This is a genomic window from Pseudomonas sp. S37, from assembly GCF_016658545.1.
Lineage (GTDB): Bacteria > Pseudomonadota > Gammaproteobacteria > Pseudomonadales > Pseudomonadaceae > Aquipseudomonas.
The window spans coordinates 1-48,713 of sequence record NZ_JACVZC010000034.1 but is presented as its reverse complement, the minus strand read 5'-3'; the positions used below and the strand labels follow the sequence as shown (position 1 = coordinate 48,713).

Annotated in this window: 43 protein-coding genes; 27 read left to right on the top strand and 16 right to left on the bottom strand. The window is 62.9% G+C overall.

Annotated elements, in window-relative coordinates; genetic code table 11:
* Positions 1-323 precede the first annotated feature (323 nt).
* From IAE39_RS13445 to plsB, 4 genes are all read right to left on the bottom strand, one after another.
* On the bottom strand, positions 324-1,010 hold the full coding sequence (locus tag IAE39_RS13445) for a DUF4197 domain-containing protein (RefSeq protein WP_201203115.1): 687 nt from the start codon (positions 1,008-1,010) through the stop codon (positions 324-326).
* A gap of 33 nt (positions 1,011-1,043) precedes the next feature.
* On the bottom strand, positions 1,044-1,442 hold the full coding sequence (locus IAE39_RS13440; protein ID WP_201203114.1) for a YbaY family lipoprotein: 399 nt from the start codon (positions 1,440-1,442) through the stop codon (positions 1,044-1,046).
* Between the two features lie 121 nt (positions 1,443-1,563).
* Positions 1,564-2,343, bottom strand: coding sequence for a hypothetical protein (locus IAE39_RS13435; RefSeq protein WP_236548555.1), 780 nt, complete (start codon positions 2,341-2,343; stop codon positions 1,564-1,566).
* Positions 2,344-2,400: 57 nt separating this feature from the next.
* Positions 2,401-4,884: a glycerol-3-phosphate 1-O-acyltransferase PlsB gene (plsB, locus tag IAE39_RS13430; RefSeq protein ID WP_201203113.1), complete on the bottom strand. Its 2,484-nt coding sequence runs from the start codon at positions 4,882-4,884 to the stop codon at positions 2,401-2,403.
* A gap of 233 nt (positions 4,885-5,117) precedes the next feature.
* Here plsB and IAE39_RS13425 point away from each other — a divergent pair, with 233 nt between their 5' ends.
* Entirely contained in the window at positions 5,118-5,327 is a 210-nt protein-coding gene (locus tag IAE39_RS13425) for a cold-shock protein (protein WP_003252255.1), read from the top strand.
* Positions 5,328-5,438: 111 nt separating this feature from the next.
* Here the strand turns inward: IAE39_RS13425 and IAE39_RS13420 are convergent, their stop codons facing one another.
* From IAE39_RS13420 to IAE39_RS13405, 4 genes are all read right to left on the bottom strand, one after another.
* Positions 5,439-5,816 carry a hypothetical protein gene (locus IAE39_RS13420; protein WP_201203110.1) on the bottom strand — a complete coding sequence of 126 codons (378 nt, stop codon included), beginning with the start codon at positions 5,814-5,816 and terminating at the stop codon, positions 5,439-5,441.
* A gap of 17 nt (positions 5,817-5,833) precedes the next feature.
* Positions 5,834-6,646: a putative RNA methyltransferase gene (locus IAE39_RS13415; RefSeq protein WP_201203108.1), complete on the bottom strand. Its 813-nt coding sequence runs from the start codon at positions 6,644-6,646 to the stop codon at positions 5,834-5,836.
* A complete protein-coding gene (gene dapE, locus IAE39_RS13410; RefSeq protein ID WP_201203106.1) occupies positions 6,646-7,797 on the bottom strand; it encodes a succinyl-diaminopimelate desuccinylase in 1,152 nt (383 codons plus the stop codon). The genes IAE39_RS13415 and dapE overlap by 1 nt, the downstream gene beginning before the upstream one ends.
* 200 nt (positions 7,798-7,997) lie before the next feature.
* A complete protein-coding gene (locus tag IAE39_RS13405; protein ID WP_201203103.1) occupies positions 7,998-10,589 on the bottom strand; it encodes a glycosyltransferase in 2,592 nt (863 codons plus the stop codon).
* A 119-nt stretch (positions 10,590-10,708) separates the two neighbouring features.
* Between IAE39_RS13405 and tcdA the strand changes: the two genes are divergently transcribed.
* Complete coding sequence (gene tcdA / locus IAE39_RS13400; RefSeq protein WP_201203100.1) at positions 10,709-11,518, top strand: tRNA cyclic N6-threonylcarbamoyladenosine(37) synthase TcdA; 810 nt, start codon at positions 10,709-10,711, stop codon at positions 11,516-11,518.
* A gap of 210 nt (positions 11,519-11,728) precedes the next feature.
* Here tcdA and IAE39_RS13395 read toward each other — a convergent pair whose 3' ends face one another.
* From IAE39_RS13395 to graA, 5 genes are all read right to left on the bottom strand, one after another.
* A complete protein-coding gene (locus tag IAE39_RS13395) occupies positions 11,729-12,139 on the bottom strand; it encodes a SufE family protein (RefSeq protein ID WP_201203097.1) in 411 nt (136 codons plus the stop codon).
* Complete coding sequence (locus tag IAE39_RS13390; protein WP_201203095.1) at positions 12,136-13,341, bottom strand: cysteine desulfurase; 1,206 nt, start codon at positions 13,339-13,341, stop codon at positions 12,136-12,138. Before IAE39_RS13390 ends, IAE39_RS13395 begins: the two co-directional genes overlap by 4 nt.
* A gap of 81 nt (positions 13,342-13,422) precedes the next feature.
* Positions 13,423-14,457, bottom strand: coding sequence for a 2,3,4,5-tetrahydropyridine-2,6-dicarboxylate N-succinyltransferase (gene dapD / locus IAE39_RS13385; protein ID WP_004574732.1), 1,035 nt, complete (start codon positions 14,455-14,457; stop codon positions 13,423-13,425).
* A gap of 31 nt (positions 14,458-14,488) precedes the next feature.
* On the bottom strand, positions 14,489-14,836 hold the full coding sequence (locus IAE39_RS13380) for an ArsC family reductase (protein ID WP_075043977.1): 348 nt from the start codon (positions 14,834-14,836) through the stop codon (positions 14,489-14,491).
* Between the two features lie 125 nt (positions 14,837-14,961).
* Positions 14,962-15,261 (bottom strand): type II toxin-antitoxin system antitoxin GraA, encoded by a 300-nt coding sequence (graA, locus tag IAE39_RS13375; protein WP_004375387.1) that lies wholly within the window; start codon positions 15,259-15,261, stop codon positions 14,962-14,964.
* A 192-nt stretch (positions 15,262-15,453) separates the two neighbouring features.
* Between graA and IAE39_RS13370 the strand changes: the two genes are divergently transcribed.
* The 3 genes from IAE39_RS13370 to IAE39_RS13360 all read left to right on the top strand — a co-directional run bounded on the left by IAE39_RS13370 (position 15,454) and on the right by IAE39_RS13360 (position 17,976).
* Positions 15,454-15,822 carry a toxin gene (locus IAE39_RS13370; protein ID WP_201203093.1) on the top strand — a complete coding sequence of 123 codons (369 nt, stop codon included), beginning with the start codon at positions 15,454-15,456 and terminating at the stop codon, positions 15,820-15,822.
* Positions 15,823-16,137 (top strand): helix-turn-helix domain-containing protein, encoded by a 315-nt coding sequence (locus tag IAE39_RS13365; protein ID WP_201203091.1) that lies wholly within the window; start codon positions 15,823-15,825, stop codon positions 16,135-16,137. It abuts the gene before it with no gap.
* Between the two features lie 192 nt (positions 16,138-16,329).
* A complete protein-coding gene (locus tag IAE39_RS13360; RefSeq protein ID WP_201203089.1) occupies positions 16,330-17,976 on the top strand; it encodes a Na+/H+ antiporter in 1,647 nt (548 codons plus the stop codon).
* Between the two features lie 149 nt (positions 17,977-18,125).
* Here IAE39_RS13360 and dapC read toward each other — a convergent pair whose 3' ends face one another.
* From dapC to map, 3 genes are read right to left on the bottom strand one after another with little or no spacing between them, the layout of a single operon-like run.
* Positions 18,126-19,322, bottom strand: coding sequence for a succinyldiaminopimelate transaminase (dapC, locus tag IAE39_RS13355; RefSeq protein WP_201203087.1), 1,197 nt, complete (start codon positions 19,320-19,322; stop codon positions 18,126-18,128).
* 30 nt (positions 19,323-19,352) lie between these two features.
* Positions 19,353-22,055 carry a [protein-PII] uridylyltransferase gene (locus tag IAE39_RS13350; protein WP_201203085.1) on the bottom strand — a complete coding sequence of 901 codons (2,703 nt, stop codon included), beginning with the start codon at positions 22,053-22,055 and terminating at the stop codon, positions 19,353-19,355.
* 42 nt (positions 22,056-22,097) lie between these two features.
* On the bottom strand, positions 22,098-22,880 hold the full coding sequence (gene map / locus IAE39_RS13345; protein WP_025337973.1) for a type I methionyl aminopeptidase: 783 nt from the start codon (positions 22,878-22,880) through the stop codon (positions 22,098-22,100).
* A gap of 347 nt (positions 22,881-23,227) precedes the next feature.
* Between map and rpsB the strand changes: the two genes are divergently transcribed.
* The 22 genes from rpsB (at position 23,228) to ispD (ending at position 48,625) form a co-directional block, all read left to right on the top strand.
* Complete coding sequence (gene rpsB / locus IAE39_RS13340; RefSeq protein ID WP_016501167.1) at positions 23,228-23,965, top strand: 30S ribosomal protein S2; 738 nt, start codon at positions 23,228-23,230, stop codon at positions 23,963-23,965.
* Between the two features lie 185 nt (positions 23,966-24,150).
* A complete protein-coding gene (tsf, locus tag IAE39_RS13335; protein WP_012270835.1) occupies positions 24,151-25,014 on the top strand; it encodes a translation elongation factor Ts in 864 nt (287 codons plus the stop codon).
* Positions 25,015-25,194: 180 nt separating this feature from the next.
* The gene (gene pyrH, locus IAE39_RS13330) at positions 25,195-25,938 is read left to right on the top strand and encodes a UMP kinase (protein WP_201203084.1); all 744 of its coding nucleotides are present in this window, start codon (positions 25,195-25,197) and stop codon (positions 25,936-25,938) included.
* Entirely contained in the window at positions 25,935-26,492 is a 558-nt protein-coding gene (gene frr, locus IAE39_RS13325; RefSeq protein WP_201203083.1) for a ribosome recycling factor, read from the top strand. Before pyrH ends, frr begins: the two co-directional genes overlap by 4 nt.
* A 15-nt stretch (positions 26,493-26,507) precedes the next feature.
* Positions 26,508-27,263: a polyprenyl diphosphate synthase gene (gene uppS, locus IAE39_RS13320; protein WP_201203082.1), complete on the top strand. Its 756-nt coding sequence runs from the start codon at positions 26,508-26,510 to the stop codon at positions 27,261-27,263.
* A complete protein-coding gene (locus IAE39_RS13315) occupies positions 27,263-28,078 on the top strand; it encodes a phosphatidate cytidylyltransferase (protein ID WP_201203078.1) in 816 nt (271 codons plus the stop codon). The genes uppS and IAE39_RS13315 overlap by 1 nt, the downstream gene beginning before the upstream one ends.
* Positions 28,075-29,265: a 1-deoxy-D-xylulose-5-phosphate reductoisomerase gene (gene ispC / locus IAE39_RS13310; RefSeq protein WP_201203077.1), complete on the top strand. Its 1,191-nt coding sequence runs from the start codon at positions 28,075-28,077 to the stop codon at positions 29,263-29,265. Before IAE39_RS13315 ends, ispC begins: the two co-directional genes overlap by 4 nt.
* A gap of 70 nt (positions 29,266-29,335) precedes the next feature.
* The gene (gene rseP / locus IAE39_RS13305) at positions 29,336-30,688 is read left to right on the top strand and encodes an RIP metalloprotease RseP (RefSeq protein ID WP_201203075.1); all 1,353 of its coding nucleotides are present in this window, start codon (positions 29,336-29,338) and stop codon (positions 30,686-30,688) included.
* Between the two features lie 76 nt (positions 30,689-30,764).
* Positions 30,765-33,128 (top strand): outer membrane protein assembly factor BamA, encoded by a 2,364-nt coding sequence (gene bamA / locus IAE39_RS13300; protein WP_201203068.1) that lies wholly within the window; start codon positions 30,765-30,767, stop codon positions 33,126-33,128.
* Between the two features lie 44 nt (positions 33,129-33,172).
* Entirely contained in the window at positions 33,173-33,676 is a 504-nt protein-coding gene (locus tag IAE39_RS13295) for an OmpH family outer membrane protein (protein ID WP_012270843.1), read from the top strand.
* A 1-nt stretch (position 33,677) separates the two neighbouring features.
* Positions 33,678-34,733 (top strand): UDP-3-O-(3-hydroxymyristoyl)glucosamine N-acyltransferase, encoded by a 1,056-nt coding sequence (gene lpxD / locus IAE39_RS13290; RefSeq protein ID WP_201203066.1) that lies wholly within the window; start codon positions 33,678-33,680, stop codon positions 34,731-34,733.
* A gap of 113 nt (positions 34,734-34,846) precedes the next feature.
* A complete protein-coding gene (gene fabZ / locus IAE39_RS13285) occupies positions 34,847-35,287 on the top strand; it encodes a 3-hydroxyacyl-ACP dehydratase FabZ (protein WP_201203065.1) in 441 nt (146 codons plus the stop codon).
* Positions 35,284-36,060: an acyl-ACP--UDP-N-acetylglucosamine O-acyltransferase gene (lpxA, locus tag IAE39_RS13280; protein ID WP_201203064.1), complete on the top strand. Its 777-nt coding sequence runs from the start codon at positions 35,284-35,286 to the stop codon at positions 36,058-36,060. The genes fabZ and lpxA overlap by 4 nt, the downstream gene beginning before the upstream one ends.
* Position 36,061: 1 nt before the next feature.
* Complete coding sequence (gene lpxB, locus IAE39_RS13275; protein WP_201203063.1) at positions 36,062-37,189, top strand: lipid-A-disaccharide synthase; 1,128 nt, start codon at positions 36,062-36,064, stop codon at positions 37,187-37,189.
* Between the two features lies 1 nt (position 37,190).
* Positions 37,191-37,814 carry a ribonuclease HII gene (gene rnhB / locus IAE39_RS13270; RefSeq protein WP_201203062.1) on the top strand — a complete coding sequence of 208 codons (624 nt, stop codon included), beginning with the start codon at positions 37,191-37,193 and terminating at the stop codon, positions 37,812-37,814.
* 236 nt (positions 37,815-38,050) lie between these two features.
* Positions 38,051-41,575 (top strand): DNA polymerase III subunit alpha, encoded by a 3,525-nt coding sequence (dnaE, locus tag IAE39_RS13265; protein ID WP_201203061.1) that lies wholly within the window; start codon positions 38,051-38,053, stop codon positions 41,573-41,575.
* 106 nt (positions 41,576-41,681) lie between these two features.
* Positions 41,682-42,629 carry an acetyl-CoA carboxylase carboxyltransferase subunit alpha gene (locus IAE39_RS13260; protein ID WP_201203059.1) on the top strand — a complete coding sequence of 316 codons (948 nt, stop codon included), beginning with the start codon at positions 41,682-41,684 and terminating at the stop codon, positions 42,627-42,629.
* Positions 42,630-42,803: 174 nt separating this feature from the next.
* Positions 42,804-44,087 carry a tRNA lysidine(34) synthetase TilS gene (gene tilS, locus IAE39_RS13255; protein ID WP_201203050.1) on the top strand — a complete coding sequence of 428 codons (1,284 nt, stop codon included), beginning with the start codon at positions 42,804-42,806 and terminating at the stop codon, positions 44,085-44,087.
* A gap of 269 nt (positions 44,088-44,356) precedes the next feature.
* Positions 44,357-45,985 carry a CTP synthase gene (locus tag IAE39_RS13250; RefSeq protein ID WP_201203048.1) on the top strand — a complete coding sequence of 543 codons (1,629 nt, stop codon included), beginning with the start codon at positions 44,357-44,359 and terminating at the stop codon, positions 45,983-45,985.
* A 199-nt stretch (positions 45,986-46,184) separates the two neighbouring features.
* Complete coding sequence (eno, locus tag IAE39_RS13245; RefSeq protein ID WP_201203040.1) at positions 46,185-47,474, top strand: phosphopyruvate hydratase; 1,290 nt, start codon at positions 46,185-46,187, stop codon at positions 47,472-47,474.
* A gap of 165 nt (positions 47,475-47,639) precedes the next feature.
* Complete coding sequence (gene ftsB, locus IAE39_RS13240; protein ID WP_201203038.1) at positions 47,640-47,921, top strand: cell division protein FtsB; 282 nt, start codon at positions 47,640-47,642, stop codon at positions 47,919-47,921.
* Positions 47,918-48,625: a 2-C-methyl-D-erythritol 4-phosphate cytidylyltransferase gene (ispD, locus tag IAE39_RS13235; RefSeq protein ID WP_201203030.1), complete on the top strand. Its 708-nt coding sequence runs from the start codon at positions 47,918-47,920 to the stop codon at positions 48,623-48,625. Before ftsB ends, ispD begins: the two co-directional genes overlap by 4 nt.
* Positions 48,626-48,713 lie beyond the last annotated feature (88 nt).

The following is a 48,713-nucleotide window of genomic DNA, read 5'->3' as shown; positions in this document are numbered from 1 at the left end:
GCCGGTGTTCGCGGCTAAAGCCGCTCCTACAAAGGTCCTGCATACGCCGATCGATGTGGGGGCGGGTTCACCCGCGAAGAATCCAACACAGTGCATGGCACCGGCTGCGCCGGTGTTCGCGGCTAAAGCCGCTCCTACAAAGGTCCTGCATACGCCGATCGATGTGGGGGCGGGTTCACCCGCGAAGAATCCAACACAATGCATGGCACCGGCTGCGCCGGTGTTCGCGGGGCAAGCCCGCTCCTACAAAGGCCCTGCATACGCCGATCGATGTAGGAGCGGGCTTGCCCCGCGAATGGGCTGCATGGCAGCCCCCAGGGCCATCACAGGGCGCCGAACACCTTCTTGGCCAGGCTGGTAGCCGCCGCAGCCGGATTCTGGCGAATGCTCTGTTCCTGCTTGCCGATCATCTCGAACAGGCCATCCAGCGCCTTTTCGGTCACGTAGTTCTCGATATTGGCGTCATCCTTGACCAGCCCCAGGCCTTTGGCCTGGGCGGCGAAGGCGTTGTACTGCTGGGCCACGCCAACCTTGTCGGTAGCCTGCTTGACGATTGGCAGGAACTTGGCGCGGATCTGTTCGCGGCTGCTCTTGTTCAGGTACTGGGTAGCCGACTCGTCACCGCCGCTGAGGATGCCCTTGGCGTCGGTCACGCTCATGTTCTTCACGGCATCCACCAAAATTGCCTGGGCCTGCGGCACGGCAGCCTCGGCGGCCTTGTTCATGCTGGTTTCCAGGGCTTCGACCTGTTCACCCTTGCCGAACATTTTCATCGCTTTGGCCGCCTTGCCCAGGTTGCCCGGCAGTTCGATGCGCACGTCGGGGTTGTTGCTGAAGCCACCCGGGGTGCTCAGTTGCTTGACAGCCAGCTGCGCGCCCTGGGTCAGGGCGTCTTTCAGGCCGCCGGTGGCGTCTTTCTGGCTGAGGTCGCCCAGCGACAGGGCCAGGGCGCTGGCCGACAACAGCAAGCCGGCGCACAGGGTGGTGAAGCGCAGGGAAGTGCGGATCATGAAGCTTTCCTTGTAAACAGATGAATACGGGTATCAGCGAACCTGGTCGACCTTGATGCGCACCGGCTGTGCATCACTACCGTCGAGCATGACGCCATGGTGCTCGGTATTGATGAACAGCAGCTTGCCATCCAGCTCGATACGCGCGCTGACCGCATAGCGGTGGCCGGGCTTGACCTGGCGCGGGTCGTAGGTGAGGTGGAACGGCAGCGGCACGTTGCCTTTGACCGGGCCGGCCTGGCGGGCCAAGGTCACTGCCGGAGCGTCCATCAGCGATACATCTTGCAACTCGACGCTCAGGGTGGCGGCAGGTGGCAGGGCAATGCGCTGCAGGTAGAAGACTTCGCCATCCAGGCTGGCCTGGGGGGGCGGGGTTTGGCTGGAACAGGCTGCGAGCAGGGATGCGCAACACAGCATAAAGAGCTTTTTCATGGAATCTCCGGTGTCCTTGGGGCTGGCTTGTGGCCAACCCTTGGGACTGTAGCGGATTTCCACTGGTGGGTCCTTCATGAAGATGCCATTGCGGCATGTTGACCCGGTAAAACGTTGGCAGTCAGCTGCGGCGAGGTGCCCGCAGGGTAATGACATCCAGCTCGGCAATGCTTGCCAGGGTCAGGTTGCGCAGGTTCCTGCCGGCATAAGGGATCATGGTCTGAGGGTCGTAATAGGCCACGCGCAGTTGCAAGGGCTCGTCCGGGTCAACGGTATTGCCATCCAGGTAGGTATTGAGCGTCAGCGTGCCTTGGGTCGGCCATAACGCGGTTCCGGCAATGTAGCTTGAGCCCCTGTTGCTGTGGCCATCTTCCTGAGTCCGATACAGCCCAAGCGTGAGTAATGCCTGCGGGCGAAGCGCCTCATCGGGTATTTCAACGGTGTTTTCCAACGTGATGATGGCTGGAGACCTGCCAGCCTCTCCTTGCCCTGCAGGTTGACCGGGAAGGGCGGGTATGGCCAGAACCCTTTGGCTAGTCGCTTGAGGATGGCTGACATCCAGTGGCATGCATAACGTTGCAGCGTCTGCATCGTGTTGCACACCTGTGCCATAGCTGGCCACCAACGTCGGCTCAGCGCCTTCCGGCAGGCTGTTACGGTCCAGCAGCAGGCTGAAAGGCATTTCGGCACCATATGTCTGGCAGTGCCAGGCCGCCATGATGACTTTGTCTTCCTCGGTGCCAAGCTGTATGCGCACACCCATGTGGGGGGCACCTTCATCGGCGCCGACACAGGCCGGCACCACTACGGTGCCGCATATCTCGATCAAGTTCTCAGAGGCCATTCGGATTTCCTTCGGTTCAGTGTTGGTTACAGATGAATGCGCTGCGCAATCATCCATAGCCACCCTATGGGCCTTGGCCAGAGGGGAACAGAGGGAAATCCGGCTCGAGTTTGTTCAGGCGCCTGCTTCTGAAAACCCATCCTGATGCAGTGCCACCTGGCGGATGGACAGCCGCAGTTCGGCCGACAGCACGCGCTTGGCTACCCCTTCGGCCAGTTCGCCGAGCTTGTCGTGATAACCCAGCTTGCCCTGCGCATCGGCGTGCAGCACGCCTTGCTGGAGCAAGGTCTGGATGAAGTGGCGGAACAGCGTCTTGTCGAAGAACTCCGGTGCATTCAGGCCATGCAGGATGGAAAGGCGCTGGGCCATCATCACGCACAGGTCTTCCAGCGCTTCGGCGCTCAGGCTGTTCTGGCCGCTGTTGAGCAGCAGCGAAGTGGCCATGTAGAAGCGCTGCAGGGTCTGCGTGATGGTGCGGGCGAGCAGGGTCAGTAACACGAACTGCCGCGAGCTGGGTGCAGGGCGCACGTACACGTCGTTGTCCTGGCGCAGCAGGCCCTGATCGACCAGCGCGGCCAGCCATTGATCAATGACGTCGTCCAGTTGCTCTGGTGTCCAGCGCAGGAACAGTTCGGCCTGCAGGTACGGGTACAGCGCGTGCACATACTGGCCCAGCAGTTCACGGCTCATGCGCGAGCTGCTGAGGAAGAAGCTGGCCAGCAGCGCGGGCAGGGCGAAGATGTGCAGCACGTTGTTGCGGTAGTAGGTCATCAGTACCGCGTTGCCTTCATCCAGGTAGAGGATGCGGCCCAGGGCATCCTTTTGCTCGGCGACCAGGTTCATGCTGCGTACATGCTCGATCAGCGCTGCACCGTCACCGTCGGGCAGGGTGGTGTGCGGCGAGTAGGGCACCTGGCGCAGCAGCGCCAGGTACAGGTCGAGCACGCGGGTCAGGGCGCGTTCGTCCAGGGCCAGGCGGCTGGTGGACAGCAGCGCCAGGGCCACCAGGTTGACCGGGTTGATCGCCGCCGCTTCATTGAGGTGGCAGGCCACGGTCTCGCCCAGGCGGCTGGTGGTAGCGTTCAGCCAGTCCGGGCGGTATTGCGGGCCGTGGTCCTGTTCACGCCAGCCGGGCTGCTGCTGGTCGAGGAAGCCGGCCAGGCGGATCGGTTCGCCGAAGTTGACGTAGACCTGGCCAAAACGCTGCTTGAGCGCGCCGAACACCTTGAAGATGTCGAACACCGACTCTTTCTTCTTGCTGGCACCGCGCAGCTCGCCCAGGTAGGTGCGGCCTTCGAGCACGCGCTCGTAGCCGATGTACACCGGCACGAACACGATCGGCGTGCGTGACGAGCGCAGGAAGCTGCGCAGGGTAATGGCCAGCATCCCGGTGCGTGGCTGCAGCATGCGCCCGGTGCGCGAGCGGCCGCCTTCGACGAAGTACTCGACCGGGAAACCCTTGGTGTACAAGGTGTGCAGGTACTCGTTGAACACGGCGGTGTACAGCGGGTTGCCCTTGAACGTGCGGCGCATGAAGAACGCACCGCCACGGCGCAGCAGGTTGCCCACCACCGGCATGTTGAGGTTGATACCTGCGGCCACGTGTGGCGGGGTGAGGCCGTTGCGGAACAACAGGTATGACAGCAGCAGGTAGTCGATATGGCTGCGGTGGCACGGCACGTAGATCACTTCGTGGCCGGGCGCGATGCTTTGCACCTGCTCGATGTGGTTGACCTTGATGCCGTCGTAGATCTTGTTCCAGAACCAGCTCAGCACCACTTCAAGAAACCGGATGGCGGTATAGGTGTAGTCCGAGGCGATCTCGTTGCCGTAGCGCAATGCCTGGGCTTCGGCCTTGGCCAGCGGCAGGTTCTCGCGCTGCGCCTCGTCGACGATGGCCTGGCGTACCAGCGGGGCGTGGACCAGGCCTTTGACCAGGTTGCGCCGGTGCGAGATGTCCGGGCCGATGACGGCGGTCTTGAGGTTGCGAAAATGCACGCGCATCAGGCGCTGGGCCATGCGCACGGTGCGCTCGTGGCCTTTGTTGTGTTGCACCAGGTCGCGCAGGTGGATCGGCGCGGAGAATTGCACCCGGGTCTTGCGCCCCAGGATCAGCACGGTCAGCAGCCGGCGCAGGCGCCCGGTCACCGCCCAGCTGTCGGCGAACAGCAGTTTCCACGGGCTGGATTCGCTGGCCGGGGTCTGCCCCCAGAACACGCTGACCGGAATGATCTGCGCATCTTCCTCGGCGTGCTGGCTGATGGCTGCGACCAGGCGCTCTAGCGTGGGCGGGGCGCCGCGCTTGTCCTGGCGGCCGAGCCAGTCCGGGTCGGGGGTCAGGTAGAAGAACGCGGCGGGCTCTTGCAGTGGCCCGACCGTGACCGGCAGCACCGGGCGTGGCAGCCCAGCCTTGGTGCATTCGTGGTCGAGTACGGCCAGGTCGGTGAGCGCCGGTGACGGCAGGGCATAGAACACTGGCCGGCTGCGGTCCAGGTTCAATGACATGGAAGACTGGTTGATGGTCTCGGAGCGCACCCACAGGTACAACAGGCGACGCAGGGCGCCGAAAATCAGGCGGCGCAGGGGGGAACGGGTCATGGGGTGTGTGCCCTGGGTGTGATGTTCAGGTGAGTATCCAGCTATTTAGTCTGCCGTATGTGCGTAAGTTCAGCAAAAATCGGCCAACAGCGGGGCCGTCATCAATTTTTTTTGTTCTGTGTCATATACTCGGCCTGCCACTTGCAGGATATTTCGACAAGCGGCGTTGGTACGGGGCAGGTAACCCCATGCCTGCAAGGCGATTTTCACAATAAAAATCCGGAGTAGTTCAGATGTCGTCTCGTGAGACTGGGAATGTAAAGTGGTTCAACGATGCCAAGGGTTATGGCTTCATTCAGCGCGAAGGTGGTGCGGATGTGTTCGTCCACTATCGGGCGATTCGCGGTGAGGGGCATCGTACCCTGGTCGAAGGGCAGCGGGTGGAATACGCCTGCGTGCAGGGCCAGAAAGGCCTGCAAGCCGAAGACGTAGTGGGCCTCTGAGCCTGTAGGAGCGGGCTTGACCCGCGAAAGCAGCCACCCCGATCGTTGGCACGGGCATAGCCCGTGTTCGCGGGTAAACCCGCTCCTACAGAAATGAGCAAGGCTTTAGTTTCAAGAAGTACGCCAGGTGATTTCCTCTTCACCGTCGGCACTGATGCGGACCCAGCGGTCGGCATCTTCTTCCCCGTCTTCTTCCACCCAGCCACCCGGCGCGCAGCGCACTTCCACACCCAGAGCGGCGAATGCGGCGCGGGCGCAGGCGACGTCATCGGCCCACGGCGTCTGGTCGCTTTCCAGGTACAGGCTGTTCCATTTCCCTACAGCCTTGGGTAACCAAGTGACCGGAATGTTACCGGCCTGGCATTTGAAGGTATGGCCTTTCTGCTGCCATTCGCTGCACGGGCCGACTGCCTGGGCGAGCCACTCGGCAATCTGCTTGTGGTCGACGTCGGCGTCCTTCAGGTAAATCTCGATATCAGGTTGGCGCATAAGGGCTCCGGTTGTGCTCAGTCTTGGCGCACGAAATAGTCATAACGCATGGAAACCGTAACCTCGAACGGCTCGGGCTGGTCGATCACCCGAGCCCGTTTTTCGGCGCTGGCGCGCCAGCCGTGCGGGGTCATGGCCAGCAGGTCGGCGCGGGCCTTGGGCGCGGCCAGGCTCAGGCGGAACTCGAGGGTTTCGCTGTGCGCATGGGCCATGCCTTCAGGCACCAGGGCCAGGTGCTTGTCGTCGGCATAAGGGCGTACTTCATCGTAGAGCACTTCACGCAGCTCCATCAGGTGGCCGCTGGTGGGGCCGACCCGCATCAGGCCACCGCCGGGGCTGAGCAGGCGCTTGGCCTCGGCCCAGTCCAGCGGGCTGAACACGCTGGCGATGAACTGGCAACTGGCGTCGGCCAGTGGCACGCGGGCCATGCTGGCAACCATCCAGGTCACATCCGGCGCGCGGCGGCAGGCACGCTTGACGGCCTCGCGGGAGATATCCAGGGCGTAACCGTCGGCGGCGGGCAGGGCGTGGGCAAGCTGCGCGGTGTAGTAGCCCTCGCCGCAGCCGATATCCAGCCAGGCACCGGGCTGGCGTTCGGCGGCCAGTTCGGCCAAGCGGCGGGCCACCGGCGCATAGTGGCCGCCGTCGAGGAAGTCGCGGCGGGCCTCGACCATGGCCTGGTTGTCACCCGGGTCGCGGCTGTTCTTGTGCTGCACCGGCAGCAGGTTCAGGTAACCCTGGCGGGCGCGGTCGAAGCGGTGGCCTGCCGGGCAGGCCACACCGTTGTCGAGCCGGCTCAGCGGCGCCTGGCAAAGAGGGCAGGCGAGCATCAGGCGAGCAACCGGACCAGGGTCTGGTAGTAGATTTCGGTCAGCAGGTCGAGGTCGCTGGCCAGAATCCGCTCGTCGACCTGGTGGATAGTGGCGTTGACCGGGCCGAGCTCGACCACCTGGGTGCCCATGGTGGCGATGAAACGGCCATCGGAGGTGCCGCCGCTGGTCGATGGTTGGGTATCACGGCCGGTGACGCCCTTGATGCTGGCCGCTACCGCATCAAGCAGGTCGCCCGGTTCGGTGAGGAATGGCAGACCCGACAGTGCCCAGTCGACCGACCAGTCCAGCTCGTGTTTGTCGAGAATCGCCGCCACCCGCGCCTGCAGGCCTTCGACGGTAGACTCGGTGGAGAAGCGGAAGTTGAACAGCGCGGTCAGTTCACCCGGGACCACGTTGGTAGCACCGGTGCCAGAGTTGAGGTTGGAGATCTGGAAGCTGGTCGGCGGGAAGAACGCATTGCCTTCGTCCCAGTGCTCGGCGGCCAGTTCGGCCAGGGCCGGTGCGGCCAGGTGGATCGGGTTGCGCGCCAGGTGCGGGTAGGCCACGTGGCCCTGCTTGCCGCGCACGGTCAGCTTGGCGCCCAGCGAGCCACGGCGGCCGTTCTTGACCACGTCGCCCAGCAGGGTGGTGCTGGACGGTTCGCCGACGATGCACCAGTCCAGGCGCTCGTTGCGCGCTTGCAGGCGCTCGACCACGGCCTTGGTGCCGTGGTGGGCCGGGCCTTCCTCGTCGCTGGTGATCAGGAACGCGACCTTGCCGCGGTGGTTCGGGTAGTCCTGCACGAAACGTTCGCTGGCGATCACCATGGAAGCCAGGCTGCCTTTCATGTCGGCGGCGCCGCGGCCGCAGAGCATGCCGTCAGCATCGATCAAAGCCTCGAACGGCTCATGCTGCCATTGCTGTACCGGGCCGGTGGGTACCACGTCGGTGTGGCCGGCAAAGCACAGCACCGGGCCGTCCTGGTTGCCGTGGGTCGCCCAGAAGTTGTCGACGTCTTCAATGCGCATCGGCTCCAGCTGAAAGCCTACGGCGCCCAGGCGGTTCATCATCTGCGCCTGGCAGTCGGCATCGACGGGGGTGACCGAGGGGCGACGGATCAGGTCGCAGGCCAGTTGAAGGGTAGGCGAGAGCTCGGCAGGGGCCGTCATGGGGGACTCCGGGGCAAGGCAAGGCGGGGAAATCTGAGGGGCGTTATCTTATATCAAACCGATAGGGCAATGGGGCCGCTTTGCGGCCCTTTCGCGACGCAAGGCCGCTCCTACAGGTACTGCACAGGCCTGCAGGGCTGCGGTGATCCTGTAGGAGCGGCCTTGTGTCGCGAAAGGGGCGCAAAGCGCCACCCAAAATCTCAAGCCTGCTGCGCCTCGGCAGCCTTTTCCGCAGGCTTGGGCAGCGACGACAGCAACGCCATCACCAGCGCTGCCACATAAGGCAGCGACTGCACCAGCAACATCGCTACCCAGAAGCGCATGTCCGAACTCGGCAACCCCTGTACCAGGTAGATACCCAGTGCCGCGCCCCACAGCAGCAACATGATGAACAGCTCTTCGCGCGCCTCGGAAATCGCTACCAGCAAGCCATGGCTGTCGGCATGCTTGGGTGTGCGGATGAATGGCATGCTGCTGGTGAAGAAGCCATACAGCACCGCCTTGGCGATGGTATGCGACAGCGCAAGCCCGGCCAGCGCCGCCGCGAAGGCATCCTTCATATTCACCCCCACCGCACGCCGGTACAGGAAGACGATCTTGCCGACCTTGAAGAAGAACAGCGCCAGCGGCGGGATGGCGAAGATCATCAGCGGTGGATCGACCCGGTGCGGCACGATGATCATCGCCGCCGACCACAGCAGTGCGCCAATGGTGAAGAAGATGTTCATGCCATCGGCGATCCACGGCAGCCAGCCGGCCAGGAAGTGGTAACGCTGGCCACGGGTCAGTTCGCTGCCTTTGCCGCGCAGCAGGGCGCTGGCGTGGTGCTTGATGATCTGGATGGCGCCATAGGCCCAGCGGAAACGCTGCTTCTTGAAGTCGATGAAGGTGTCGGGCATCAGGCCCTTGCCGTAGCTGTTGTGGGCGTAGGCGGCCGACAGGCCCTTCTCGAACACGCGCAGGCCCAGCTCGGCGTCTTCGCAGATGCACCATTCGGCCCAACCCAGTTCTTGCAGCACGCTGCGCCGGGTCATGGTCATGGTGCCGTGCTGGATGATCGCGTCACGGTCGTTGCGTGTGACCATGCCAATGTGGAAAAAGCCCTTGTACTCGCTGTAGCACAGCTTCTTGAAGGCGCTTTCGTGCTGGTCGCGGTAGTCCTGCGGCGACTGCACCACGGCAATTTTCGGGTCGGCGAAGTGCGGCACCATGTGTTTGAGCCAGTTGCGGTCGACGCAGTAGTCCGAGTCGATGACCGCGATCACTTCGGCGTCCTTGGCGGTGTGCGGGATCAGGTAGTTCAGTGCTCCGCCCTTGAAGCCGGCCAGGGGCGCGACGTGGAAGAATTTGAAGCGCTCGCCCAGCTTCTCGCAGTGGGCCTTGAGCGGTTCCCACACGGCGGGGTCCTTGGTGTTGTTGTCGATCACCAGCACTTCGTAGTCGGGGTAGTCCAGCGCGGCCAGGGCATCGAGGGTCTGCTTCACCATCTCGGGCGGCTCGTTGTAGCACGGCACATGCACCGACACCTTGGGCCGGTAGGCGCTGTCGGCTTGCACCGGCAGGAACTCGCGGCGGCGCTTGTGTATCCACACGGCCTCGGCCAGTTCATGTGCTTCAGTGAGCAGCACGATGAACACGCCCAGCGCGCCCAGCGCCAGCAACACGCCCACGGTCAGGCTGAACCAGGTGCTGTATTGCTGGCTGTAGTCGTAGGCGATCCACACCAGCACCGACCCGCACAGGAAGGTGATGAAGGTCAGGAATGTTCGGCCACGCTGGCGCAAGGCCGAGCCGTCGATGAACAGCACCATCAGGGCGATCATTGCCAGCACCACCGAGGCCACGGCCAGGGCGCGCCACTGCGGGATCGCCACTACTGGCCCTTCGAAATTGAATTTCTGCTGGCGCTCGGCGTTGTACACGCCCCAGTAGGCGCCTACCGAGCCTTCGTCGCTGGCCTTCCATGGCTGGTCATAGGCTTCGATGACGAAGTAGTTGTAACCGCGGCGGTTGAGGGTGTTGACCAGGGTGCGCAGGTAGATGGCCTGGTCGGCCTGGGTGGCGTCGGCGCCCCCGCGCATGCGGCCATTGCTCGGCCAGCCGACTTCCGACAGCAGCAGCGGCTTGCGGGGGAACTGGTGCTTCAGTTCGCGCGCCCGGTCGAGCACGAATTCGACCGAGTCCTTCATCGGCACGAACTCCCAGTAGGGCAGGATATGCGCGGCGATCAGGTCGACGTGTTTGGCAATCTCGGGGTTTTCCTTCCAGATGTGCCATTGCTCACTGGTGGTCACCGGGACCTTGACCGCTGCGCGCACACGGTCCAGGTACTTGATGAGGTTTTCCGGGGTGACTTCCTTGCGGAACAGCGCTTCGTTGCCGACCACCACCCGCACCACGCTGCGCGACGTATTGGCCAACTGGATGGCGGTGGCGATCTCGCGTTCGTTGCGCTCCAGGTCCGGGCTGATCCAGATCCCCAGCGTCACCCGCAGGCCAAGTTCTTCGGCCAGTCGCGGAATGTCGGCCTGCGTGCCTTCCACGGTATAGATGCGGATATTGTCGGTCAGCTTGCTCATCTGCTCGAGATCCTGGCGCATCTCGTCGTCATTGGGGTATTGCCCTTTTTGCGGGCTTTCCCCCAAGCGGAAAGGCGAATACGAGAAGCCAGAGATCTGTTCCGGCCAGGCAGGTGCGGATACCGGGCGGTTGATCAACGCCCAGAAGCCGGTGAACAACGCGGCGATGGCCAGGACCACGACCAGGTTCAGGCCGAATTTACGTGAAGACATTGTCGTCCATTTGTGTCGAAGTGATAGGACATTAAAGCAGGGTTGGTAGCCCATTTCCTAACGATGCAGGCCATGGGTTCGCTGGCATATAATGCGCGCCGGTTTTTTGGGGTATGAACATGAGCACAGAAGATCCACGCTTCGCCGGCGTTGCCCGGCTGTACGGTGACCAGGGGCTGCAACGCCTGGGCCAGGCCCATGTGGCCGTGGTCGGGATTGGCGGGGTAGGCTCGTGGGTGGCCGAAGCGCTGGCCCGCAGTGGCGTGGGCGAGATCACCCTGTTCGACCTGGACGATGTCTGCGTCAGCAACACCAACCGCCAGGCGCATGCCCTGGAAGGCCAGGTGGGCCGGCCCAAGGTCGAGGTCATGGCCGAGCGCCTGCGGGCGATCAACCCGGCGTGTGTGGTGCATGCGGTGGCCGACTTCGTCACGCGTGAAACCATGGTCGAGTACATCACCGAAAACCTCGATTGCGTAATCGACTGCATCGACAGTGTCATGGCCAAGGCGGCGCTGATTGCCTGGTGCCGGCGGCGCAAGATCGCCATCGTCACCACCGGTGGCGCCGGCGGGCAGATCGACCCGACGCAGATCCAGATCGCCGACCTGAACAAGACCTTCAACGACCCGCTGGCCTCGCGGGTGCGTTCCACCCTGCGCCGCGACTACAACTTCTCGCGCAATGTCAGCCGCAACTATGGCGTGCCGTGCGTGTTTTCCAGCGAACAGCTGCGCTACCCCAAGGGCGATGGCAGCGTGTGCCTGCAGAAGAGCTTCGTTGGCGAGGGCGTGCGCCTGGACTGCTCGGGGGGCTTTGGCGCGGTGATGATGGTGACCGCGACCTTTGGCATGGTGGCGGCGAGCAAGGCGATAGAGAAACTGGTGGCCGGTGCGCGACGGCCATCGGAGCGGGTCAAGCCTGAATAAAGATCACGGGCTTGCTCGGTCCCTGTAGGAGCGGCCTTGTGTCGCGATGGGGCGCGTAGCGGCCCCAAAATTTCAGATTCTCTGCGGATATTGCCGGGGCCGCTGCGCGCCCCATCGCGACACAAGGCCGCTCCTACAGGTACAGCGCCAGCCTGAGCGTTGCGCGGTCTCTGTGGGAGCGGGCTTACCCGCGAAGAAGCTCACGCCGATCTAGCGGTTGGCCGCCAACGCCGCCATCCGCTGCAACACCGCATGCAGCCCGTTGCTACGCGACGGTGACAGCTGCCGCTCCAGCCCCAGCTGGCTGAACCACGCCCGCAGATCAAGCCCGGCCAGCTCTGCACTGGCCAACCCCTGAACCCGCACCAGCAGCAACGCCAGCAGCCCACGCAACAAGCGGGCATCGCTACCGGCCTTGAACCGCCACACGCCCTCGACCTGCTCGGCCACCAGCCACACCAGGCTTTCGCATCCATGCACCCGGTTAGCCTCGGTTTTTTCCGCGTCAGTCAGCGGCTCAAGCCGGTCGCCCCACTGCATCAACAGCCGCGCCCGCTGTTCCCAGCCTTTGCCCTGCTGAAACGCTTCCAGCGCCTGAAGCGCCTGTTCCGGCAGGCTCATCGCAACAGCTCCAGGCCTTGGTCCAGCGCGTCGAAGAAGCGCTGCAAGTCGTCGCTGTCGTTGTACAAGCCCAACGACACCCGTATCGCGCCCTCCAGCCCCAGCCCCTTCAGCAGCGGCATGGCGCAGTGATGCCCGGCACGCACGGCAATGCCCTGCTCGGTAAGCAAGTGGGCGATATCGGCGTTGTGCACGCCCTCGATGACAAAGCTGGCCAGGGCTGCCTGCGGCGCACCCAGCACACGCACGCCCTCGCGGTCGGCCAGGCCGCGCAGCAGGTGCTGGTGCAGGCTGGCTTCATGGGCTTCGACCGCCAGGGCATCAAGGCTGGCCAGGTAGTCCAGGGTTGCGCCCAGGCCGATCACCCCGGCAATCGGTGGCGTACCCGCTTCGAAACCCAAGGGGGCCGGGCGCAAGCTGGCGCTGTGGTAGTCGGCCAGTTGCACCATCTCGCCGCCGAACTGCCAGTGACGCAGCAGCGCCAGTGCCTGGCTGCGCCCGTAGAGCACGCCGACACCGTCCGGGCCATACAGCTTGTGGCTGGAAAACACATAGAAGTCGCAACCCAGTTGCTGCACGTCATGGCGGCCATGCACCACGCCCTGGGCACCGTCGACCACGGTTACTGCACCCTGCGCACGGGCGTGGGCCAGCAGGGCGGGCAACGGCTGCCAGGTGCCCAGTACGTTGGACAACTGGCTGACCGCCAGTACCCGGGTGCGCGGGCCGATCAGTTGCAGCGCCTGGTCCAGGTCGATACGGCCGTGAATGTCCAGCGGCAATACCACCAGGCGCAGGTTGCGCCGGTGCGCGAGCTGTTGCCAGGGCAGCAGGTTGGCATGGTGCTCCAGGGCGCTGATGGCAATCTCGTCACCGGCTTCAAAGCGGTGCTCCAGGCCATAGGCCAGCAGGTTCAGCGCCGAAGTGGCGCCATGGGTGAACACCACCTGCTGTGAGTCGGCGGCATTGAGCCAGGCGGCGACCTTGTCGCGGCTGGTTTCAAAGGCCTGTGTCGCCAGTGCGCCGGGCAGGTGCTGGGCACGGTGCACGTTGGCTGCGCCGTGGCCGTAGTAATGGCTCACGGCATCCAGCAGGGCTTGCGGCTTCTGGGTGGTGGCGGCGCTGTCCAGATAGGTCTGGTGCTGCCGTTGCAGGGCGGCGATGGCGGGGAAATCGGCACGCCAGGGGGAGGGCTGGAACATGTTCACGGGGCCTGGAATGAAAATCGGGTCTGGCGCCTTGGCGCCAGACCCGATCTTAACACCTCAAACCCGGCAAGGTTCTCAGTTGTGCGCGTGCAGTGCTTCGTTCAGCTCGATGGCCGACTTGTGGGTCTTGCACTCCACCGCGCCGTTCAGCGAGTTGCGGCGGAACAGCAGGTCGGTCTGGCCAGCCAGGTCGCGGGCCTTGACCACTTTGACCAGCTCGTTGTTCTCGTCCAGCAGGTTCACCTTGGTGCCAGCGGTGATGTACAGGCCGGCTTCGACAGTGTTGCGGTCACCCAGCGGGATGCCGATACCGGCGTTGGCGCCGATCAGGCAGCCTTCGCCCACCTTGATGACGATGTTGCCGCCACCGGACAGGGTGCCCATGGTCGAGCAGCCGCCGCCCAGGTCCGAGCCCTTGCCGACGAATACGCCAGCGGAAACACGGCCTTCGATCATGCCCGGGCCTTCGGTGCCAGCGTTAAAGTTGACGAAGCCTTCGTGCATGATGGTGGTGCCTTCGCCGATGTAGGCGCCCAGGCGCACACGGGCGGTGTCGGCGATACGCACGCCGGCCGGGACCACGTAGTCGGTCATTTTCGGGAACTTGTCCACCGAGAACACTTCCAGCAGCTCGCCCTTCAGGCGCGCTTCCAGTTGCAGTTCCGCCAGCTCGCCCAGGTCGACTGCGCCCTGGTTGGTCCAGGCCACGTTCGGCAGCAGCGGGAAGATGCCGGCCAGGCTCACGCCGTGCGGCTTGACCAGGCGGTGCGACAGCAGGTGCAGCTTGAGGTAGGCCTCGGGGGTCGAGCTCAGCGCGGCGTCTTCGGCCAGCAGGGTGGCGACCAGCGGCTTGTGGCTTTCGGCCAGGCGGGTCAGCAGGGCGGCCTGGGCCGCGTCGACGCCTTTCAGGGCTTCGGCCAGTTGTGCGGCCTGGGCGTTGCTGAAGGCGATGGCCTGGTTGCCACCTTCGTAACCAAGAACAGGCGCTACTGCGGCAACCAGTTCGGCGCTCGGGTTGAGCAGTGGTTGTGCGTAGAACACTTCCAGCCAGGCGCCCTGGCGGTTCTGGGAGCCGACACCGAAGGCCAGGCTGAACAGGGTATTGGACATGTGATTACCTCGTGCGAAATAGGGGAGGGGCTCAGGCCAGGGCAGCGGCGTACAGGTCGGGCTTGAAACCGACCAGGGTACGCGCGCCAAGGTCGAGCACCGGGCGCTTGATCATCGACGGCTGGGCCAGCATCAACTCGACGGCCTTGGCCTGGTCGAGGTCTGCCTTGCTGGCGTCGTCCAGCTTGCGGAAGGTGGTGCCGGCACGGTTGAGGATGACTTCCCAGCCGTGTTCGTCGCACCAGCGGTTCAGGCTGTCACGGTCGATGCCTTGGGTTTTGTAATCGTGGAATTCGTAGGCGATGGCCTGGTCTTCGAGCCAGGTGCGTGCCTTTTTCATGGTGTCACAAGCTTTGATGCCGTAGAGCGTGTAGGTCATTGTGTGCATTGGGGATCACAGGTTGCCCCAATCTCTCCGTTTTTCGATGTCAGTCGCGGGATTATGCGGGAAGCAACCTCGCGGCGCCACGCCCGTGGCGCCCATGTTTATTGATCAAGGTGTGTTCAAGCGACCAGGCGCTGCACCGATCCGATGATCTCATCACCGTGTTGCTGTTCGGCGGTGCGCAGATCGAAGGCGGTCTGCAGGTTGAGCCAGAATTCGGGAGTGGTGTCCAGGCAGATGGACAAGCGCAGCGCCATGTCGGCGGAAACACCGCCCCGCTCGCGCAAGATGTTGTTGACGGTTGGCGTGGCTACGCCAAGCGCTCTGGCCAATGCCGCGGCGCTGAAACCCATTTCTTTCTGGAAGTCCTCACGCAGGACTTCACCGGGATGAATTGGACGCATACCGTTCTTGAGCATGATGCACCTGAGGGCTGAATGCTTAACGTTATTTGTTAAGGGTGATTGTACGACTGGATCCTGACAACTCAAGTCCTGATCTGGTGCGTTCATGGGGCGCCTGGGAGTGTTGTGCGACGGCGACGGCCCTGCAGCGACAAACGGGCAGTGGCCAATGTTGTTAAGTGTGTGCAACTTGCGTATGGTTTCTACATGGAAGCTATTTTCTTCGAGACATCCTCCTTCACCGCTACCGTGTCGGACTACCTAAGCGATGACGAGTACAAAGCGCTGCAGCAGGAACTGCTGATAAACCCTGAGTGCGGCGATGTCATGCCTCGTACCGGCGGCTTCAGGAAGCTTCGCTGGGGAGACAGGCGCCGTGGTAAGGGGAAGCGTGGCGGCCTGCGAGTAATCTACTACTGGTTGTCCAGCGATGGGCAAATGTGGATGTTTGCGATTTATGACAAGGATGAACTTGAGAATCTCACCTGCGATCAGGAGAGGGCTTTGAAACAGGCCATCACTGTGGAAGTCGAGGCGCGAAAAGCGAAGCGATCGGTCAGGCAGAGGAGTAAGTGAATGAAAAAGCGTGATTTGTTTGCCGAGATGATGAGCGGCATCGACGAGATGAAAGCGCAGCGCGAGGGGAAAATCACCCTGCGCCAGCATCATGTAAAGGCATCGGATGCACCTAAGGTGACCTCGCAGGAGATTGTCGCCATACGTGAAGGTCTGCGTATGTCACAGGAGGTATTTGCTAGGTGCATCAGAACGAAAGCAGCGACGCTCCGGAACTGGGAGCAAGACAAAGCCAGTCCGAACCCTCAGGCGGCAATGTTGCTCAAGCTGGTAGAAAAATACCCGGATATGCTGGAGCGGCTCGAAGCCGTGTGAACATTTGGATTAACCAAGACCCGCTTCGGCGGGTCTTGTTTTTTCAACTGGAGACGCATCGTGTTACACATTTGTGGTTCCCTTGCGACTATCGTGCAGCGGCCTCAACTCGTCGATCGCCGCTAACATATTGTTTCAATGGCGATGTTTCGCCCTGTTGTCGTTTCTGGTTCACAAAGGAAGCCTTACCGGATGCAGTCCGCCTATACCGTCCTCATCCTGTTGACCCTGGTCAGCCTGTCGAAGCTGGTCGGCCGCATGATCCCGCTGCCCTTGCCGCTGGTGCAGATTGCCGCGGGGGCTTTGCTGGCATGGCCGACGCTGGGCCTGCATGTGGCCCTGGACCCTGAGCTGTTCCTGTTCCTGTTCCTGCCGCCGCTGCTGTTTGCCGACGGCTGGCGCATTCCCAAGCGCGAACTGTGGCGCATTCGCGGGCCGGTGGTGGCACTGGCCGTGGGGCTGGTGTTGTTCACCGTGGTCGGCGCCGGATACTTCATTCACTGGCTGATGCCCAGCATCCCGCTGCCAGTGGCCTTTGCCCTGGCCGCCGTGCTGTCGCCGACCGATGCCGTGGCCGTTTCGGCGATTACCCAAGACCGCCTGCCCACCCCGCTGATGCACATGCTGCAGGGCGAGGCGCTGATGAACGACGCGTCGGGCCTGGTGACCTTCAAGTTCGCCTTGGCGGCGGCGATCACCGGGGTGTTCTCGCTGGCCGACGCCAGTTTCAGCTTCGTGCTGGTTGCACTGGGCGGCCTGGCGGTGGGCGTGGCCTTGAGCTGGCTGATCGGCCGCCTGCGCATGTGGATGATCACCCGCGGTTGGGACGACCCCGCCACCCACGTGGTGTTCATGTTGCTGCTGCCGTTTGCGGCCTATGTGCTGGCCGAGCGCCTGGGCGTATCGGGCATTCTCTCGGCAGTGGCTGCCGGCATGATGCAGAGCTGGCTAGACCTGCTGCCACGCCAGACCAGTACGCGCCTGCTCAACCGCAGCGTGTGGTCGCTGCTGGAGTTTGCCTTCAACGGGCTGATCTTCCTGCTGCTGGGCCTGCAGTTGCCAGACATCATCAAGGCGGTGGTCAGCCACGAAGCGACTGTGTGGCCGACCCTGGCCTACCGCTGCCTGGACGTGGTGGCGATCTTTGCCGCGCTGATCCTGCTGCGGTTCATCTGGGTGCAGAGCATCTGGCGTTCGATCGGTGTGGTGCGGCGCTGGCGCGGCAAGCCGGCGCTGGTGCTGATGCCTACCGCGCGCTCCTGCTGGCTGCTGACCTTGGGCGGGGTGCGCGGTGCGGTGACCCTGGCCGGTGTGATGTCGGTGCCGCTGCTGATGGGCGCGGGTGAGGCGTTCCCGGAGCGTGATTTGCTGATCTTCATTGCCGCGGGGGTGATTCTGTTGTCGTTGATCAGCGCCTGTATCGCCTTGCCGCTGCTGCTGCGAGGGGTAACCAAAAGCCCGGACGAACGCTTGCACCAAGAGGTGCAGGAGGCCTGGCGGCGCACGGCGGAGGCGGCGATCCATGCCCTGGAGGCAGAGGAAGTGATCGACAGCAACGCCCCGCAGGATGCCGCCCAGGCGACCCTGGCGACCGAGCTGAAGGCACGGTTGATGGCGGAGTACCGGGATGAACTGGACAGCTATAACGACAGTGCCGAGGCCAAGGCCCTGGCCGAGCAGATGGACTTGCTGGAGCGGCGTTTGCGCTTGCGGGCGCTAAGGGCGCAGCGGCTTGAGCTGTATAACCTGCATCGCCAGCACGAGGTGGGCGATGAGGTGGTGCGGCAGGTGTTGGGCGAGCTGGATATGAGTGAGGCTAACCTGGGGTCGGTCAAGTAGATCCAAGGGGCTGCTCAGCAGCCCCTGTGGGAGCGGGTTCACCCGCGAACCAGGCGGCGCGGTGTATGGCACCGGCTGCGCCGGTGTTCGCGGGTGAACCCGCTCCCACAGGTAGTGCACAGTATTCAAGGGGGGGCGGCCCCTGTTAATCAGCGGGTTTCCAGGAACGCGCGAATCCGCTCCGCCGCCTCGATGCATTCGGCCAGCGGTGCAACCAGGGCCATGCGCACTCGCCCGGCACCCGGGTTCACGCCGTCCACTTCGCGCGACAGGTAAGACCCCGGTACTACCGTCACATGCTGGGCCTCGAACAGGTCGCGGGTGAATTCGGCATCGTCGCCCGGTACCTTGGCCCACAGGTAGAAGCTGCCGTCCGGGCGTTGCACGTCGAGTACCGGTTGCAGAATGTCCAGCACGGCATCGTACTTGGCGCGGTACTGGTCGCGGTTATCGCGCACATGCGCCTCGTCCTGCCAGGCGGCGATGCTGGCCAGCTGGGTTTGCACCGGCATGGCGCAGCCGTGGTAGGTGCGGTACAGCAGGAACGGCTTGATGATCTCGGCATCGCCGGCGACAAAGCCCGAGCGCAGGCCCGGCAGGTTGGAACGCTTGGACAGGCTGTGGAACACCACGCAGCGCTTGAAGTCGCTGCGGCCCAGCTCGGCGCAGGCGGTCAGCAGGCCCGGCGGCGGCGCGTCTTCGTCGAAGTACAGCTCGCTGTAGCATTCGTCGGCGGCAATCACGAAGTCGTGCTCGTCGGCCAGGGCAATCAGCTTTTTCAGGGTATCCATCGGCACCAGCGCGCCAGTCGGGTTGCCTGGCGAGCACAGGAACAAAACCTGGCAGCGCTGCCACACGTCGGCCGGCACAGCGTCGAAGTCCGGGTTGAAACCGTTGTTTTCCAGGCACGGCAGGTAGTGCGGGGTAGCACCGGCCAGCAATGCTGCACCTTCGTAAATCTGATAGAACGGGTTGGGGCTGACCACCAGGCCATCATCGGCGCGGTTGACCACGGCCTGGGTGAAGGCGAACAGCGCTTCACGGGTGCCATTGACCGGCAGGATGTGGCGGTCGGCGTCCAGCCAGCCAGCCGGCACGCCAAAACGCCGCTCGCACCACTGGCCGATGGCCTGGCGCAGGGCCGGCAGGCCGAGGGTGCTGGGGTACACCGCCAGCTTGTCGAGGTTGTCGGCCATGGCCTGGGCGACGAACGCCGGCGATGCGTGCTTCGGCTCACCGATCGACAGGGCGATGGCGCGTTTGTCCGCCGCAGGCTTCACGCTGCCCAGCAGGGCGCGGAGCTTTTCGAACGGGTAGGGCTGAAGCTGGGTCAAGGCATGGTTCATCGGCGCAAGGTCTCGTCAATCGTCTAATCGTTAAAGGGTCACGCGGGTCGGGCTGGTGTCGCTACCTTGGCCGGCCTGCAGTTGTTGCACGATGGCTTCCTGCAGGCGGCTGCACAGTTGCGGGTCGGACAGCGGCTGGTTGTTGGCATCGGTGATGAAGAACACGTCCTCCACCCGCTCGCCCAGGGTGGCGATCTTGGCGTTCTGCAGCGACAGGTCGAACTCCAGGAATATCCGCCCCAGCCGGGCCAGCAGGCCCGGGCGGTCGGGGGCGGTGATCTCGAGGATGGTCACCGGCCGCTGGGCATCGTTGAGAATGGTCACCTGCGGCGGGAAGTCGAAATGCTTGAGCTGGCGCGGTACCCGGCGCTGGATGATCGTCGGATAGTCCTCGGGGTTGCGCAGCGCCTCGGTCAGGCCGTCGCGAATCTGCCGCACCCGCTGCGGGTTGTCGCCGATCGAGCCGCCGTCGTTGTCCAGCACGATGTAGGTGTCGAGCGTGAACTGGCTGCTCGAGGTGATGATCCGCGCGTCGTGAATGTTCAGGTTCAGCTGCGACATGGCCGCCACCGTCACGGCAAAGAAGTCGTGCTGGTCGGGGGCATAGATGAAGATCTGCGTACCGCCCTCGAATTCGCGCTGGGTGGTTTCCTTGATCAGCACCAGTGGCCCGCCATCGGCTGGCTGCTGCAGGATCGCGTCACTGTGCCAGGCCACGTCGGCGGCGGTGTGCTTGAGGAAGTAGTCATCGCCCAGCTGCGACCACAATTGCTCGACATCGTCCGGGTCGGTGCCCTCGCGCACCAGGATATCCAGCGCAGCAGACTGGGTCTGGCGAATCTGCTCTTCGCGGTCCAGCGGGTTTTCCAGGCCGCGGCGCAAGGCGCGCTTGGTCTCGCTGTAAAGCTGGCGCAGCAGGCTGGCGCGCCACGAGTTCCACAGGCTGGGGTTGGTGGCATTGATGTCGGCCACGGTCAGCACGTACAGGTAATCCAGGCGCGTTTCATCGCCTACGTGCAGGGCAAAGTCGTTGATCACCTGCGGGTCGGACAAGTCCTTGCGCTGGGCAGTGGTCGACATCACCAGGTGGTTCAGCACCAGCCAGACGATCAGCCGGCTGTCCCAGGCTGGCAGCTGGTGGCGTTCGCAGAACTTCTGCGCATCGACGGCACCGATCTCCGAGTGGTCTCCCTGGCGGCCCTTGCCGATGTCGTGGTACAGGCCGGCCAGGTAGATCAGCTCGGGCTTGGGCAGGCGCCCCATGAGTTTGCTGGCCAGCGGGAATTTCTCGGACACCGGCGTGTACTGCAGCTTGCGCAGGTGCTTGATGAGGTTGAGGGTGTGGGCATCGACCGTATAGATGTGGAACAGGTCGTGCTGCATCTGCCCGACAATCAGGCCGAACTCTGGCAAGTAGCGGCCAAGAATGCTGTAGCGGTTCATCCGCCGCAGGTTGCGGTGGATGCCGATTTCGCACTTGAACAGCTCGATGAACAGGCTGGTGTTGCGGATATCGGTGCGGAAGGTGTCGTCGATCAGGTGCCGGTGCTCGCGCAGCAGGCGCACGGTATCGGCACGTACGCCCTTGATCTCCGGGTGCTGGGCCATCAGCACGAAGATCTCCAGCATGGCGAACGGGGTGCGCTTGAACACGTTCGGGTTGGCGGCCTCGATATAGCCGTCATGCAGGCGGAAGCGTGCGTTCAGTGGCTGGGTGCTGCCGCTTTCCTCGTCGGCGAGGATGACTTCTTCGAAGTGCTGGATGATCAGGTCGCACAACTGGCTGATGCTCATCACCACCCGGTAGTACTGGGTCATGAACTGCTCGATCGCCCGCTTGGGGTTTTCGTCGCTGTAGCCCAGCAGCGCGGCCAGGCTGCGCTGATGGTCGAACAGCAAGCGGTCTTCAGAGCGCCCCGCCAGCATGTGCAGGGCGTAGCGCACCTTCCACAGGAAGTCCTGGGACGATGCCAGCAGCTCGTTCTCGCTTTCCAGCAAAAAGCCTTCGCCGGCCAGTGCGTGCAGGTTGAGGGTGCCGTACTGGCGGCGGGCCACCCAAAGCACGGTCTGGATGTCGCGCAGGCCGCCGGGTGAGCCCTTGACGTTGGGTTCGAGGTTGTATTCGGTGTCGTTGTACTTGTGGTGGCGGGCCTTCAGCTCTGCGCGCTTGGCCAGGAAGAATTCCTTGCTTGGCCACATGTGCGCGGTGCTGGTCACTTCCAGCATGCGCTGGCGCAACGCCTCGGGGCCGGCAATGGTGCGGCTTTCCATCAGGTTGGTGATCACCGTCAGGTCGGCGCGGGCCTGCTCGGCGCACTCGTCGACGGTGCGCACGCTCTGGCCCACTTCCAGGCCGATGTCCCACAGCAGGGTAAGGAAGCGCTCGATGGCGTCGCGGTACTGCTCGTGCTCGGCGGCGCCCAGCAGGATCAGCAGGTCGATGTCCGAGTGTGGGTGCAGTTCGCCGCGCCCGTAGCCGCCTACCGCGACCAGGGCAATGCCGCCAGGGTCGCCCCAGTCGAACTGGTTCCATGCCTGTTGCAGGATGTTGTCGACAAGCCAGGCGCGGGCCTCGATCAGCGGGCGGATTTCGCTGCCGGCGCGAAAACGCTTGTCGAGCACCTCGCCGGCCAGGCGGATGGCTTTCTTGAAGGCGGCGATAGGGCTCGCCTTGAGGGCCAGTTCCGCCTGGAACTGGCCGCGGTCGAACAGCTCGGGATCCACCTGGGGCATCGCGTCACGTTCCTGTCGTGGGGGTGGCCTGTCGGGGTACGGTCAGGCCGAAGTGCGCGGGATGGTGTCGTCCTTGCGCAGGGTGAAGATCTCGTAGCCGGTCGCGGTCACCACCAAGGTGTGTTCCCACTGGGCCGAGAGCTTGCGGTCCTTGGTGATGGCGGTCCAGCCGTCGCCCAGTACTTTGGTGTCGGCCTTGCCCTGGTTGATCATCGGCTCGATGGTGAACGTCATGCCTTCTTTCAGTTCCATGCCGGTGCCGGCGCGGCCGTAGTGGAGGATCTGCGGCTCTTCGTGGAACACCTTGCCGATGCCGTGGCCGCAGAATTCACGCACCACCGAGAAGCCGTTCTTTTCCGCGTGCTTCTGGATCACTTCGCCGATGTCGCCCAGGCGGCAGCCCGGCTTGACCAGTTCGATGGCCTTGTACATGCACTCCTGGGTCACCTTGGACAGGCGCTCGGCCCAGACCGGTACGGTGCCCACGTGGAACATGCGGCTGGTGTCGCCGTGGTAGCCGTCCTTGATCACGGTGACGTCGATGTTCAGCGTGTCACCGTCCTTGAGCGGCTTGTCGTTGGGGATGCCGTGGCAGACCACATGGTTGATCGAGGTGCAGATCGACTTCGGGTAGCCCTTGTAGTTGAGCGGTGCCGGGATGGCCTGCTGGACATTGACGATATAGTCGTGGCACAGGCGGTCGAGCTCTTCGGTGGTGACACCGGGCTTGACGTGTTCTTCGATCATTTCCAGCACGTCGGCGGCCAGGCGGCCAGCGATGCGCATCTTTTCGATGTCTTCTGCGGTCTTGATGGTGACGGTCATTACAGGCTCTCTACGGCGCCGTGCACGGCGCGAACAAACGGGAAAGGCCGGATTCTAGCAGAGCAGGGCGCCGATCGGTCGGGATAAAGGCGGCCACGCTGCTGTCTATAGCTGGCATTCTGGCGCGAAAGCCGGGGTGCTGCAAAAGCCGCAGACGGACGCAACAGTATGCGGGTTCCGTTTGCCCGCGGTCTGTGGTATAAAATGCGCCGCTTTCGGGGACGACCCCGGAAGTACCAAACCCACACACGTGTCGACACGATGACCTGGGTGCCCCGTCCTGTTCGCAGGCGTGGGTTGGTCATTGGGATGCGTGGAGGCCCAACCCGACTTACCAAGGAACTATCATGTCCCAAGTCAATATGCGCGATATGCTGAAGGCCGGTGTGCACTTCGGCCACCAGACCCGTTACTGGAACCCGAAAATGGGCAAGTACATTTTCGGCGCGCGTAACAAGATCCACATCATCAACCTGGAAAAAACCCTGCCAATGTTCAACGAAGCTCTGGCTTTCGTAGAGCGTCTGGCTCAGGGCAAGAACAAGATCATGTTCGTCGGCACCAAGCGTTCCGCCGGCAAGATCGTCGCCGAGCAAGCTGCTCGTGCCGGTTCGCCATACGTTGACCACCGCTGGTTGGGCGGCATGCTGACCAACTACAAAACCATCCGTGCTTCGATCAAGCGTCTGCGCGACCTGGAAACTCAGGCCGAAGATGGCACCTTTGCCAAGCTGACCAAGAAAGAAGCCCTGATGCGTTCGCGCGATCTGGAAAAGCTGGACCGCAGCCTGGGTGGTATCAAGGACATGGGCGGCCTGCCTGATGCCCTGTTCGTGATCGACGTTGACCACGAGCGCATTGCTATCACCGAAGCCAACAAGCTGGGCATCCCGGTTATCGGCGTTGTCGATACCAACAGCAGCCCAGAAGGTGTTGACTACATCATCCCAGGTAACGATGACGCCATCCGCGCTATCGAGCTGTACATGACTTCGATGGCTGACGCCATCATCCGCGGCCGCAACAACGTTGCTGGCGGCACCGAAGTCTATGTTGAAGAAGCGGCTGCACCTGCTGCTGAGTAATTAGGCGCTAGCGTCTACTTGGCACGCGAAAAGGGGGCTTTGCCCCCTTTTTGCCACCTTGAAATCCTGCTGTCAGCATCGGCCCCGCATCATGGGCCTGCTGAATGAAGTCAGCGGATTTGCAGAATTTAACGCCCGTGACAAGCGGGTGGAATGGTTGAAAAACTTTCCAAGAGGATTTTGAAATGGCAGCAATTACTGCAGCGCTGGTAAAAGAACTGCGCGAGCGTACCGGCGAAGGCATGATGGATTGCAAAAAGGCCCTGGAAAAGGCCGGCGGCGACATCGAGAAAGCCATTGACGACATGCGTGCCTCGGGCGCCATCAAGGCCGCCAAAAAGGCTGGCAACGTCGCTGCTGAAGGCGCTATCGCGGTCAAGACCGACGGTAAATCCGCCGTTCTGCTGGAAGTGAACTCGCAGACCGACTTCCTGGCCCTGCAAGACGACTTCAAGAACTTCGTTGCCGAAAGCCTCGAAGAAGCCTTCGCCCAGAAGCTGACCGACGCTGCTCCGCTGATCGCATCGCGTGAAGCTGCTCGTGAAGCCCTGGTTGCCAAGTGCGGCGAGAACGTCAACATCCGTCGCCTGGTGCGCGTTGAGGGTGACGTTGTCGGTGCCTACCTGCACGGCAACAAGATCGGTGCCGTTGTTGTCCTGAAAGGCGGCGACGTCGAGCTGGCCAAGAACATCGCCATGCACGTTGCAGCTTCGAACCCGGAGTTCCTGGATTCGTCGGAAATCTCCGCCGAGGCCATCGAGCGCGAGAAGGGCGTCTTCCTGCAGCTGAACGCTGACAAGATCGCCGGCAAGCCGGAAAACATCGTTGAGAACATGATCAACGGCCGTATCACCAAGTTCAAGGCCGAAGCCTCGCTGAAAGAGCAAGCCTTCGTCATGAACCCGGAAGTCAAGGTTGGCGAGCTGGCCAAGAAAGCCGGTGCTGAAATCGTTTCCTTCACCTACTTCAAGGTTGGCGAAGGTATCGAGAAGCCAGTCGACGACTTCGCTGCTGAAGTTGCCGCTCAGGTAGCTGCTGCCAAGCAGTAAGACAGCCCCGTCTGTCGCCCCAAAGAGGCTGCCCGCTCACGCGCGCAGCCTCTTTGTCAAAACGGCCAAGGGTTTATAAGATCCGCCGCCGCTGGCACCAAAATGGTGCCACGCTACAGTTAGCAGGCTGCAAACAGCCCGCACGAATTTTCTAAAAGTACGCCGCAGGAGAGACTCGCAATGGCTCAGCAGGTGAGTGGACGCCAACCTCGCTATAAACGCATTTTGCTCAAACTTAGCGGCGAGGCCCTGATGGGCTCGGAAGACTTCGGGATCGACCCGAAGGTGCTGGATCGCATGGCCCTTGAAGTTGGCCAGCTGGTAGGGATCGGTGTCCAGGTCGGCCTGGTGATCGGCGGTGGCAACCTGTTCCGTGGCGCCGCACTCAGCGCAGCCGGCATGGACCGCGTCACCGGTGACCACATGGGCATGCTCGCCACCGTCATGAACGGCCTGGCCATGCGCGACGCGCTGGAGCGCTCGAACATCCCGGCCCTGGTCATGTCGGCCATTTCCATGGTCGGTGTCACCGATCATTACGATCGTCGCAAAGCTATTCGCCACCTCAACTCCGGGGATGTGGTAATTTTCTCCGCCGGTACCGGCAACCCGTTCTTCACCACCGATTCCGCAGCGTGCCTGCGTGGCATCGAAATCGATGCAGATGTGGTGCTGAAGGCTACCAAGGTTGACGGCGTGTACACTGCCGATCCATTCAAGGACCCGCATGCCGAGAAGTTCGATCACCTGACCTACGACGAGGTCCTGGATCGCAAGCTCGGTGTCATGGACTTGACCGCAATCTGTCTGTGCCGTGACCACAAGATGCCGTTGCGGGTATTCAACATGAACAAGCCTGGCTCCCTGCTGAATATCGTAGTGGGTGGCGCCGAAGGCACATTGATCGAGGAAGGCCAAGCATGATCAACGACATCAAGAAAGACGCGCAGGAGCGCATGACCAAGTCCCTCGAGGCCCTGGGCCGCAACCTGGCGGCAATCCGCACCGGTCGCGCTCACCCAAGCATCCTGGATACCGTCAAGGTCACTGCCTGGGGCAGCGAAATGCCGCTGAACCAGGTGGCCGCGATCTCCGTCGAAGATGCCCGCACCCTGAAGATCGTCGCCCACGACAAGAACCTCAGTGCCGCCATCGAAAAGGCCATCCTGAACTCCGACCTGGGCCTGAACCCGATGAGCGCCGGTACCACCATCCGCGTGCCGATGCCGGCCCTGACCGAGGAAACCCGCAAGGGCTACACCAAGCAGGCCAGCGGTGTTGCCGAGGACGCCAAGGTAGCCGTGCGTAACGTGCGCCGTGACGCCCTTGCCGACCTGAAGAAGCTGACCAAGGACAAGGCAATCAGCGAAGACGACGAGCGCCGCGCCGCTGACGAGATCCAGAAGCTGACCGACAAGTTCGTTGCCGAAGTGGATGCTGCCTTCAAAGCCAAGGAAAAGGACCTGATGGCCGTTTAAGGCCGGGGTTTTTTAATGGAAAAGACCAAGCCAGCGGCGCCGTCCTCGGTGCCGCGTCATGTCGCGATCATCATGGATGGCAACAACCGCTGGGCGAAAAAACGCCTGCTGCCCGGCGTTGCCGGGCACAAGGCGGGTGTCGACGCCGTTCGCGCGGTCATCGAAGTCTGTGCCAAGTCCGGGGTCGAGGTACTGACCCTGTTCGCCTTCTCCAGCGAAAACTGGCAGCGCCCGGCCGAAGAGGTGGGTGCGCTGATGGAGCTGTTCTTCTCGGCCCTGCGCCGTGAGGCCAAGCGCCTCAACGAGAACAATATCAGCCTGCGCATCATCGGTGACCGTTCGCGTTTCCACCCTGAATTGCAGGCTGCCATGCGCGAGGCCGAGGCCCAGACCGCGGGCAGCAACCGTTTCATCCTGCAGATTGCCGCCAACTACGGTGGCCAGTGGGACATCGCCCAGGCCGCCCAGCGGTTGGCGCGGGAAGTGCAAGCCGGGCACCTGCGCCCGGAAGACATCACCCCGGGCCTGCTGCAGACCTGCCTGGCAACCGGCGAGCTACCGTTGCCGGACCTGTGCATCCGCACCGGTGGCGAGCACCGCATCAGTAATTTCCTGCTGTGGCAGCTGGCCTATGCCGAGCTGTATTTCTCCGACCTGTACTGGCCGGACTTCAAACACGAGGCCATGCGCAATGCCCTGGCCGATTTCGCTTCGCGCCAGCGCCGCTTCGGTAAGACCAGCGAGCAGGTCGAGGCTGGAGCTCGTGCTTAATGCTTAAACAACGCATCATTACCGCGCTGATCCTGCTGCCGATCGCGCTGGGCGGTTTCTTCCTGCTCAACGGTGGGGACTTCGCCCTGTTCATCGGCTTCGTGGTGACCCTCGGTGCCTGGGAGTGGGCGCGCCTGGCCGGGCTGATGGCCCAACCGCTGCGCATAGCTTATGCCGCGGTGGTCGCCGGGGCGCTGATGCTGCTGTATATCCTTCCGGAGCTGGCGCCCTGGGTGCTCGGCGCTGCGGTGATCTGGTGGGGGCTGGCCACCTGGCTGGTGCTTACCTACCCGCGCAGCAGCGAACTGTGGGCCAGTGCCGCCTGCCGGTTGCTGATCGGCCTGCTGGTGTTGCTGCCAGCCTGGCAAGGGCTGGTGCTGCTCAAGCACTGGCCCTTGGGCAACTGGCTGATCCTGTCGGTCATGGTGCTGGTGTGGGCTGCCGACATTGGCGCGTACTTCTCTGGCCGGGCATTCGGCAAGCGCAAGCTGGCCCCGCAGGTCAGCCCGGGCAAAAGCTGGGAAGGCGTGTATGGCGGCCTGGCAGTCAGCTTGCTGATTACCCTGGGGGTCGGCATCAGCCGCGACTGGGGCGTTGGCCAGATCCTGCTGGGCCTGCTGGGCGCTGCGTTGCTGGTGATGGCCTCGGTGGTCGGTGACCTGACCGAGAGCATGTTCAAGCGCCGCTCTGGTATCAAGGACAGCAGCAACCTGCTGCCCGGTCATGGTGGCGTGCTGGATCGCATCGACAGCCTGACTGCCGCGATCCCGATCTTCGCCGTGCTGCTGTGGGCTGCCGAATGGGGTGTGATGTGAGTCGCCCGCAGCGTATTACCGTGCTTGGGGCCACCGGTTCCATCGGCCTGAGCACGCTGGACGTGATTGCGCGGCACCCTGATCGCTACCAGGCGTTCGCCCTCAGTGGCTATTCGCGGGTCGATGAACTGTTGGCCCTGTGTGTGCGCCATCGCCCGGCGTTCGCTGTGGTGCCGAGTGCCGAGGCGGCCGTGAGGCTGCGTGCAGGCCTGGCAGCGGCCGGTTGTGCCACCGAAGTGCTGGAAGGCGAGGCCGGGCTGTGCCAGGTGGCGTCGGCGGCCGAGGTGGATGCCGTGATGGCGGCGATCGTCGGTGCTGCCGGCTTGCGCCCTACCTTGGCAGCCGTCGAGGCGGGCAAGAAGGTGTTGCTGGCCAACAAGGAAGCGCTGGTGATGTCGGGCGCGCTGTTCATGGAGGCGGTGCGGCGCAATGGTGCCGTACTGCTGCCGATCGACAGCGAGCACAATGCAATCTTCCAGTGCATGCCTGGCGACTATGCCCGTGGCCTGAGCGCCGTGGGCGTGCGCCGGATCCTGCTTACTGCCTCGGGTGGGCCGTTCCGTGAGACGCCGGTAGAGGCGCTGCTGGATGTGACCCCGGAGCAAGCCTGCGCGCACCCCAACTGGTCGATGGGTCGCAAGATTTCCGTCGATTCGGCCAGCATGATGAACAAGGGCCTGGAGCTGATCGAAGCCTGCTGGTTGTTCGATGCTGCGCCGGCCAAGGTCGAAGTGGTGGTGCATCCACAGAGCGTGATCCACTCGCTGGTCGACTATGTGGACGGCTCTGTACTGGCGCAGTTGGGCAACCCGGACATGCGCACGCCGATCGCCAACGCGCTGGCCTGGCCTGAGCGGATCGATTCCGGCGTGGCACCGCTGGACCTGTTCGCCATCGCCCGTCTGGATTTCCAGGCGCCCGACGAGCAACGTTTCCCTTGCCTGCGCCTGGCGCGACAGGCAGCCGAGGCCGGCAACAGCGCACCCGCGGTGCTCAATGCGGCCAACGAAGTGGCGGTCGAGGCATTTCTCGAGCGGCGTATCCGCTTCCCGGAAATCGCGGGTATGATCGAGCAAGTGCTTGATCAGGAGCCCGTTGTGCCGCTGCCGTCGCTGGACGCGGTGTTCGCCGCCGACCAGCGTGCCCGGGAGCTTTCCCGTGAGTGGCTGAGGCGTCACGGTCGCTGACGCAGGCCTGCCCAGGTTCATGAGGGGCCAGGCGTGAAGCCGGCCCGCTGAACATCATTCGGAGATGGACATGACAGCGCTCTACATGATTATCGGCACCCTCGTGGCCTTGGGTGTGCTGGTTACCTTCCACGAATTTGGCCACTTCTGGGTGGCGCGCCGCTGCGGCGTCAAGGTGCTGCGCTTCTCGGTGGGCTTCGGCACGCCGCTGCTGCGCTGGCATGACCGCCACGGCACGGAGTTCGTGGTGGCGGCCATCCCATTGGGCGGCTACGTGAAAATGCTCGACGAGCGCGAAGGCGATGTGCCGGCCGCATTGGCCGGGCAGTCGTTCAACCGCAAGTCGGTGCGCCAGCGTATCGCGATCGTCGCGGCTGGCCCGATCGCCAACTTCCTGCTGGCGATCCTGTTCTTCTGGGTGCTGGCGATGCTGGGTACCCAGCAAATCCGCCCCGTCATCGGTGCTGTCGATACTGGCAGCCTGGCGGCATCGGCGGGGCTGACCGCAGGTCAGGAAATCGTCTCTATCGACGGCAAGCCGACCAACGGTTGGTCGGCGGTCAATTTGCAGTTGGTTCGCCGCCTGGGCGAAAGCGGTACCTTGCAGGTTGGCGTGCGCGACGAAGGCGCGAGCGCCGAGCGCCAGTTGCAGGTCAAGCTGGACAGCTGGCTTAAAGGCGCTGATGAGCCTGACCCGATCCAGTCCCTCGGGTTGCACCCTTGGCGCCCGGCGATTGCGCCCGTGCTGGCCGAGATCGATCCGAAGGGGCCTGCGGCCGCTGCCGGCCTGAAAACCGGCGACAAGCTGCTGGCAGTCGACGGCGTGGCGGTGACCGAATGGCAGCAGGTGGTCGACCGTGTACGCGCCCGCCCGGATGCCGAGGTGCTGGTGCGCGTGGCGCGTGACGGCGCGGCCCTGGACGTGCCGGTGACCCTGGCCCACAAGGGCGAGGGCAAGGCCCTGGGGGGGTACCTGGGTGCGGGGGTAAAAGGTGGCGAATGGCCTGCCGACATGCTCCGCGAAGTCAGCTACGGCCCGCTTGATGCGGTGGGTGAGGGCCTGTCGCGCACCTGGAACATGAGTGTGCTGACCCTCGAATCGTTGAAGAAAATGCTGTTCGGGGAGCTCTCGGTAAAAAACTTGAGTGGACCGATAACCATTGCTAAAGTGGCGGGCGCTTCAGCCCAGTCCGGCGTGGGGGATTTCCTGAATTTCCTGGCCTACCTGAGCATAAGCCTGGGGGTTCTTAACCTGCTGCCCATTCCTGTACTGGATGGGGGGCATTTGCTGTTTTACCTGGTCGAGTGGGCGCGCGGTCGTCCGCTGTCGGATCGGGTGCAAGGTTGGGGGGTCCAGATCGGTATCAGTTTGGTCATAGGGGTGATGTTGCTCGCCCTGATCAACGATCTGGGTCGACTATAAAGCTTCGCTCAATTGCGAACCTGCTGCTGTTTTGCTGCAGCGGGTTGTTTATTGCCAGTTGGAATAAAAGGACTTCATGAAACGTCTGCTGCTAACTGCGGTCATGTCCGCACTGATGATCGCTGAAGTTCACGCCGAGTCCTTCACCATCTCCGATATTCGCGTCAACGGCCTGCAGCGGGTTTCCGCCGGCAGCGTGTTCGGTGCTCTGCCGCTGAACGTCGGCGACCAGGCCGATGACCGCCGCCTGGTGGACTCGACCCGTTCCCTGTTCAAGACCGGGTTCTTCCAGGACATCCAGTTGAACCGCGATGGCAATGTGCTGATCATCAACGTGGTCGAGCGCCCGTCGGTGTCGAGCATCGAGATCGAAGGCAACAAGGCGATCAGCACCGAAGACCTGATGAAGGGCCTGAAGCAATCGGGCCTGGCCGAAGGCGAGATCTTCCAGCGTGCCACCCTCGAAGGCGTGCGTAACGAGCTGCAGCGCCAGTATGTGGCCCAGGGCCGCTACTCGGCCGAGGTCGACGCCGAGGTGGTGCCGCAGCCGCGCAACCGTGTGGCGCTGAAGATCAAGATCAACGAAGGCACCGTCGCTGCCATCCAGCACATCAACATCGTTGGCAACAACGTGTTCGACGATGACACCCTGGGCCAGCTGTTCGAGCTGAAGACCACCAACTGGCTGTCGTTCTTCAAGAACGACGACAAGTACGCCCGCGAAAAACTCTCCGGTGACCTGGAGCGCCTGCGTTCCTACTACCTGGACCGCGGCTACATCAACATGGACATCGCCTCCACCCAGGTGTCGATCACCCCGGACAAGAAGCACGTCTACATCACCGTCAACATCAACGAAGGCGAGAAGTACACCGTTCGCGACGTGAAGCTGTCCGGTGACCTCAAGGTGCCGGAAGACCAGGTCAAGTCGCTGCTGCTGGTGCAGCCGGGCCAGGTATTCTCGCGCAAGGTGATGACCACCACGTCCGAGCTGATTACCCGCCGCCTGGGTAACGAAGGCTACACCTTCGCCAACGTCAACGGTGTGCCACAGCCGAACGACCAGGACCACACGGTCGACATCATGTTCGTGGTCGACCCGGGCAAGCGTGCCTACGTCAACCGCATCAACTACCGCGGCAACACCAAGACCGAAGACGAAGTGCTGCGTCGCGAGATGCGCCAGATGGAAGGCGGCTGGGCGTCGACCTACCTGATCGACCAGTCCAAGACCCGCCTCGAGCGGTTGGGCTTCTTCAAGGAAGTCAACGTCGAGACCCCGCCGGTGCCGGGCACCGATGACCAGGTCGACGTCAACTACAGTGTCGAAGAGCAGGCCTCCGGTTCGATCACCGCCAGCGTCGGTTTCGCCCAGAGCGCCGGCCTGATCCTGGGTGGTTCGATCAGCCAGAGCAACTTCCTCGGTACCGGTAACAAGGTATCCGTCGGCCTGACCCGTTCGGAATACCAGACCCGCTACAACTTCGGCTTCGTGGACCCCTACTTCACGGCCGACGGCGTGAGCCTGGGCTACAACGCCTTCTACCGCAGCACCGACTACGATGACCTCGACGTCGACGTGGCCAGCTATGCGGTCGACAGCTACGGTGCCGGCGTGAGCCTGGGTTACCCGATCAGCGAAACCTCGCGCCTGACCTACGGCCTGAGCGTACAGCAGGACAAGATCAAGACCGGCAAGTACACCGTTGACGAGATCTTCGACTTCCTCGACCAGGAAGGCGACAACTTCCTCAACTTCAAGGCTTCGATCGGCTGGTCCGAGTCGACCCTGAACAAGGGCGTACTGGCGACCCGTGGTCACTCGCAAAGCCTGACCCTGGAATCGACCATTCCAGGCAGCGACCTGTCGTTCTTCAAGCTTGACTACCGTGGCCAGCTGTTCCAGCCGATCAGCAACGACTACACCCTGCGCCTGCACACCGAGCTGGGCTATGGTGATGGTTACGGCAGCACCTCCGGCCTGCCGTTCTACGAGAACTACTTCGCGGGTGGCTTCAACTCCGTCCGTGGCTTCAAGGACAGCAGCCTGGGCCCACGCAGTACTCCGAGCCGCGGTGAAGGCAACCCGGGTGGCAAGCCCGGTACCATCGCCGACCCGGACCAGGATCCGCTGCCGTTCGGTGGTAACGTGTTGGTGCAAGGCGGTGTAGAACTGCTGTTCCCGCTGCCGTTCGTCAAGGACCAGCGCTCGCTGCGCACCTCCGTGTTCTGGGACGTGGGTAACGTGTTCGACACCAATTGCGGCAACAAGCCTGATTGCGAAAAGGTCGGCTTCTCGGGCATGGCCAGCTCGGTCGGTCTGGGCGTGACCTGGATTACCGCACTGGGCCCGCTGAGCTTCAGCCTGGCAATGCCGGTCAAGAAGCCGGACGATGCCGATACCCAGGTGTTCCAATTCTCTCTGGGCCAGACCTTCTAAGGTCGGCCCCTGCTTAATGACAACGGTTTATCCAGGAGTGCATCGTGCGTAAATTGGCTCAATTGGCCGTAGTGGCCGCGGCGCTGGTCGCCACCCCGGCATTCGCCGAAATGAAGGTTGCCGTCCTGAACTATCAGATGGCCCTGCTTGAATCGGATGCCGCCAAGAAGTACGCGGTCGATGCCGAGAAAAAATTCGGCCCGCAACTGACCAAGCTGAAAAGCCTGGAAAGCAGCGCCAAGGGCATCCAGGACCGCCTGATCAAGGGCGGCGACAAGATGCAGCAGCAGGAGCGTGAGCGCCTGGAGCTCGAGTTCAAGCAAAAAGCCCGTGACTTCCAGTTCCAGTCCAAGGAGCTGAACGAAGCCAAGGCCGTTGCTGACCGTGACATGCTCAAGCAACTGAAGCCGAAGCTGGATGGCGCTGTCGAAGAAGTGATCAAGAAGGGCGGTTTCGACCTGGTCCTCGAGCGTGGCGCGGTCATTGATGTCAAACCTCAGTACGACATCACCCGCCAGGTCATCGAGCGCATGAACCAAGCCCGTTGATATGAGTGTGACCATGACGCTAGGCCAGTTGGCCGAGGCCCTCGGTGCCACCCTCAAGGGGCCCGAGGCGCTGCAGATTACCGGGCTGGCCACCTTGCAAGAGGCTGGCCCCGGTCAGTTGAGCTTCCTCGCCAACCCGCAGTACCGCAAATACCTGGATAACTGCCAGGCGGGTGCGGTATTGCTCAAGGCTGCGGATGCCGAAAGCTTCGCCGGCAATGCCCTGATCGTAGCCGACCCGTACCAGGCGTATGCGCGTATTTCCCACCTGTTCGACCCCAAACCCAAGGCTGTGGCGGGAATCCATCCCAGCGCCGTGGTGGCTGAGGACGCACAGGTGGACGCCAGCGCCAGCATCGGGCCGTTCGCGGTTATCGAAAGCGGTGCGCGTATCGAGGCAAACGTATGCATCGGCGCACATTGCTTCATCGGCGCGCGTTGCGTTGTCGGTGAGGGTGGCTGGCTGGCGCCGCGGGTGACGTTGTACCACGACGTCACCATCGGCAAGCGTGTGGTCATACAGTCGGGTGCCGTGATCGGCGGCGAAGGCTTCGGCTTTGCCAACGAGAAGGGCATCTGGCGCAAGATCGCCCAGATTGGCGGCGTCACCATTGGTGATGACGTGGAAATCGGTGTCAATACCGCGGTTGACCGTGGCGCGCTGTCCGACACGCGGATTGGTGACGGGGTCAAGCTCGACAACCAGATCCAGATCGCCCACAACGTACAGATCGGTGACCACACCGCCATGGCCGCTTGTGTGGGCATCTCGGGCAGTACGCGCATCGGCAAGCATTGCATGCTGGCCGGCGGCGTTGGCCTGGTGGGGCATATTGATGTTTGCGACAACGTATTTATTTCCGGCATGACCATGGTAACCCGTTCGATCACCGAACCCGGGTCCTATTCATCCGGCACAGCCATGCAGCCGTTGGCTGACTGGCGCAAGAGCGCTGCGCGTATCCGCCAGCTCGATGACATGGCCAAGCGCCTTCAGCAGCTGGAAAAACGCGTCGATACCGTGACCTCAGGTGGCCTGCCGACATCAGAAGGCTGATACCATTCCCTGAGCAAGAGTGAACAGTCGCTAGCTGGCTCCTCTTTGGATTGCAAAAGGAGCGTGCGGTCAGCACCTGCGCTCCCTATTCTTATTACAGGCTTCCCCCCGAAATGATGGACATCAACGAGATTCGCGAATACCTGCCTCACCGTTACCCGTTCCTGCTGGTGGACCGTGTGACGGATCTGGACTTCGAGGCCCAGAGCATTCGTGCCTACAAGAATGTCAGCATCAATGAGCCGTTCTTCAATGGCCACTTCCCGGGTCATCCAATCATGCCGGGCGTTTTGATCATCGAAGCCATGGCCCAGGCGGCCGGGATTCTGGGTTTCAAGATACTCGATGCCAAGCCGGCCGATGGCACCCTGTATTACTTCGTCGGTTCCGACAAACTGCGTTTCCGTCAGCCGGTACTGCCGGGTGACCAGTTGGTGCTGGAAGCCAAGTTCCTCAGCCGCAAGCGCATGGTATGGAAGTTCGAATGCCGCGCCCTGGTGGACGGCAAGCCGGTTTGCTCGGCAGAAATCACCTGCGCGGAACAGACCCTATGAATTCGATTGATCCTCGGGCCATTATCGATCCGTCGGCCAAGCTAGCCGATGGCGTCGAGGTCGGCCCTTGGTCGATCGTTGGCCCTGATGTAGAAGTCGGGGAGGGCACCGTCATCGGCCCGCATGTTGTGCTCAAGGGGCCGACCCGTATCGGCAAGCACAACCGTATCTTTCAGTTTTCCTCGATTGGCGAAGACACCCCGGACCTCAAGTACAAGGGTGAGCCCACACGCCTGGTAATTGGCGACCACAACGTGATCCGTGAAGGGGTGACCATTCACCGCGGAACCGTTCAGGACCGCGCCGAAACCACCGTGGGCGACCATAACCTGATCATGGCCTATGCCCACATCGGCCACGACAGCGTCATTGGCAACCACTGCATCCTGGTCAACAACACGGCATTGGCCGGCCATGTACATGTGGGCGACTGGGCGATCCTCTCCGGTTATACCCTGGTGCACCAGTATTGCCATATCGGTGCTCACGCGTTTTCCGGCATGGGCACGGCGATCGGCAAAGATGTTCCGGCGTTCGTGACCGTGTTCGGTAGCCCGGCCGAAGCCCGCAGCATGAACTTCGAAGGCATGCGCCGCCGCGGTTTCAGCGACGAGGTGATCCATGTGCTGCGCCGTTGCTACAAGATTGTCTACCGTCAGGGCCTGACCGTCGAAGACGCGCTCAAGGAACTGGCCGAGCCTGCCGCGCAACACCCTGAGGTCGAGCTGTTCCGCCAGTCGATCGTGAACTCCGCCCGCGGCATTACCCGCTGATATGGCCCAGCTTTGCGTAGCGCTGGTCGCCGGTGAGGCCAGCGGCGACATTCTGGGTTCAGGTTTGATGCGTGCCCTCAAGGCACGCCACCCTGATGTACGGTTTATCGGCGTTGGCGGCCCGCTGATGGAGGCCGAAGGCCTGCAATCGTACTTTCCGATGGAACGCCTGGCGGTCATGGGCCTGGTCGAAGTGCTGGGTCGTCTGCGCGAACTGCTCAAGCGGCGCAAGTTGCTGATCCAGACCCTGATCAATGAAAAGCCGGATGTGTTCATCGGTATCGACGCCCCTGACTTTACCCTCAACATCGAACTGAAACTGCGCCAGGCCGGGATCAAGACCGTGCACTACGTGAGCCCGTCGGTCTGGGCCTGGCGGCAGAAGCGTGTGCTGAAGATTCGTGAAGGCTGCGACCTGATGCTGACACTGCTGCCGTTCGAGGCGCGGTTCTATGAAGAGCAGGGCGTGCCGGTGCGTTTTGTCGGCCACCCGCTGGCTGACACCATCCCGCTGCAAGCTGACCGCCCGGCCGCGCGTGCCGCACTGGGGCTTGGCGAAGGGCCTGTGGTGGCACTGATGCCGGGCAGCCGGGGTGGCGAGGTAGGGCGCCTGGGTGCGTTGTTCCTCAATGCTGCCGAGCGCTTGAGCCAGCAGGTGCCGGGGGTGCGTTTCGTGCTGCCTTGCGCCAACGCTGCGCGGCGCGCCCAGGTCGAACAGATGCTCGAAGGTCGGCAATTGCCGCTGACCCTGCTCGATGGCCAGTCGCACCAGGCGCTGGCAGCCTGTGACGCGGTGTTGATCGCCTCGGGTACCGCCACCCTCGAAGCCTTGCTGTACAAGCGGCCGATGGTGGTGGCCTACCGCCTGGCGCCGCTGACCTACTGGATTCTCAAGCGCCTGGTGAAAAGCCCCTACGTGTCGTTGCCGAACCTGCTGGCCCAGCGTGAGCTGGTGCCTGAGTTGCTGCAGGACGACGCCACCAGCGAAGCGTTGGCCAATACGTTGGCACCGCTGGTGCGTGATGGTAGCCAGCAAACCGAACGTTTCGACGAAATTCACCGCACCCTGCGCCGCGACGCCTCCAACCAGGCGGCCGAGGCGGTACTGGCCCTGCTCAAGGACCGCTGACATGCAAATTGGACTGGACTTCAACTTGGTCGAAGACCTGGTCGCCGGCGTTGACGAAGTGGGCCGCGGCCCGCTGTGCGGCGCGGTGGTAACGGCGGCGGTAATCCTCGACCCGGCGCGGCCAATCCTCGGCCTGAACGACTCGAAAAAACTCACCGAAGCCAAGCGTGAGGCACTGTTCGACGAGATCTGCGAAAAGGCCCTGAGCTTTTGCATCGCCCGCGCCGAGGTCGAGGAAATCGACCGCCTGAACATCCTGCAGGCCACCATGCTGGCCATGCAGCGCGCGGTCGAAGGCCTGCACGTTACGCCGAAGCTGGCCCTGATTGACGGTAACCGATGCCCGAAACTGGCGGTACCGGCAGCGCCGGTGGTCAAAGGGGATAGCCAGGTGCCGGCCATTGCAGCCGCTTCGATCCTGGCCAAGGTGACCCGTGACCGCGAGATGAGCGCTTTCGAGCTGATCTACCCGGGGTATGGCATGGGTGGACACAAGGGTTATCCGACGCCGGTGCACCTTGAGGCTTTGGCGCGGTTGGGGCCTACGCCCATTCATCGGCGGTCCTTCGCCCCGGTGCGGGCGGCCTGGGAAGCGCGTGAAGGCGTCATCGATTCCCTGATCTGACCTGTTGGCACGCTCCTGCAGGCGTTACGCTAACCCCTGTGGGAGCGGCTTTAGCCGCGAACACCGGCGCAGCCGGTGCCATTCACCGCGTTGGGCTCTTCGCGGGTGAACCCGCTCCTACAGGGTCCGCGGCGGGCTCATATTCTTTGGTCACTGTGCGACACCGCAACCCAAATCCCATCCCTATTTAAGCTACAATCCCGCCCTTGTCGTTCAGCACTGCTACAGGATCTTCCATGTCGGTTCCCTTCGTTCACCTGCGCGTCCACTCCGAATTCTCGCTGGTCGACGGCCTGGTGCGGATCAAACCGCTGGCCAAGGCGCTGGCCGGGATGAACATGCCGGCGGTGGCCATCACCGACCAGAGCAACATGTGCTCGCTGGTCAAGTTCTACAAGACCGCCATGGGCGCCGGCATCAAGCCGATCTGTGGTGCTGACCTGTGGCTGGCCGGCGCCGACCCGGAAGCCCCGCTGTCGCGCATCTGCTTCCTGGCCATGGACCCCCAAGGCTACCGCAACCTCACCGAACTGATTTCGCGCGGCTGGACCGACGGCCAGCGCAACGGCCTGGTGATCCTGCAACGTGAATGGATCGCGCCTGCCAGCGAGGGCCTGATCGCCCTGTCCGCAGGCAAGGAGGGCGACATTGGCATGGCCCTGCTGTCGGGGCGTGACGATGAGGCGGCGGCGCTGCTGCAGGACTGGATGGGCATGTTCCCCGAGCGCTTCTACGTCGAAGTGCAGCGCACCAATCGCGCCCGCGACGAAGAGTACGTGCACGCTGCCGTGGCCCTGGCCGACAAGCTTGGCGCGCCACTGGTGGCCACCAACGATGTGCGTTTCATCAAGCAGACCGACTTCGACGCCCACGAAACCCGTGTGTGCATCGGTGAAGGCTGGACCCTCGACGACCCGCGCCGCCCGCGTGGCTACAGCGACCAGCAGTACCTGAAGTCGGCCGAGGAAATGGCCGAGCTGTTCAGCGACCTGCCCGATGCCATTGCCAACACCGTCGAGATCGCCAAGCGTTGCAACATCCAGGTACAGCTGGGCAAGTACTTCCTGCCTGACTTCCCCACGCCCAACGGCATGGGCATCGACGATTACCTGCGGCATGTGTCCCACGAAGGCCTGGAAGAGCGCCTGGCAGTGCTGTGGCCGAAAGACACCACGCCCAACTATGAAGAGAAGCGCCAAGTTTACCTGGACCGCCTGAAGTTCGAGCTGGACATCATCATCCAGATGGGCTTCCCCGGTTACTTCCTGATCGTTATGGACTTCATCAAGTGGGCCAAGAACAACGACGTACCGGTTGGCCCGGGCCGTGGTTCGGGTGCCGGCTCGCTGGTGGCCTACGTACTGAAGATCACCGACCTCGACCCGCTGGCCTACGACCTGCTGTTCGAGCGCTTCCTCAACCCTGAACGGGTTTCCATGCCCGACTTCGACGTCGACTTCTGCATGGACGGCCGTGACCGGGTGATCGACTACGTGGCCGAGGCTTATGGCCGCAACGCGGTCAGCCAGATCATCACCTTCGGTACCATGGCCGCCAAGGCGGTGGTACGTGACGTGGCGCGGGTGCAGGGCAAGTCCTACGGCCTGGCCGACCGCCTGTCGAAGATGATCCCGTTTGAAGTGGGCATGACCCTGGAGAAGGCCTACGAGCAGGAAGAAATCCTGCGCGACTTCCTCAAAAGCGATGAGGACGGCCGCGAAATCTGGGACATGGCCCTGAAACTGGAAGGCGTGACCCGGGGTACCGGCAAGCACGCCGGTGGTGTGGTAATTGCCCCAACCAAGCTCACCGACTTTTCGCCGATCGCCTGTGACGAAGAGGGCGGCGGCCTGGTAACCCAGTTCGACAAGGATGACGTCGAGGCCGCCGGCCTGGTGAAGTTCGACTTCCTCGGCCTGCGTACCCTGACCATCATCAAATGGGCGATGGAAATCATCAACCGCGAGCAGGCCAAGAAAAACCTGCCCGACGTCAACATCGACTTCATCCCGCTGGACGACCGCAAGACCTACGAGCTGCTGCAGAAGGCCGAAACCACAGCGGTGTTCCAGCTTGAATCGCGCGGCATGAAGGAGCTGATCAAGAAGCTCAAGCCCGACTGCCTGGAAGACCTCATCGCACTGGTGGCACTGTTCCGCCCGGGCCCGCTGCAATCGGGCATGGTGGACGACTTCATCAACCGCAAGCACGGCCGCGCCGAGCTGGCCTACCCGCATGCGGACTACCAGTATGAAGGCCTCAAGCCGGTACTGGCACCGACCTATGGCATCATCCTGTACCAGGAACAGGTGATGCAGATTGCCCAGGTCATGGCCGGCTATACCCTCGGCGGCGCCGACATGTTGCGCCGGGCAATGGGTAAGAAAAAGCCCGAGGAAATGGCCAAGCAGCGCGGTGGTTTCATCGAAGGTTGCGTCGCCAACAATATCGATGCGGACCTGGCCGGTAACATCTTCGACCTGGTAGAAAAGTTTGCCGGTTACGGCTTCAACAAATCCCACTCCGCCGCCTATGGCCTGGTGTCGTACCAGACCGCCTGGCTGAAAACCCACTACCCGGCGCCGTTCATGGCGGCGGTACTGTCGGCGGACATGCACAACACCGACAAGGTGGTGGTGCTGGTCGAGGAAGTGCGCAGCATGAAGCTGCGCCTCGACGCGCCAGACGTGAACTTCTCCGACTTCAAGTTCACCGTGAACAATGATGGCCGTATCGTCTACGGCCTGGGCGCCATCAAGGGCGTCGGCGAAGGCCCGGTGGAGGCCATCGTCGAAGCCCGTGCCCAGGGCGGGCCGTTCAAGGACCTGTTCGATTTCTGTGAACGCATCGACCTCAAGCGGGTCAACAAACGTACCCTGGATGCGCTGGTGCGCAGCGGCGCGCTGGATCGCCTGGGCCCGCACTTCCATGACGAGATCAAGGCCTACCAGGCCAACATCGACATCAACCGGGCGACCCTGCTCTCGGCGCTGGGCGAAGCCATCAAGGCCGCCGAGCAGGCCGCGCATACCGCTGACAGCGGCCACGTCGACCTGTTCGGCAGTATGTTCGACGCCGTGGATGTGGATGTTTACGCCAACCACCGCAAGGTGCGCGAACTGACCCTGAAGGAGCGCCTGAAGGGCGAAAAGGACACCCTTGGCCTGTACCTGACCGGCCACCCGATCGACGAGTACGAGACCGAGATCCGCCGCTTTGCCCGCCAGCGCATCATCGACCTCAAGCCGTCACGCGAAACCCAGACCATCGCCGGCATGATCATTGCCCTGCGGGTGATGAAGAACAAGAAGGGTGACAAGATGGGCTTTGTCACCCTGGACGACCGCTCCGGGCGTATCGAGGCCTCGCTGTTTGCCGACGCCTACATCGCGGCACAGTCCTTGCTGCAGAACGACGCCATGGTGGTGGTCGAGGGCGAAGTCAGCAATGACGACTTCTCCGGTGGCCTGCGCCTGCGGGTGAAGCAGGTAATGACCATGGAAGACGCACGCACCAAGCTGGCCGAGAGCCTGCGCCTGAAGGTGGCGCACGAAGCGCTGAAGGGCGACCGCCTGAAGTGGCTGGGTGAGCTGATCACCCGCCACCGCGGTGCGTGCCCGATCACCCTGGAGTACACCGGCAGTGACGCCAAGGCCATGCTGCAGTTCGGCGAGCAGTGGGCGATCGACCCGGCTGACGGGCTGATTCAGGCACTGCGTGACCAGTTCGGGCGTGAGAACGTCTTCCTGCAATATCGTTGAACCGACAAAAATTTAATCTCGACCTGAATGCGCCTGATCCCTTAAGGTAGGGCGCCAAACGGATCAACCGGCCGGCCGCCTGGCCGTAGACCCAAGACGGATGACTATGAACCCGAATTTTCTCGATTTCGAACAGCCGATTGCCGACCTGCAAGCCAAGATTGAAGGCCTGCGCCTGGTGGGCAACGACAACTCGCTGAACATCAGCGATGAAATTGCCCGTCTGCAAGACAAGAGCAACACCCTGACCGAAAGCATCTTCGGCAACCTGACCAGCTGGCAGATCGCCCGCCTGGCCCGCCACCCGCGTCGTCCATACACCCTGGACTACCTGGAGCACATCTTCACCGAATTCGAAGAGCTGCACGGCGACCGCCACTTCTCCGACGACGCCGCCATCGTGGGCGGTACCGCACGCCTGGACGGCAAGCCGGTCATGGTCATCGGCCACCAGAAGGGCCGTGAAGTGCGCGAAAAGGTACGCCGCAACTTCGGCATGCCGCGCCCTGAAGGCTACCGCAAGGCCTGTCGCCTGATGGAAATGGCCGAGCGCTTCAAAATGCCGATCCTGACCTTCATCGATACCCCGGGCGCCTACCCGGGCATCGACGCCGAAGAGCGCAACCAGAGCGAAGCCATTGCCTGGAACCTGCGTGTGATGGCACGCCTGAAAACCCCGATCATCGCCACCGTGATCGGTGAAGGCGGTTCCGGCGGTGCACTGGCCATTGGCGTGTGCGACCAGCTGAACATGCTGCAGTATTCCACCTACTCGGTGATCTCGCCGGAAGGCTGTGCGTCGATCCTGTGGAAGACGGCCGACAAGGCGGCTGACGCAGCTGAGGCCATGGGCATTACTGCCGAGCGCCTGAAGAGCCTGAACATTGTCGACAAGGTCATCCAGGAGCCGCTGGGCGGCGCCCACCGTGACCCGGCCACCATGTCGGAAAGCATCCGCGCCGACCTGGTGCAGCAGCTGGACATGCTCGGCAAGTTCGACAACGACGCGCTGCTGGCCCGCCGTTACGAGCGCCTGATGAGCTACGGCCTCTGATTCTGTGATCTAGCCCTGGTGCCGCTGCGCGGCCCTTGTGGTTGATGGCACCGGCTTCGCCGGTGTTCGCGGGTGAACCCGCTCCCACAGGTACAGCGTAGCCCACTGGGGCGGCGCGATCCCTGTGGGAGCGGGTTTACCCGCGAATGCTTCCTTGAATGGAGTGCGGGTTCGATGATCAACCTCACCCCCTGGCTCAACGCCCCCACCTGGTACATCGCCTTCTCTGGCGGCCTTGATTCCACCGTTCTCCTGCACCTGCTGGCCGACTACGCCCGCAACCACGCCTCACCCCCGCTGCGCGCCATCCACATCCACCACGGCCTGCAACCCGCCGCCGACGCCTGGCCCGCCCACTGCCAAGCCATCTGCGACAACCTCGGCATCGAACTCCAGGTCACCCACGTCCAGGTCACCCCCGGCGCCAGCCTTGAACAGGCCGCCCGCGACGCCCGCTATGCTGCCTTCAGGCAAGCCCTCGGCCCCGGCGATATCCTGTTCACCGGGCAACACCGCGACGACCAGGCCGAGACCCTGCTGTTCCGCCTGCTACGCGGCGCCGGCCTGCGCGGCCTGGCCGCCATGCCGGGGCAGCGGGCGCTGGGGCAGGGTAGCCTGGCCAGGCCATTGCTGGGCTGTTCCCGGCAACAGTTGCAGGACTACGCCAAGGCCCACGGGCTGAGCTGGATCGAAGACCCCTCAAACGCCGACACACAATTTGCCCGCAACTACCTGCGCAGCGACGTGTTCCCGCGCTTGCAGCAGCGTTGGCCGCAGGCTGCCCGGAATTTCGCCCGGGCCGCAGATCATCTGGGCGAGGCACTGGGCCTGCTGGACGAGTTGGCACAGGCTGACCTGGCGCTGGCGGGGGAGGGGGCGCCCGTCGCCTGGCCGGGCCTGGACTCCCTCGACCTGGCCACGCTCGCGGCCCTGTCGCCGGCCCGCCAGCGCAATGCCCTGCAATACTGGCTGAGCCAACGCACCCGCCTGCCCGACACCCGGCATTGGGCCGGTTGGGCGGACCTGCGCGACGCCGCCGCCGATGCCCAGCCGGTCTGGCGATTGGCCGATGGGCAACTGCTGCGCAGCCATGGGCGCATCTGGTGGTTGAGTGGCGACTGGCTGCAGCCGCCCACTGGTCAGCTGGCCTGGGTCGATACAAGCCAGCCGTTGCCGCTGCCCGGCAACGGTACCGTGCGTCTTGTTGGCGCAGCACCGCTGAACGGTTTGCGCGTTGCCTACCGCCAGGGCGGCGAAATTGTCGAGCTTGCCGGCCGTGGCCGGCGCGACCTCAAGCGCCTGCTCAATGAGCTGCACGTGCCGCATTTCCTGCGTGCGCGCCTGCCGCTGCTGTATTACGGCGAGCGCCTGCTGGCGGTGGCCAACCTGCCGGGCCTGGTGCAGGCGGATTGCCAGTTACATTGGCAGTTACCGACGAACGCGCAAGGTTTGAGCTGAAGGGTACATTCCGGTAGACTACCCTCCCTTCTTGATACAACTTCTGTGGGTTCCGCGAAAACACAGCAGTTGCCGATTACCAAGCAGTTTTTTGCTGGGCTGATTCTGGAAATGACGAGCGAGCTCCATGCCGGGGATATCCCTGGTCTGTACAGACGCGGCAGTTTTTCGAGATGCACTGTGATTGACGCAGGTGATCGGGGGCTTCGGCCTTCCTTCGCTTTCTCCGGCGGCGCTGGCCGCCTTAACGCAGACTTCTAGGGTTTTTCATGACGCGCTACATATTCGTCACGGGCGGTGTTGTTTCTTCATTGGGGAAAGGCATTGCCTCGGCTTCCCTGGCGGCCATCCTGGAAGCGCGGGGCCTGAAGGTCACCATGCTCAAACTGGATCCGTACATCAACGTCGATCCGGGCACCATGAGCCCGTTCCAGCATGGTGAAGTGTTCGTCACCCACGATGGCGCCGAGACCGACCTCGACCTGGGCCACTACGAGCGGTTCATCCGCACCACCATGACCCAGAACAACAACTTCACCACTGGCCGTATCTACGAGCACGTGCTGCGCAAGGAGCGCCGTGGTGATTACCTGGGCGCGACCATCCAGGTCATCCCGCACATCACCGACGAAATCAAGCGTCGCATCATCAAGGGCGCCGGCGATGCCGACGTGGCCCTGGTGGAAATCGGCGGTACCGTGGGTGACATCGAGTCGCAGCCGTTCCTCGAGGCAATTCGCCAGCTGCGTGTCGAAGTGGGCTCCAAGCGCGCCATGCTGATGCACCTGACCCTGGTCCCGTACATCGCCACCGCTGGCGAAACCAAGACCAAGCCGACCCAGCACTCGGTCAAGGAGCTGCGCTCCATCGGCCTGCAGCCAGACGTGCTGATCTGCCGCTCCGACCACCCGGTCGATGCCTCGTCGCGTCGCAAGATCGCGCTGTTCACCAACGTTGAAGAGCGTGCGGTGATTTCGCTGGAAGACGTCGACACCATCTACAAGATCCCGGGCGTGCTGCACGCACAGGGCCTGGACGACTTCGTCGTCGAGCGCTTCGGCCTGCAGTGCAATGGTGCCGACCTGTCCGAGTGGGACAAGGTAGTCGATGCCAAGCTCAACCCGGAGCAGGAAGTGACCATCGCCATGGTCGGCAAGTACATGGAGCTGCTGGATGCGTACAAGTCGCTGATCGAAGCGATGAGCCACGCCGGCATCACCAACCGTACCAAGGTCAACCTGCGCTACATCGACTCGGAAGACATCGAGAACCAGGGCACCAGCCTGCTCGAAGGCGCCGATGCCATCCTCGTACCAGGCGGTTTCGGCCTGCGTGGCGTGGAAGGCAAGATCACCGCGGTGCAATACGCCCGTGAGAACAAGGTGCCATACCTGGGTATCTGCCTGGGCATGCAGGTCGCGGTCATCGAGTTCGCCCGTAACGTGGTGGGCTGGAAAGACGCCAACTCCACCGAGTTCGACCGCAACAGCGGCCACCCGGTGGTCGGCCTGATCACCGAGTGGGCCGATGCCACCGGTGCCGTCGAAACCCGCGACGAAGCTTCCGACCTGGGCGGCACCATGCGCCTGGGCGCACAGGACTGCCAGCTGGCAGCGGGTTCGAAGGTGCACGACTGCTACGGCAAGGACGTGATCACCGAGCGTCACCGTCACCGTTACGAGGTCAACAACAACCTGCTGCCGCAGCTGGTTGACGCTGGCCTGGTGGTCTCCGGCCGTTCCGAAGACGGTGCGCTGGTCGAAGTGGTCGAGTCCAAGGACCACCCATGGTTCGTCGCCTGCCAGTTCCACCCGGAGTTCACCTCCACCCCGCGTGACGGTCACCCGCTGTTCAGCGGCTTCGTCAAGGCGGCCCTGGCCCAGAAGAACAAGGCCTGATTATTTCAGGTCTTTGATGAGTTTTCCGACGGTTAAGTCCGCGCAAGGCTCATTTCTCGGGTAAAGTACGCCCCGATCTACCCCTGACCGCTCGGTCAGGGGTTGCTTTTGCCAGGCCTGCCTGCTGCGTCCCTGCCTGGTGAAAGGCAAGAATTCCCTAAGCTGCGTTGTTTTCGTCAATTCTGGAGTGCTTACAACAATGGCAAAAATCGTCGACATCAAAGGTCGTGAAGTTCTCGACTCGCGTGGCAACCCCACCGTGGAAGCCGATGTACTGCTCGACAACGGCATCATCGGCAGCGCTTGCGCGCCGTCCGGTGCTTCCACCGGCTCGCGCGAAGCGCTGGAGCTGCGTGATGGCGACAAGAGCCGTTACCTGGGCAAGGGCGTGCTGAAGGCCGTTGGCAACATCAATGGCCCGATCCGTGAGCTGCTGTTGGGCAAGGACCCTTCCGACCAGAAGGCCCTGGACCGCGCCATGATCGAACTGGACGGTACCGAGAACAAGGCCAAGCTGGGCGCCAACGCCATCCTGGCTGTTTCCCTGGCTGCCGCCAAGGCTGCTGCCCAGGACCAGGACCTGCCGCTGTACGCGCACATCGCCAACCTGAACGGCACCCCGGGCCAGTACTCGATGCCAGTACCGATGATGAACATCATCAACGGTGGCGAGCACGCCGACAACAACGTCGACATCCAGGAGTTCATGGTGCAGCCGGTTGGCGCCAAGACCTTCTCCGATGGCCTGCGCATGGGTACCGAAATCTTCCACCACCTCAAAGCCGTGCTGAAGGCCCGTGGCCTGAATACTGCCGTAGGTGACGAAGGTGGTTTCGCCCCGAACCTGGCTTCCAACGAAGACGCCCTGGGCGCCATCGCCGAAGCCGTTGAAAAAGCCGGCTACAAGCTGGGCACCGACGTGACCCTGGCCCTGGACTGCGCGGCTTCCGAATTCTACGAAGACGGCAAGTACAACCTGTCCGGCGAAGGCAAGTCGTTCGACGCCGAAGGCTTCGCCGACTACCTGAAAGGCCTGACCGAGCGCTTCCCGATCATCTCGATCGAAGATGGCCTGGACGAGTCTGACTGGGCTGGCTGGAAAATCCTCACCGACAAGATTGGTGAAAAAGTCCAGCTGGTTGGCGACGACCTGTTCGTGACCAACACCAAGATCCTCAAGGAAGGCATCGAGAAGGGCATCGGTAACTCGATCCTGATCAAGTTCAACCAGATCGGCTCGCTGACCGAAACCCTGGAAGCCATCCAGATGGCCAAGGCTGCCGGCTACACCGCAGTGATCTCGCACCGCTCCGGTGAAACCGAAGACTCGACCATTGCCGACCTGGCCGTGGGTACTGCTGCTGGCCAGATCAAGACCGGTTCGCTGTGCCGTTCCGACCGCGTTTCCAAGTACAACCAGCTGCTGCGTATCGAAGAGCAACTGGGCGCCAAAGCGGTTTACCGTGGTCGTGCCGAGTTTCGCGGCTAAGCAAGAGATGGTAAAAAGGCAGCAGCCGGAGTTGTAGGAACGTTCGTACTGAACTTTCCTACATTCCAACGGGTTTCTGTCAACGAAGCCTGGCCTCGGCCAGGCTTCGTGCTATTCGAGGCCCCGTAAAATGTACACGGCAGCCTTTTCAACCTGGATAACGTGATGCGCAGTCCCTATTGGGTGTTCCTTATTCTGCTCCTGCTGTTGGGTGGCCTGCAGTACCGCCTGTGGGTGGGCAACGGCAGCCTGGCGCAAGTGACCGAGCTGAAGCAGCAGATTGCTGACCAGCACGCCGAGAACGAGCGCTTGCTCGAGCGCAATCGCGTGCTCGATGCAGAAGTGCTGGAGCTGAAAAAAGGCATGGAGACCGTTGAAGAGCGGGCTCGCCATGAATTGGGGATGGTCAAAGAGGGTGAAACCCTCTTCCAGTTGCCACAGAAATGATCGATACCTTGCCGGCCTTCTGGGCCGTGATTCCTGCTGCGGGCGTTGGTGCCCGCATGGCTGCCGACCGCCCCAAGCAGTACCTGGAGCTGGCCGGGCAGACCCTTCTCGAGCACAGCCTCGACTGTTTTCTTGGCCACCCGGCGCTAAAAGGCGTGGTGGTCAGCATTGCCGAACACGACCCGTACTGGCCCGGCCTGCGCTGCGCCAGTGACCCGCGCATCCAGCGCGCGGCGGGTGGGCGCGAGCGCGCCGACTCGGTACTTAACGCCTTGCTGCTGCTGCATGCCCAGGGGGCGGCGGACAGCGACTGGGTGCTGGTGCATGATGCCGCGCGGCCGAACCTGGCGCGTAGCGACCTGGACAAGCTGTTGGCGGAACTGGCAGACGACCCGGTGGGCGGCCTGCTGGCGGTGCCGGCGCGCGATACCCTCAAGCGTGCCGATGGCAAGGGCCGGGTGAGCGCTACCGTGGACCGCAGCACCATCTGGCAGGCCTACACGCCGCAGATGTTCCGCCTTGGGGCCTTGCACCGGGCGTTGGCCGAGTGCCTGGTGTCGGATGTGGTCGTGACCGATGAAGCTTCTGCCATCGAATGGTCCGGGCAGGCGCCGCGGCTGGTCGAAGGGCGCAGCGACAACATCAAGGTGACCCGGCCGGAAGACCTGGAGTGGTTGCGGCAGCGTTGGGCTGGGCGGCGCTGAATCGCTTACTCCTGTGTCGGCCTCTTCGCGGGTAAACTGAACTGGCCTAATGATCCCGGACACCTCTTAAGGGCGATATGATTCGCCC

Excerpts from the sequence above, each read along its gene's own strand:
- IAE39_RS13445 (WP_201203115.1), bottom strand. The coding sequence starts at position 1,010 with ATGATCCGCACTTCCCTGCGCTTCACCACCCTGTGCGCCGGCTTGCTG.
- IAE39_RS13440 (WP_201203114.1), bottom strand. The coding sequence starts at position 1,442 with ATGAAAAAGCTCTTTATGCTGTGTTGCGCATCCCTGCTCGCAGCCTGT.
- IAE39_RS13435 (WP_236548555.1), bottom strand. The coding sequence starts at position 2,343 with ATGGATGATTGCGCAGCGCATTCATCTGTAACCAACACTGAACCGAAG.
- plsB (WP_201203113.1), bottom strand. The coding sequence starts at position 4,884 with ATGACCCGTTCCCCCCTGCGCCGCCTGATTTTCGGCGCCCTGCGTCGC.
- IAE39_RS13425 (WP_003252255.1), top strand. The coding sequence starts at position 5,118 with ATGTCGTCTCGTGAGACTGGGAATGTAAAGTGGTTCAACGATGCCAAG.
- IAE39_RS13420 (WP_201203110.1), bottom strand. The coding sequence starts at position 5,816 with ATGCGCCAACCTGATATCGAGATTTACCTGAAGGACGCCGACGTCGAC.
- IAE39_RS13415 (WP_201203108.1), bottom strand. The coding sequence starts at position 6,646 with ATGCTCGCCTGCCCTCTTTGCCAGGCGCCGCTGAGCCGGCTCGACAAC.
- dapE (WP_201203106.1), bottom strand. The coding sequence starts at position 7,797 with ATGACGGCCCCTGCCGAGCTCTCGCCTACCCTTCAACTGGCCTGCGAC.
- IAE39_RS13405 (WP_201203103.1), bottom strand. The coding sequence starts at position 10,589 with ATGTCTTCACGTAAATTCGGCCTGAACCTGGTCGTGGTCCTGGCCATC.
- tcdA (WP_201203100.1), top strand. The coding sequence starts at position 10,709 with ATGAGCACAGAAGATCCACGCTTCGCCGGCGTTGCCCGGCTGTACGGT.
- IAE39_RS13395 (WP_201203097.1), bottom strand. The coding sequence starts at position 12,139 with ATGAGCCTGCCGGAACAGGCGCTTCAGGCGCTGGAAGCGTTTCAGCAG.
- IAE39_RS13390 (WP_201203095.1), bottom strand. The coding sequence starts at position 13,341 with ATGTTCCAGCCCTCCCCCTGGCGTGCCGATTTCCCCGCCATCGCCGCC.
- dapD (WP_004574732.1), bottom strand. The coding sequence starts at position 14,457 with ATGTCCAATACCCTGTTCAGCCTGGCCTTCGGTGTCGGCTCCCAGAAC.
- IAE39_RS13380 (WP_075043977.1), bottom strand. The coding sequence starts at position 14,836 with ATGACCTACACGCTCTACGGCATCAAAGCTTGTGACACCATGAAAAAG.
- graA (WP_004375387.1), bottom strand. The coding sequence starts at position 15,261 with ATGCTCAAGAACGGTATGCGTCCAATTCATCCCGGTGAAGTCCTGCGT.
- IAE39_RS13370 (WP_201203093.1), top strand. The coding sequence starts at position 15,454 with ATGGAAGCTATTTTCTTCGAGACATCCTCCTTCACCGCTACCGTGTCG.
- IAE39_RS13365 (WP_201203091.1), top strand. The coding sequence starts at position 15,823 with ATGAAAAAGCGTGATTTGTTTGCCGAGATGATGAGCGGCATCGACGAG.
- IAE39_RS13360 (WP_201203089.1), top strand. The coding sequence starts at position 16,330 with ATGCAGTCCGCCTATACCGTCCTCATCCTGTTGACCCTGGTCAGCCTG.
- dapC (WP_201203087.1), bottom strand. The coding sequence starts at position 19,322 with ATGAACCATGCCTTGACCCAGCTTCAGCCCTACCCGTTCGAAAAGCTC.
- IAE39_RS13350 (WP_201203085.1), bottom strand. The coding sequence starts at position 22,055 with ATGCCCCAGGTGGATCCCGAGCTGTTCGACCGCGGCCAGTTCCAGGCG.
- map (WP_025337973.1), bottom strand. The coding sequence starts at position 22,880 with ATGACCGTCACCATCAAGACCGCAGAAGACATCGAAAAGATGCGCATC.
- rpsB (WP_016501167.1), top strand. The coding sequence starts at position 23,228 with ATGTCCCAAGTCAATATGCGCGATATGCTGAAGGCCGGTGTGCACTTC.
- tsf (WP_012270835.1), top strand. The coding sequence starts at position 24,151 with ATGGCAGCAATTACTGCAGCGCTGGTAAAAGAACTGCGCGAGCGTACC.
- pyrH (WP_201203084.1), top strand. The coding sequence starts at position 25,195 with ATGGCTCAGCAGGTGAGTGGACGCCAACCTCGCTATAAACGCATTTTG.
- frr (WP_201203083.1), top strand. The coding sequence starts at position 25,935 with ATGATCAACGACATCAAGAAAGACGCGCAGGAGCGCATGACCAAGTCC.
- uppS (WP_201203082.1), top strand. The coding sequence starts at position 26,508 with ATGGAAAAGACCAAGCCAGCGGCGCCGTCCTCGGTGCCGCGTCATGTC.
- IAE39_RS13315 (WP_201203078.1), top strand. The coding sequence starts at position 27,263 with ATGCTTAAACAACGCATCATTACCGCGCTGATCCTGCTGCCGATCGCG.
- rseP (WP_201203075.1), top strand. The coding sequence starts at position 29,336 with ATGACAGCGCTCTACATGATTATCGGCACCCTCGTGGCCTTGGGTGTG.
- bamA (WP_201203068.1), top strand. The coding sequence starts at position 30,765 with ATGAAACGTCTGCTGCTAACTGCGGTCATGTCCGCACTGATGATCGCT.
- lpxD (WP_201203066.1), top strand. The coding sequence starts at position 33,678 with ATGAGTGTGACCATGACGCTAGGCCAGTTGGCCGAGGCCCTCGGTGCC.
- fabZ (WP_201203065.1), top strand. The coding sequence starts at position 34,847 with ATGATGGACATCAACGAGATTCGCGAATACCTGCCTCACCGTTACCCG.
- lpxA (WP_201203064.1), top strand. The coding sequence starts at position 35,284 with ATGAATTCGATTGATCCTCGGGCCATTATCGATCCGTCGGCCAAGCTA.
- lpxB (WP_201203063.1), top strand. The coding sequence starts at position 36,062 with ATGGCCCAGCTTTGCGTAGCGCTGGTCGCCGGTGAGGCCAGCGGCGAC.
- rnhB (WP_201203062.1), top strand. The coding sequence starts at position 37,191 with ATGCAAATTGGACTGGACTTCAACTTGGTCGAAGACCTGGTCGCCGGC.
- dnaE (WP_201203061.1), top strand. The coding sequence starts at position 38,051 with ATGTCGGTTCCCTTCGTTCACCTGCGCGTCCACTCCGAATTCTCGCTG.
- IAE39_RS13260 (WP_201203059.1), top strand. The coding sequence starts at position 41,682 with ATGAACCCGAATTTTCTCGATTTCGAACAGCCGATTGCCGACCTGCAA.
- tilS (WP_201203050.1), top strand. The coding sequence starts at position 42,804 with ATGATCAACCTCACCCCCTGGCTCAACGCCCCCACCTGGTACATCGCC.
- IAE39_RS13250 (WP_201203048.1), top strand. The coding sequence starts at position 44,357 with ATGACGCGCTACATATTCGTCACGGGCGGTGTTGTTTCTTCATTGGGG.
- eno (WP_201203040.1), top strand. The coding sequence starts at position 46,185 with ATGGCAAAAATCGTCGACATCAAAGGTCGTGAAGTTCTCGACTCGCGT.
- ftsB (WP_201203038.1), top strand. The coding sequence starts at position 47,640 with ATGCGCAGTCCCTATTGGGTGTTCCTTATTCTGCTCCTGCTGTTGGGT.
- ispD (WP_201203030.1), top strand. The coding sequence starts at position 47,918 with ATGATCGATACCTTGCCGGCCTTCTGGGCCGTGATTCCTGCTGCGGGC.